Source organism: Microbacterium sp. Soil_C_42, assembly GCF_057656735.1.
Genome location: NZ_JBDGJU010000006.1, coordinates 1 through 56,531, shown reverse-complemented (window position 1 = coordinate 56,531; position 56,531 = coordinate 1). Strand labels below are relative to the sequence as shown.

At 65.8% G+C, this 56,531-nt stretch carries 53 protein-coding genes and 1 pseudogene (1 of these 54 running past the window's edge); 31 read left to right on the top strand and 23 right to left on the bottom strand.

The genetic code is table 11. The features are described from left to right. The 4 genes and pseudogenes from AC3A46_RS05860 to AC3A46_RS05845 form a co-directional block, all read left to right on the top strand. A protein-coding gene (locus tag AC3A46_RS05860; RefSeq protein ID WP_487664263.1) for an enoyl-CoA hydratase/isomerase family protein crosses the window boundary here: on the top strand, positions 1 to 272 show its end. It extends 652 nt beyond the left edge of the window; 272 of the gene's 924 nt are visible here — the last part of the coding sequence; its start codon lies beyond the left edge, outside the window; its stop codon occupies positions 270 to 272. After that, positions 269 to 667 carry a MaoC/PaaZ C-terminal domain-containing protein gene (locus tag AC3A46_RS05855; protein WP_487664262.1) on the top strand — a complete coding sequence of 133 codons (399 nt, stop codon included), beginning with the start codon at positions 269 to 271 and terminating at the stop codon, positions 665 to 667. The genes AC3A46_RS05860 and AC3A46_RS05855 overlap by 4 nt, the downstream gene beginning before the upstream one ends. A gap of 106 nt (positions 668 to 773) precedes the next feature. Further along, positions 774 to 1,296 (top strand): annotated as a pseudogene (locus AC3A46_RS05850) (aldo/keto reductase); the annotation flags it as partial. 4 nt (positions 1,297 to 1,300) lie between these two features. Continuing rightward, entirely contained in the window at positions 1,301 to 1,519 is a 219-nt protein-coding gene (locus tag AC3A46_RS05845; protein ID WP_487664261.1) for a hypothetical protein, read from the top strand. A gap of 245 nt (positions 1,520 to 1,764) precedes the next feature. On the opposite strand, the gene AC3A46_RS05840 is transcribed toward AC3A46_RS05845, so the two are convergent. From AC3A46_RS05840 to AC3A46_RS05825, 4 genes are read right to left on the bottom strand one after another with little or no spacing between them, the layout of a single operon-like run. After that, on the bottom strand, positions 1,765 to 2,637 hold the full coding sequence (locus AC3A46_RS05840; RefSeq protein WP_487664368.1) for an HpcH/HpaI aldolase/citrate lyase family protein: 873 nt from the start codon (positions 2,635 to 2,637) through the stop codon (positions 1,765 to 1,767). 29 nt (positions 2,638 to 2,666) lie between these two features. Then, the gene (locus AC3A46_RS05835; RefSeq protein ID WP_487664260.1) at positions 2,667 to 3,860 is read right to left on the bottom strand and encodes a CaiB/BaiF CoA transferase family protein; all 1,194 of its coding nucleotides are present in this window, start codon (positions 3,858 to 3,860) and stop codon (positions 2,667 to 2,669) included. After that, complete coding sequence (locus tag AC3A46_RS05830; protein WP_487664259.1) at positions 3,857 to 4,312, bottom strand: MaoC family dehydratase; 456 nt, start codon at positions 4,310 to 4,312, stop codon at positions 3,857 to 3,859. Before AC3A46_RS05830 ends, AC3A46_RS05835 begins: the two co-directional genes overlap by 4 nt. 13 nt (positions 4,313 to 4,325) lie before the next feature. After that, complete coding sequence (locus AC3A46_RS05825) at positions 4,326 to 5,495, bottom strand: acyl-CoA dehydrogenase family protein (protein WP_487664258.1); 1,170 nt, start codon at positions 5,493 to 5,495, stop codon at positions 4,326 to 4,328. 217 nt (positions 5,496 to 5,712) lie between these two features. On the opposite strand from AC3A46_RS05825, the gene AC3A46_RS05820 reads away from it, so the two are divergent. The 8 genes from AC3A46_RS05820 (at position 5,713) to AC3A46_RS05785 (ending at position 13,877) form a co-directional block, all read left to right on the top strand. Further along, entirely contained in the window at positions 5,713 to 6,606 is an 894-nt protein-coding gene (locus tag AC3A46_RS05820; RefSeq protein WP_487664257.1) for an MBL fold metallo-hydrolase, read from the top strand. Beyond that, complete coding sequence (locus tag AC3A46_RS05815; protein ID WP_487664256.1) at positions 6,603 to 7,670, top strand: alcohol dehydrogenase; 1,068 nt, start codon at positions 6,603 to 6,605, stop codon at positions 7,668 to 7,670. The genes AC3A46_RS05820 and AC3A46_RS05815 overlap by 4 nt, the downstream gene beginning before the upstream one ends. Further along, the gene (locus AC3A46_RS05810) at positions 7,667 to 8,197 is read left to right on the top strand and encodes a carboxymuconolactone decarboxylase family protein (protein WP_487664255.1); all 531 of its coding nucleotides are present in this window, start codon (positions 7,667 to 7,669) and stop codon (positions 8,195 to 8,197) included. The genes AC3A46_RS05815 and AC3A46_RS05810 overlap by 4 nt, the downstream gene beginning before the upstream one ends. 17 nt (positions 8,198 to 8,214) lie before the next feature. Further along, positions 8,215 to 9,654 (top strand): NAD-dependent succinate-semialdehyde dehydrogenase, encoded by a 1,440-nt coding sequence (locus AC3A46_RS05805; protein WP_487664254.1) that lies wholly within the window; start codon positions 8,215 to 8,217, stop codon positions 9,652 to 9,654. A gap of 25 nt (positions 9,655 to 9,679) precedes the next feature. After that, positions 9,680 to 10,681, top strand: coding sequence for an NADP-dependent oxidoreductase (locus AC3A46_RS05800; RefSeq protein ID WP_487664253.1), 1,002 nt, complete (start codon positions 9,680 to 9,682; stop codon positions 10,679 to 10,681). A gap of 19 nt (positions 10,682 to 10,700) precedes the next feature. Further along, on the top strand, positions 10,701 to 11,477 hold the full coding sequence (locus AC3A46_RS05795) for an electron transfer flavoprotein subunit beta/FixA family protein (protein ID WP_487664252.1): 777 nt from the start codon (positions 10,701 to 10,703) through the stop codon (positions 11,475 to 11,477). 1 nt (position 11,478) lies between these two features. Then, entirely contained in the window at positions 11,479 to 12,456 is a 978-nt protein-coding gene (locus AC3A46_RS05790; RefSeq protein ID WP_487664251.1) for an electron transfer flavoprotein subunit alpha/FixB family protein, read from the top strand. Positions 12,457 to 12,971: 515 nt separating this feature from the next. Further along, on the top strand, positions 12,972 to 13,877 hold the full coding sequence (locus AC3A46_RS05785) for a cytochrome b/b6 domain-containing protein (RefSeq protein ID WP_487664367.1): 906 nt from the start codon (positions 12,972 to 12,974) through the stop codon (positions 13,875 to 13,877). A 436-nt stretch (positions 13,878 to 14,313) separates the two neighbouring features. Here the strand turns inward: AC3A46_RS05785 and AC3A46_RS05780 are convergent, their stop codons facing one another. After that, positions 14,314 to 15,618 carry an MFS transporter gene (locus tag AC3A46_RS05780; protein ID WP_487664250.1) on the bottom strand — a complete coding sequence of 435 codons (1,305 nt, stop codon included), beginning with the start codon at positions 15,616 to 15,618 and terminating at the stop codon, positions 14,314 to 14,316. A gap of 335 nt (positions 15,619 to 15,953) precedes the next feature. On the opposite strand from AC3A46_RS05780, the gene AC3A46_RS05775 reads away from it, so the two are divergent. The 3 genes from AC3A46_RS05775 (at position 15,954) to AC3A46_RS05765 (ending at position 19,121) form a co-directional block, all read left to right on the top strand. Then, a complete protein-coding gene (locus AC3A46_RS05775) occupies positions 15,954 to 16,700 on the top strand; it encodes an N-acyl homoserine lactonase family protein (RefSeq protein ID WP_487664249.1) in 747 nt (248 codons plus the stop codon). A 157-nt stretch (positions 16,701 to 16,857) separates the two neighbouring features. Then, a complete protein-coding gene (locus tag AC3A46_RS05770) occupies positions 16,858 to 17,748 on the top strand; it encodes a DUF6282 family protein (RefSeq protein ID WP_487664248.1) in 891 nt (296 codons plus the stop codon). 149 nt (positions 17,749 to 17,897) lie between these two features. After that, the gene (locus AC3A46_RS05765) at positions 17,898 to 19,121 is read left to right on the top strand and encodes a sugar ABC transporter substrate-binding protein (RefSeq protein ID WP_487664247.1); all 1,224 of its coding nucleotides are present in this window, start codon (positions 17,898 to 17,900) and stop codon (positions 19,119 to 19,121) included. 515 nt (positions 19,122 to 19,636) lie between these two features. Here AC3A46_RS05765 and AC3A46_RS05760 read toward each other — a convergent pair. Then, entirely contained in the window at positions 19,637 to 21,130 is a 1,494-nt protein-coding gene (locus AC3A46_RS05760; RefSeq protein WP_487664246.1) for an aldehyde dehydrogenase family protein, read from the bottom strand. A 186-nt stretch (positions 21,131 to 21,316) separates the two neighbouring features. Here AC3A46_RS05760 and AC3A46_RS05755 point away from each other — a divergent pair, with 186 nt between their 5' ends. Further along, complete coding sequence (locus AC3A46_RS05755) at positions 21,317 to 21,637, top strand: carboxymuconolactone decarboxylase family protein (protein ID WP_487664245.1); 321 nt, start codon at positions 21,317 to 21,319, stop codon at positions 21,635 to 21,637. A 55-nt stretch (positions 21,638 to 21,692) separates the two neighbouring features. Here the strand turns inward: AC3A46_RS05755 and AC3A46_RS05750 are convergent, their stop codons facing one another. Both AC3A46_RS05750 and AC3A46_RS05745 read right to left on the bottom strand, forming a co-directional pair. Next, entirely contained in the window at positions 21,693 to 22,454 is a 762-nt protein-coding gene (locus tag AC3A46_RS05750) for an SDR family NAD(P)-dependent oxidoreductase (protein ID WP_487664244.1), read from the bottom strand. A 159-nt stretch (positions 22,455 to 22,613) separates the two neighbouring features. Continuing rightward, positions 22,614 to 23,387: an alpha/beta fold hydrolase gene (locus AC3A46_RS05745; RefSeq protein WP_487664243.1), complete on the bottom strand. Its 774-nt coding sequence runs from the start codon at positions 23,385 to 23,387 to the stop codon at positions 22,614 to 22,616. A gap of 90 nt (positions 23,388 to 23,477) precedes the next feature. On the opposite strand from AC3A46_RS05745, the gene AC3A46_RS05740 reads away from it, so the two are divergent. Further along, a complete protein-coding gene (locus tag AC3A46_RS05740; protein WP_487664242.1) occupies positions 23,478 to 24,212 on the top strand; it encodes an alpha/beta fold hydrolase in 735 nt (244 codons plus the stop codon). A 96-nt stretch (positions 24,213 to 24,308) separates the two neighbouring features. On the opposite strand, the gene AC3A46_RS05735 is transcribed toward AC3A46_RS05740, so the two are convergent. Then, positions 24,309 to 25,367: an ABC transporter substrate-binding protein gene (locus tag AC3A46_RS05735; RefSeq protein ID WP_487664241.1), complete on the bottom strand. Its 1,059-nt coding sequence runs from the start codon at positions 25,365 to 25,367 to the stop codon at positions 24,309 to 24,311. 345 nt (positions 25,368 to 25,712) lie between these two features. Here AC3A46_RS05735 and AC3A46_RS05730 point away from each other — a divergent pair, with 345 nt between their 5' ends. Further along, positions 25,713 to 26,903, top strand: coding sequence for an ABC transporter ATP-binding protein (locus AC3A46_RS05730; RefSeq protein WP_487664240.1), 1,191 nt, complete (start codon positions 25,713 to 25,715; stop codon positions 26,901 to 26,903). Continuing rightward, entirely contained in the window at positions 26,900 to 28,630 is a 1,731-nt protein-coding gene (locus AC3A46_RS05725; protein ID WP_487664239.1) for an ABC transporter permease, read from the top strand. The genes AC3A46_RS05730 and AC3A46_RS05725 overlap by 4 nt, the downstream gene beginning before the upstream one ends. A gap of 116 nt (positions 28,631 to 28,746) precedes the next feature. On the opposite strand, the gene AC3A46_RS05720 is transcribed toward AC3A46_RS05725, so the two are convergent. Together AC3A46_RS05720 and AC3A46_RS05715 are read right to left on the bottom strand one after the other, a co-directional pair. Further along, positions 28,747 to 29,793, bottom strand: a complete 1,047-nt coding sequence (locus AC3A46_RS05720) for an NAD(P)-dependent alcohol dehydrogenase (RefSeq protein ID WP_487664238.1) — start codon at positions 29,791 to 29,793, stop codon at positions 28,747 to 28,749. Between the two features lie 20 nt (positions 29,794 to 29,813). Further along, entirely contained in the window at positions 29,814 to 30,659 is an 846-nt protein-coding gene (locus AC3A46_RS05715) for an aldo/keto reductase (protein WP_487664237.1), read from the bottom strand. A gap of 120 nt (positions 30,660 to 30,779) precedes the next feature. Here AC3A46_RS05715 and AC3A46_RS05710 point away from each other — a divergent pair, with 120 nt between their 5' ends. Further along, on the top strand, positions 30,780 to 31,679 hold the full coding sequence (locus AC3A46_RS05710) for a helix-turn-helix transcriptional regulator (RefSeq protein ID WP_487664236.1): 900 nt from the start codon (positions 30,780 to 30,782) through the stop codon (positions 31,677 to 31,679). Here the strand turns inward: AC3A46_RS05710 and AC3A46_RS05705 are convergent. The 7 genes from AC3A46_RS05705 to AC3A46_RS05675 all read right to left on the bottom strand — a co-directional run bounded on the left by AC3A46_RS05705 (position 31,646) and on the right by AC3A46_RS05675 (position 38,773). Then, entirely contained in the window at positions 31,646 to 32,038 is a 393-nt protein-coding gene (locus AC3A46_RS05705) for a nuclear transport factor 2 family protein (RefSeq protein ID WP_487664235.1), read from the bottom strand. The genes AC3A46_RS05710 and AC3A46_RS05705 overlap by 34 nt on opposite strands. A gap of 10 nt (positions 32,039 to 32,048) precedes the next feature. Then, positions 32,049 to 32,852, bottom strand: coding sequence for a MoaF C-terminal domain-containing protein (locus tag AC3A46_RS05700; RefSeq protein ID WP_487664234.1), 804 nt, complete (start codon positions 32,850 to 32,852; stop codon positions 32,049 to 32,051). Then, complete coding sequence (locus AC3A46_RS05695) at positions 32,849 to 33,985, bottom strand: zinc-dependent alcohol dehydrogenase (RefSeq protein ID WP_487664233.1); 1,137 nt, start codon at positions 33,983 to 33,985, stop codon at positions 32,849 to 32,851. The genes AC3A46_RS05700 and AC3A46_RS05695 overlap by 4 nt, the downstream gene beginning before the upstream one ends. A 118-nt stretch (positions 33,986 to 34,103) precedes the next feature. Continuing rightward, positions 34,104 to 34,790 carry an ABC transporter ATP-binding protein gene (locus AC3A46_RS05690; RefSeq protein ID WP_487664232.1) on the bottom strand — a complete coding sequence of 229 codons (687 nt, stop codon included), beginning with the start codon at positions 34,788 to 34,790 and terminating at the stop codon, positions 34,104 to 34,106. Then, positions 34,787 to 36,607: a branched-chain amino acid ABC transporter ATP-binding protein/permease gene (locus AC3A46_RS05685; protein ID WP_487664231.1), complete on the bottom strand. Its 1,821-nt coding sequence runs from the start codon at positions 36,605 to 36,607 to the stop codon at positions 34,787 to 34,789. The genes AC3A46_RS05690 and AC3A46_RS05685 overlap by 4 nt, the downstream gene beginning before the upstream one ends. Continuing rightward, a complete protein-coding gene (locus AC3A46_RS05680) occupies positions 36,594 to 37,457 on the bottom strand; it encodes a branched-chain amino acid ABC transporter permease (protein ID WP_487664230.1) in 864 nt (287 codons plus the stop codon). Before AC3A46_RS05680 ends, AC3A46_RS05685 begins: the two co-directional genes overlap by 14 nt. An 86-nt stretch (positions 37,458 to 37,543) precedes the next feature. Further along, positions 37,544 to 38,773 carry an ABC transporter substrate-binding protein gene (locus AC3A46_RS05675; RefSeq protein ID WP_487664229.1) on the bottom strand — a complete coding sequence of 410 codons (1,230 nt, stop codon included), beginning with the start codon at positions 38,771 to 38,773 and terminating at the stop codon, positions 37,544 to 37,546. A gap of 355 nt (positions 38,774 to 39,128) precedes the next feature. Here AC3A46_RS05675 and AC3A46_RS05670 point away from each other — a divergent pair, with 355 nt between their 5' ends. Continuing rightward, complete coding sequence (locus tag AC3A46_RS05670; RefSeq protein WP_487664228.1) at positions 39,129 to 40,082, top strand: AraC-like ligand-binding domain-containing protein; 954 nt, start codon at positions 39,129 to 39,131, stop codon at positions 40,080 to 40,082. An 88-nt stretch (positions 40,083 to 40,170) separates the two neighbouring features. Here AC3A46_RS05670 and AC3A46_RS05665 read toward each other — a convergent pair whose 3' ends face one another. Both AC3A46_RS05665 and AC3A46_RS05660 read right to left on the bottom strand, forming a co-directional pair. Beyond that, positions 40,171 to 41,694 carry a GMC family oxidoreductase gene (locus AC3A46_RS05665; protein WP_487664227.1) on the bottom strand — a complete coding sequence of 508 codons (1,524 nt, stop codon included), beginning with the start codon at positions 41,692 to 41,694 and terminating at the stop codon, positions 40,171 to 40,173. A 17-nt stretch (positions 41,695 to 41,711) separates the two neighbouring features. Next, entirely contained in the window at positions 41,712 to 43,193 is a 1,482-nt protein-coding gene (locus tag AC3A46_RS05660) for an aldehyde dehydrogenase family protein (protein ID WP_487664226.1), read from the bottom strand. A gap of 279 nt (positions 43,194 to 43,472) precedes the next feature. Between AC3A46_RS05660 and AC3A46_RS05655 the strand changes: the two genes are divergently transcribed. Further along, complete coding sequence (locus tag AC3A46_RS05655; RefSeq protein WP_487664225.1) at positions 43,473 to 44,180, top strand: GntR family transcriptional regulator; 708 nt, start codon at positions 43,473 to 43,475, stop codon at positions 44,178 to 44,180. A gap of 79 nt (positions 44,181 to 44,259) precedes the next feature. On the opposite strand, the gene AC3A46_RS05650 is transcribed toward AC3A46_RS05655, so the two are convergent. After that, on the bottom strand, positions 44,260 to 45,555 hold the full coding sequence (locus AC3A46_RS05650) for an alpha/beta hydrolase domain-containing protein (protein ID WP_487664224.1): 1,296 nt from the start codon (positions 45,553 to 45,555) through the stop codon (positions 44,260 to 44,262). Between the two features lie 609 nt (positions 45,556 to 46,164). On the opposite strand from AC3A46_RS05650, the gene AC3A46_RS05645 reads away from it, so the two are divergent. Together AC3A46_RS05645 and AC3A46_RS05640 are read left to right on the top strand one after the other, a co-directional pair. Further along, complete coding sequence (locus tag AC3A46_RS05645) at positions 46,165 to 47,586, top strand: alpha/beta hydrolase domain-containing protein (protein WP_487664223.1); 1,422 nt, start codon at positions 46,165 to 46,167, stop codon at positions 47,584 to 47,586. A 773-nt stretch (positions 47,587 to 48,359) separates the two neighbouring features. Further along, positions 48,360 to 48,740, top strand: a complete 381-nt coding sequence (locus tag AC3A46_RS05640; protein ID WP_487664222.1) for a hypothetical protein — start codon at positions 48,360 to 48,362, stop codon at positions 48,738 to 48,740. Between the two features lie 277 nt (positions 48,741 to 49,017). Here the strand turns inward: AC3A46_RS05640 and AC3A46_RS05635 are convergent, their stop codons facing one another. Continuing rightward, entirely contained in the window at positions 49,018 to 49,914 is an 897-nt protein-coding gene (locus tag AC3A46_RS05635; RefSeq protein ID WP_487664221.1) for a helix-turn-helix domain-containing protein, read from the bottom strand. Positions 49,915 to 50,042: 128 nt separating this feature from the next. Between AC3A46_RS05635 and AC3A46_RS05630 the strand changes: the two genes are divergently transcribed. Both AC3A46_RS05630 and AC3A46_RS05625 read left to right on the top strand, forming a co-directional pair. Then, the gene (locus tag AC3A46_RS05630; protein WP_487664220.1) at positions 50,043 to 50,891 is read left to right on the top strand and encodes an aldo/keto reductase; all 849 of its coding nucleotides are present in this window, start codon (positions 50,043 to 50,045) and stop codon (positions 50,889 to 50,891) included. A 20-nt stretch (positions 50,892 to 50,911) separates the two neighbouring features. Continuing rightward, complete coding sequence (locus tag AC3A46_RS05625) at positions 50,912 to 52,129, top strand: MFS transporter (protein ID WP_487664219.1); 1,218 nt, start codon at positions 50,912 to 50,914, stop codon at positions 52,127 to 52,129. Here AC3A46_RS05625 and AC3A46_RS05620 read toward each other — a convergent pair. Further along, complete coding sequence (locus AC3A46_RS05620; protein ID WP_487664218.1) at positions 52,113 to 52,436, bottom strand: winged helix-turn-helix transcriptional regulator; 324 nt, start codon at positions 52,434 to 52,436, stop codon at positions 52,113 to 52,115. The two genes, AC3A46_RS05625 and AC3A46_RS05620, sit on opposite strands and share 17 nt — an antisense overlap. A gap of 383 nt (positions 52,437 to 52,819) precedes the next feature. Between AC3A46_RS05620 and AC3A46_RS05615 the strand changes: the two genes are divergently transcribed. The 5 genes from AC3A46_RS05615 to AC3A46_RS05595 form a co-directional block, all read left to right on the top strand. Further along, positions 52,820 to 53,554: a hypothetical protein gene (locus tag AC3A46_RS05615; protein WP_487664217.1), complete on the top strand. Its 735-nt coding sequence runs from the start codon at positions 52,820 to 52,822 to the stop codon at positions 53,552 to 53,554. Positions 53,555 to 53,567: 13 nt separating this feature from the next. Continuing rightward, positions 53,568 to 54,167: a M23 family metallopeptidase gene (locus tag AC3A46_RS05610; RefSeq protein WP_487664216.1), complete on the top strand. Its 600-nt coding sequence runs from the start codon at positions 53,568 to 53,570 to the stop codon at positions 54,165 to 54,167. A 21-nt stretch (positions 54,168 to 54,188) separates the two neighbouring features. Then, positions 54,189 to 54,485, top strand: coding sequence for a hypothetical protein (locus tag AC3A46_RS05605; protein WP_487664215.1), 297 nt, complete (start codon positions 54,189 to 54,191; stop codon positions 54,483 to 54,485). Then, positions 54,485 to 55,942, top strand: a complete 1,458-nt coding sequence (locus tag AC3A46_RS05600; RefSeq protein WP_487664214.1) for a hypothetical protein — start codon at positions 54,485 to 54,487, stop codon at positions 55,940 to 55,942. The genes AC3A46_RS05605 and AC3A46_RS05600 overlap by 1 nt, the downstream gene beginning before the upstream one ends. Next, the coding region (locus AC3A46_RS05595; protein WP_487664213.1) for an SCO6880 family protein at positions 55,939 to 56,531 on the top strand (593 nt) is incomplete at its 3' end. The genes AC3A46_RS05600 and AC3A46_RS05595, both read left to right, overlap by 4 nt.

Genomic DNA, 56,531 nt, shown 5'->3' with positions numbered 1-56,531 from the left:
CGAAGAACCTGATACACGAATCCGACACGGTCCCTCTGGCGATCGGGCTGCGCACCGAGAACTTCCACCTGCAGCAGGCCATCCCGACGAGCGCGGCGATCCGCAGCATCCGCGACTTCCTCGCTCTCGGCGGTGAGACTGTCGAGGGCGAGTCGCGGCTGGAGGACCTCCTCGGAGAGGTGCTCCTGGCCGCGCACACTGCCGGGCGGAGGCCCGCCGACGACCGTCCGGAGGAGGACGCAGAGACCGACACCCAGAGGAGGCAGGCGTGACCGACCCCCGATTCCGCCCCGGCGACGAACTCCCGCCCGTGACGATCGACCGCATCTCGCGCCGCACCCTGGCGCTGTTCGCCGGCGCGTCCGGCGACCACCAGCCGGTGCATGTCGACCTCGACGAGGCGCGGCGCCGAGGGCGGGACGACGTGTTCGCGCACGGGATGCTCTCGATGGCCTATCTCGGGCGCGTCGTGATGGACCTCGTTCCGCAGGAGCGGGTCCGCTCGCTCAAGGCACGCTTCACGGCGATCACCCCGGTGAACGCCGAGCTCACAGCGACCGCGCGGGTCATCGACGTGTCGGGCGACGTGGCCACCCTCGAGATCTCGATGACGCTTGCAGACGGCACTCGGGTGGTGGTCGGCGAGGCCGAGGTCGACGCCACCTGACGTTGCACCCCGCCGAGGACGCGACTCCTCATGACCCATCCTTTGGAGTGGGAGCGTGTGTCAGAGCTCATCTATGGGGAGCGATGAGAAGTACGTGCGCAGCTGCTTCGCCAAGCACCGCGTCGACCCCGATGTCCCTATCGAGGATGTCGCCGGTACCGTCGGCGAACTGGTTGCAGTGGGAAGGTCAAGCACTTCGGTCTCTCCGAGGCCGCAGCCGACACGATCCGACGGGCACACGGGGTGTATCCGGTGACGGCCGTCGAGAGCGAGTACTCGCTGTGGACCCGCGATCCGGAGCCGGAGGTGCTGCCGACATGCGCCGAACTGGGGATCGGCTTCGTTCCGTTCAGCGGGCGAACCAGGATCTGGTCGACCACGTTCAGCAGTTGGCCGAGTCGCACGACGCAACCCCCGGCCAGATCGCGCTCGCGTGGCTGCTCGCGCAGCATCCCTTCATCATGCCCATCCCGGGAACGCGGCGACGCGAGCGCATCGACGAGAACGCCGGCGCGACATCCGTTGCACTGTCGGCGGACGACATCGCCGACCTTGATGAGCTCGTCGACCGCTTCGGTGTCGCAGGCGAGCGCTACAACCCAGCCGGTATGCAGGCCGTCAACCGCTGATCCGATGAACACCACAGCTGACAAAGCGCCAACGGCTACTGGCTCCGAGATCGAAATGCAGCTGCGCTCGGCCTGGACGCGCTTGCGCGAGGCACTCGAACGGAGCGACATCCCGCTGCTCCGGGAGATGCTCGATGTGAATTTCACGCTCGGGCATCTCGCGGGCGGAGGAGACCCGAGACAACTGGCTCGCCAACATGGCATCCGGTCAGGTCACACATGAGGCGATACGCGTGCTGAGCGTCGACGTCGATGTCGACGATGAGAGCACCCCCGTCGTGTCGGCACGAACGATCACTGAAGCGACCATCAAAGGCTAGCCGGGAAGCTGGCGCACTCTCTGGAGGGTTGAATACGAACGGCGAGGCGACTCGTGGATCGTCAGACGGGCGGCGGCAATCGCGTGGTGATCGAGGCAGCGTCCTCGCCGTCGAGAGGTTCTCGGGACGGCGATGGACGCTGCCCGGCTCACTCGCCTGTGAACTGGGCGTGCTTCGCGAGGACCTCGCGCGCACGCTTGAGATGCGGGATGTCGAACATCTTGCCGTCGATACCGACGGTCCCGACTCCGGAGCTGCTCGCGAAGGCCTCGACGATCGAGCGTGCCAGCGCGACCTCCTCGGCCGCGGGCACGAACACTTCGTTGATCGGGCCGACCTGGGCGGGATGGATCGCCGCTCGCCCGGTGAACCCTTCGCTCGCCGCCTCCCGCGAGGTGCGGATCAGACCCTCGGTGTCGCGATAGTCGACGTAGACCGTCTCGATCGCCTGCACCCTCGCCGCCTTCGCCGCGAGCAGAACGGCAGAGCGCGCCCAGCGGTAGGTCAGCGCCCAGCGACCTGAGGGGTCGAGGTTAGTGGTGGCACCGATCGCGGCGCTCAGGTCTTCCGCGCCCCAGTTCAGCGCGGCCAGCCGGGGCAGGTTCGCGTCGGAGAACTCGTGCAGCTTCAGCACCGCAGCCGGCGTCTCGGTCGCGACCGCGCAGATCTTGATCGAGCCGAGCGGGACGCCCTCGCGGGCCTCGAGCGCGTCGAGATAGAGGCTGAGCTTCTCGACATCACCGGGGCCGCCGATCTTGGGTTGCACGACACCGTCCGGATGTCCGCCGACCACGGCGACGAGATCTTCTAGCGCGGAATCGTCGAGCGCGTTGATACGAACCCACAGCTGATATCCGCGGTCCGCCCTCGGCCGCTCGTCGAGGAAAGCGCGGACCTTCTTGCGCGCGGTCTCCCGGTTCTGCGGGGCGACCGAGTCCTCCAGGTCGAGCACGACGGCATCCGAGAGGGTGCCATCGGATTTCGCCAGCTTCCGGTCGTCGTCGCCGGGGATGTACAGCATCGAGCGGATGTACGGCGGGTTCGCGTCACTCATGCGATCACCCCTGCTGCGCGAAACCCGTTGATTTCCTCTGTCGTGTACCCGAGCCCGCCGAGCACCGCATCGGTGTGCTCGCCTGGCAGCGGAGGCGGTGTCCCGGGTTCGCGACGAGCGCCGCCCACGACGAAGGGCAGCGCGATGGCTTTCAGCGACCCGGCCCGCTCATGCTCATACTCCATGACGATCCCGCTCTCCCCAGTGTGGGGATGCGCGAGCACGTCTGCGAGAGAGTTCACGGGCGCGAACGGGATGCCGTTGGCCGCTGCGACGTCGGACCAGTGCTGCGTCGGATGCTTCCCGATCGCTTCCTGCACCAGGCTCTCGGTCTCCACGCGGTTGCGCACCCGGGCCGCGTTGGTCCGGAACCGCGGGTCGTCCGTGAGATGGTCAAGTTCGGCGGCCTGGGTGAACTTGCGCCAGAGATTGTCGTTTGCAACGCCGAGGAGGACCGGCCCGTCCGAGGCTTCGAAGACGCGATAGGGAGCGAGACCCTCGTGGGTCGAGCCACAGCGCTCCGGCTGCGCGCCCTGCTCCCAGAAGCTCTGGAAGTTGTACCGCAGCAGCCCCATCGCCGTCTCAAACAGGTTGACCTCGACGGTTGCGCCCTCTCCCGTCCGGTCACGGAGCATGAGGGCCGACATGATGCCGGTCACGGCATGCATGCCGGTGACCTGGTCGATCGGCGAAATGGGGCTGCGAATGTGACCGCCGCCGCTTTCGCCGGTGAGCGACATCATTCCGCTGAACGCTTGAAGGACGACGTCGTAGCCCGCCAGATCCTTGAGCGGACCTTGCCGCCCGTAGCCGGAGATCGTGCAGTGAACGAGACGGGGGTTGAGTCCCATCAGGGTCGCGGCGTCGATGGCGAGCCGCTCCGCGACGCCGGTGCCGAAAGACTCGACGGCGACGTCGGCCGTCGCGGCGAGGCGGTGCGCGATCGCGCGCCCCTCCTCCGTCTTGAGGTTGAGCGCGATGCTCTGCTTGTTCCGATTGACGCTGAGGAAGACGGCGCTCAGGCCTTCTTGGCGAAATGGCGGCCACGTGCGCGTGTCATCGCCGGCGCCGAGCGGCTCTACTTTGATCACCGTGGCGCCCAAATCGCCTAAGGTCTGGGTGCAGAGGGGCCCCGCGAGGGTCTTCGAGAAATCGAGAACCGTGATGCCGGTGAGGGGAAGCAGGCTCACGTGGCGGCCCGCTTCTTCATGAGCGCGACTCGCTCGCAGACACCCACCAGCTCGTCGTCCTGATTGAACGCCTCGTGGCTGAACGTCACGATGCCGCTCTCCGGGCGCGAGTTACTCTCCCGCTTGCCGAGCACGGTCGTACGCACATGTAGTGTGTCGCCGTGGAAGACCGGGCGCGGGAATCGCACCGAGTTCCAGCCGAGGTTCCCGACGGTGGTGCCTAGCGTCGTATCTTCGACGCTCACGCCGACCATCAGCCCAAGGGTGAACGCGCTGTTCACGATCCGCTGCCCGAACTCGTGTCCCCGCATGTACTCCTCGTCGATGTGGAGTGGCGCCGGATTGTGCGTCAGCGCGGAGAACAGCACGTTGTCCATCTCTGTGACGGTGCGGCGGATGGCGTGATCGAACGACTGGCCGATCTCGAACTCTTCGTAGTAAAGCCCTGGCATCATTGCCCCCTGTTCAGTAGGACTTCGGCAGGCCGAGGACCTTCTCGCCGATAAAGTTGAGGATCATCTGATCGGTCACGGGACCGATCCGGGTTACGAGCACCTCTCGGAGCAGCCTCTCGACCTGGTACTCCTTCGAGTAGCCCATACCGCCCATGGTCAGCACGGCCTGTTGGCAGGCCTCGTAGCCCGCTCGCGAGCCGAGGAGCTTCGCACTGTTCGCCTCTGCGCCGCATGGCTCGCCGGCGTCGTAGAGATCCGCTGCGCGCTCGGCCATCAGCAGGGCCGCCTCCAGCTTGATCCACTGTTCCGCGAGGGGATGCTGAATGCCCTGATTCATGCCAATCGGACGATCGAAGACGACGCGCTCGCGGGCATACTCGGTCGCCCGGCGCAGCGCATCCTGGCCGATGCCGATGGCTTCGACCGCGATGAGCACCCGCTCCGGGTTCAGCCCGTCCAGCAGGTAGTAGAACCCGCGGCCCTCTTCGCCGATCAGATCGCTGTCCGGAATGAACAGGTCGTCGATGAACAGCGCGTTCGAGTCGACCGCGGCCCGTCCATGCTTGGGGATCGCGCGCACCTCGATCTTGGAACGGTCGAGGTCGGTGTAGAACAGCGACATGCCCGCGGTCTTCTTGCCCTCTCCGTTCCCGGGGCGCGCGGCGGTTCGTGTCAGCAGGAGGATCTTGTTGGCGACCTGCGCAGTCGAGATCCACATCTTCCGCCCGCTGACCAGATAGCCGCCCTCGACCTTACGGGCGAAGGTGGTGATGTTCGTCGTGTCAAGGCCAGCATCGGGCTCGGTGACGCCGAAGCACACCTGGTCCTCGCCGCTCACCAGCTTCGGAATCCATCGCGCCTTCTGCTCCTCAGTGCCGTGAACGAGCATCGGATGCGGGCCGAACATGTTCATGTGGATGGACGACGTCGCCGCCATGCCTCCGCCGCTCGACGCAATGGTGTGCATGATGACGGCGGCCTCCTTGATGCCGAAGCCGGCACCGCCATACTCCTCCGGCATCGTGACACCCAGCCAGCCCTCATCTGCCATGGCCCGGTGGAACTCGGCGGGGAATCGGTGCTCGTCATCGCACGCCATCCAGTAATGGTCGTCGAACCGTTTGCAGAGCGCGGCGACTCCATCTCTGATGTCTTGCTGGTCTTCGGTGAGGTGAAACATCTGTCTCGCAACTCGTAATCGTTTGGAACCCACCGCGTGCGGCGGTATGCGAGGCGCGCTCGCATGTCCACATTCTGACGAATCGTTTCCCTCAAGTCAATGGTTAGCCATATACTGGGCGTCGGAACGCCACGCTGATAGCCGAAACAGTGAAGCGGACCATCTTTTGGTTGATAATTGCGGATAGGTTTCTGCTGACAACGATGCGGGAGGCCGGATGAGCAGAACATTCAGAGTCGGCGAGTTGACGATCCACCAGCTGACCGAGTTCATCGCACCGTTCCTGCCGGTGCGGGAGATGCTGCCCGGTCTGACCGCGGAGTTCCTCGAGGACCACCGCGACCGCGTCGGCCCGGCCGCCCTCGACGAGGACGACCGCGTCATCCTCTCGTACCAGTCCTACGTCGTGCGGACCCCGCAGGGCAACGTCCTCATCGACACCGGCGTGGGCAACGACAAGATGCGCCCCCGCCCGGAATGGCACCTGCGCTCGGACGATCGCTACCTCAGCGAACTCGCAGAGGCAGGGCTCGCGGCCGAGGACGTCCACGTCGTCCTCTGCACCCACTTCCACCCGGACCACGTCGGCTGGAACACCCGGCTGCACAACGGCGAATGGGTGCCCACGTTCCCGAACGCCGAGTACATCTACGTGGCGACCGAGCTCGCGGAGGCGGAGCGAAAGCACGCCGGCGGCGACTTCGCTCCATTTGCCGACAGCATCCTGCCGATCATCGAGGCGGGCCGAGCGCGCATCGTTGCCGACACATACATCGTGAACGACCACGTCCGACTGGAGCCGACCCACGGGCACACCAGCGGACACAGCATGGTCGTCGTCGGCCGCGAGGCGGATCTGGCGGTCATGACCGGCGATATATTCCACGTCGCACTGCAGTTCACCGACCCCGACCTTGCCTTCGTGCGGGACGTCGACCCAGTCGAGTCGTCGGAGACACGACGCACGGTGTTCGAGCGCTTCAGCGGCACCGACACCCTGATCTGCACGGGGCATTTGCCGGCGCCGGGCGTCGGCTACCTGCGCCGCGACGGCGACGGCTTCGCGCTCGAACCGCTCCCAACCGATGAGATCCACGAAGGAAGAGCATGATGCGCGCCAATGTCGTCGAGAGTTTCACTCAGCCCCTGATCGTCGAGGACAGGCTTGACCTCGTGCCCACCGGCGCTGAAGTGATCCTCGAGGTGCAGCGCTGCGGCGTCTGTCATACCGATCTGCACCTGCAGGACGGTTACTACGACCTCGGCGGAGGGAAGCGTTTCCATCTGACCGATCGGGGGATTCACCCGCCCCTGGTGCTCGGCCACGAGGTGCTTGGGCGACTCGTCAGCGTAGGACCGGATGCGCCGGTCGACGCCTCGGCCGTCGGCAGGTCGTACATCGTCTATCCATGGCTGGGCTGCGGCATCTGCGAGGAGTGCCGGAACGATCGCGAGAACCTGTGCGCGACCCCGAACTCGATCGGGGTGGCACGTCCGGGCGGATATGCGACGCAGTGCCTGGTGCCTCACCCGCGTTACCTCGTGGACGCAACGGGCATCGAGCCGGCGCTCGCCGCGACCTACGCCTGCTCGGGCCTCACCGCATACAGCGCGCTGAAGAAGATCACGATCGACCTCGAGCGGGACCTGTTGCTCATCGTGGGACTCGGTGGGGTCGGGTTCAGCGCCCTCCTGATCGCGCGGGCGCTCGGCTATCGCCGGATCGCTGTTGCGGACATCGACGCCGGCAAGCGTGCGCTCGCCGAGGGGATGCCGGGAGTGGAGGTGCTCGACCCGGCCGACACGGCGAGCGTGCCGCGACTCGCGGCGCTCGGCGGTGTGTCGGCCGCCGTCGACTTCGTCGGGGTCTCCGCCACTGCCGAGTTCGCGATCGGCAGTTTGCGCAAGGGGGGGACAGCGGTCATCGTCGGACTCTTCGGCGGCGAGATCACCCTTCCGCTCGTTCCACTCGTCCAACGCTCCACCGTGATCCGTGGCTCATACGTGGGAACCGTCGAGGAACTGCGCGAGCTCATCGACCTGGCGAAGACCGGTCGGCTCGACGCCCTGCCGATCGAGACAGTGCCGTTCCTCGACGCCAACGCGGCGCTCGACCGCCTGCGCCGCGGCGGCGTGCCCGGTCGACTCGTTCTGGATGCCGAGGGCGCGGCGTGAGCGGCGGCATCCGGGTCCCGCTGGTGGAACCGGGCACGGCGCCCGAACTCGCAGCCGTCGAGGAGGAGATTCGGGCCGAGCGGGGCGGTGAGATCGCGGTGCTGTACAGAGCACTGCTCAACAGCCCCGCCATCGCCTCCGGCTGGGAGAAGATGCTGACCGCCGTCCGCAACCGCACCACGACACCGGCAAACTTACGGGAGCTGATCATCCTGCGCGTGGCGGTCCTCAACCGCGCGTCCTTCGAGTTCGCCGCGCACGCTCCGCATGCGCAGGCAGCCGGCGTGAGCCAGGCGCAGCTCGATGCGGTCACCCGCTGGCCACAGCACCCCGACCTCTTCGACGACGATGAACGCCTCGTGCTCGAACTCACCGACGCGATGACCCGCGACATCGACGTGCCCGCTGCGCTGATGGAGCGGGTGCAGGCCCGATTTGCGCCATCCGGAGTCGTGGATGTGGTCGCGACCGTCGCTGCCTACAACATGGTGTCGCGTTTCCTCGTCGCGCTCAACATCACGCACTAGAGAACAAGGGACAAGAGATGACCTATGTCAACACCCAGTTGTTGATCGACGGCGCCTGGCGGGACGCGAAGGGCGGCCGAACGCGCCTTGTCGTGAATCCGGCGACCGGCGCCGCGATCGGCGATGTCGCTCAGGCGAGCCCGGCCGACCTCGATGCGGCACTCGCCTCTGCCCAGCGCGGCTTCGAGATCTGGCGCGAGATGACGCCCGCCGAGCGCGGCGTGATCATGCGCCATGCCGCGAACCTCCTGCGCGAGCGGGTGGACGACATCGCGCTCCTGATGACGCAGGAGCAAGGCAAGCCGCTCGGCGAGGCACGCGCGGAGACGCTGGCCGCCGCCGACATCACGGATTGGTTTGCCGAAGAGGGCCTGCGCGTCTACGGCCGGACCGTGCCGAGCCGCACCGACAACACGGTGCAGCAGGTCGTCCTCAAGGACCCGGTCGGTCCGGTCGTTGCTTACGCACCTTGGAATTTCCCCATCAATCAGGTGATCCGGAAGCTGGCAGCTGCCCTGGCCGCCGGCTGCTCGATCCTGATCAAGGGGCCGAACGAGACCCCGGCCAGTCCCGCTGCCCTGGTGCGAGCGTTCCAGGACGCTGGCGTCCCTGCCGGCGTCGTCGGCGTCGTCTACGGTGACTCGCAACAGATCTCGGAGCACCTCATTCCGAGCCCGATCGTGCAGAAGGTCAGCTTCACGGGGTCCACCCCGGTCGGCAAGCAGCTCGCCGGGCTCGCCGGTTTGCACATGAAGCGCGTCTCGATGGAACTGGGCGGTCACGCTCCTGTGATCATCTGCGCTGACGCCGACGTCGAGCTCGCGGCCGAGGTGCTCAGCCGGGCGAAGTTCCGCAACGCGGGTCAAGTGTGCACTAGCCCCACCCGATTCTTGGTCGCCAACGAGGTGAAGGAGAGGTTCGCGACACGATTCGCGGAGGTCGCCGCCAGCCTGCAGGTCGGCGACGGCGTGAACCCCGATACCGAAATGGGACCCCTTGCAAACACGCGACGCGTGGAGGCCATGGAACAGCTGCAGAGCGACGCCGTCGCGCGCGGCGCGGTCGTGCTGGCGGGCGGGGTGCGTCTGGGCGAGGTCGGCAACTTCTGGGCGCCCACGGTGCTGACCGACGTGACCACGGACTCCCGCATCTTCAACGAGGAGCCGTTCGGCCCGATCGCGCCGATCTGGGGTTTCGACGACCTCGAGGAGGCGATCAGCGAGGCGAATCGTCTTCCGTACGGGCTCGCCGGATTCGCATTCACGTCGTCGTTGAAGAACGCCGACCTGATTCGTCGGAAGGTGCAGGTCGGGATGATGTGGATCAACATGGCCGCCGCCCCCTCGGCCGAGCTGCCGTTTGGCGGCATGAAGGACTCTGGATACGGCACGGAGGGCGGGCCCGAGGCGCTCGAGTGCTACCTGAACACCCGGACTGTGGCGATCCGTCACCTCTGAATCGAGCCGCGGAGAAGGAGCTGACGTGAGAAACAAGAGATGGGTGCTGTCGGCGTATGCCGATGGTCAGGTGACAGAAGACCTGTGGTCCGTAGCGGAAGAGGACGCCGGCGAACCCGGCCCCGGTCAGGTGCTGGTCGAGAACCTGTGGGTCGCCGTCGAGCCGTATATGCGCGGCAAGCTCTCGGCGGCCGGCATGGCCCTCGGCGACCTGATGGACGGCCCCGGCATCGGTCGCGTCGTGCAGTCGGCACATCCGTCGTGGTCACCCGGCGATCTCCTCGAGGGCCCGCACCTCGGATGGCAGCAGTACGCCATCGTCACCCCCGACGCACCGGGAACAGGGCGCGCCTCGCGGATCGACCCCGACGACCCGGAGCCGCAGTCGTCGCTGTCGTGGTGCGGGATGCCGGGGTATACGGCCTACTTCGCGATGCTCGAGGTCGGCAAGCCACGGCCCGGAGACACCACCGTGGTCTCGGCAGCCGGGGGCGCCGTCGGTCAGATCGCCGGGCAGCTGGCCAGGCACGCGGGGAGCCGCGTGATCGGCATCGCCGGTTCCCGCGAGAAGCTCGACTGGTGTCGCGAGATCGGGTTCGACGAGGTGCTCGACTATCGCGACTCGCAGGACCTCGCGGGTGATCTGCGGCTACTGTGTCCGGACGGAGTAGACGTCTTCTTCGATGGCACGGGCGGGCCTATTCACGACGCCGTCCTGGAGAACCTTGCCGTCCGAGCACGCGTGGCCATCGTCGGTCGCGTCGCCATCAGTTCGATTCCAGGAATGCCGGACCACGGTGTCCGAGCCAGCTCGCGTCTCATCCAGACCCGCGCCAGCGTACAGGGATTCAGCGTCTACGACTGGTGGGAGCGGCGCCCCGAGGCGGCGAGCCGCCTGCGCGCCTGGCGGGCGAACGGACAGCTGCAGTTCCGCGAGGACGTCGCAGAAGGGATTGAGAGCGTTCCAGCCGCCTTCGTGCGCATGATGCGGGGCGAGAGCCGGGGTAAGCAGCTGGTCAGGCTGTGAGTCGACAAGGAGTCCGCAGATGAGGATCATCGTGTTGGTGAAAGAGGTCCCCGATACCTACGGGGACCGAAGGCTGAGTCTCGAGACAGGGCTGGCGGAGCGAGAGTCGAGCGACAAAGTGCTCGACGAGATCGGCGAGCGCGCCCTCGAGGTCGCGCTAGCGTACGGCGATGCGAACCCCGGTACCGAGGTCGCGCTGGTCTCGGTGGGGCCGGAGGGCGCCGTCACGACGATCCGCAAGGGCCTGGCGATGGGCGCCGAGTCGGCCGTGCACATCGTCGATCCTGCACTGGTCGGCGCGGACATTGGCCTGACCGCCGAGGCCCTGGCAGCGGCGATCCGTCGTGGAGGATTCGACCTCGTGATCACCGGCAACCAGTCCACCGACGGTTCAGGGGGTGTGATCGGCTCGATGGTGGCTGAACTGCTCGAGGTTCCTGCCCTGACGTGCCTCGCGTCGGTCAACATCACCGCCGATAGCGTCAGCGGTATCCGGGTGTCGGATATGGGGTCGTCCCGGGTCTCCGCGGCGCTGCCCGCGGTCATCTCGATCACCGAGGCGCTCCCGGACGCGCGCTTCCCGGCGTTCAAGGGGATCATGGCCGCCAAGAAGAAGCCGTTCGACGTCCTCACCCTCGCCGACCTTGGCGTCTCAGCCGATCCGGCGGCGGCTCCCCGCGCAATCATGACGTCCGTCGCTCAGCGACCTCCGCGGGCTTCGGGCATCAAGATCGAGGACGAGGGCGATGCCGGCGTGAAGCTTGTGGAGTTCCTCGTGCAGAACAGGCTGGTGTGAGATGAGCTACCCCGCGAACCCGATTCTCGTCCTGATCGACGTGCTTCCCGACGGCACAGCCGCGGGTAGCACGGCCGCGTTGATCGGCGCGGCCTCCGCCATCGGCAGCCCCGTCGCGCTCGTCGCCGCCCCGCCCGGAAGCGCCAAAGCAGCCGTCGGCTCCGCCGCTGAAGCGGGCGCAGCGATCGTGCTGGAAGCGGAGGCTGATGCATCCCGGCTTACAACGCCGCTCGTGGACGCCCTCGTGAGCGCCGCAGAGCGCATCGGGCCCGATGCGGTGCTGATCTCGAATTCGGTCATCGGGCGCGACGTCGCGGGTAGGTTCGCTGTGCGCACGAGGTCGGCACTGCTCGTCGACGCCGTCGGCGTCTCCCGAGACGACCAGGGCGTCCTCACTCACCACTCCGTCTACGGCGGGGGGTATCTCGTCGACGCCGCCGCGACCTACGGCACGCCGGTCATCACGGTGCGCCAGGGCGCTGTCGCAACCCGTGCCGAAGCCGCGGATGCCCGCGTCGAGCCGCTCGATGTGACGCCGTCCGGTGCGCGAGCCGCCGAGGCCGGGCCGGTCGAACTCATAGAAGCGACCTCGTCGCGACCGGAGTTGCGCGGGGCGGCCAAGGTCGTCTCCGGCGGCCGCGGGCTCGGCTCGGCCGAGAAGTTCGTCCTGGTCGAAGAGTTCGCCGACGCGCTGGGTGCCGCCGTCGGCGCGTCTCGGGCGGCGGTCGACGCCGGCTTCATCCCAGCCACGCATCAGGTCGGGCAGACCGGGGTCTCTGTGTCTCCCGAGCTATACGTCGCACTGGGCATCTCTGGGGCGATTCAGCACCGCGCAGGGATGCAGACGGCGAAGAACATCGTGGCTATCAACAAGGATGCCGACGCGCCGATCTTCGCCACTGCCGACTTCGGCATCGTCGGCGACTTGTTCGAAGTGGTGCCGCAGGCCATTGCGGCGCTCGAAGCGCGGAAGAAGTAGCGGGCAGCATGGTCGAGCAGCTGTTCCGGCGGGGACTTCCCCGCACGCCCGGTGGTGAACCGTGGCCCCCGGCGATCGGATCCGTCGGCGGTGCCACCTCGTCGGAATCCGCAGTCTCGACAACCGCGGTGGCCGGGCCGACCCCGCCGCGGGTGGTCGCCGCGGCCCCCGCACTCACACGGACCGAGCCGCCGTCAGCCGACCAGGCCGTCACGGCCGCACTCCCGGCGCCGGTCGCAGGAGGCGGCCTCACACTGCGTCGAGGTCTGCCCCGCGTACCCGGTTCGGAGCCCTGGCCCCCGGCGGGGACCGTCGCGGTCCAATCGAACCCTGGTCGGAGCGCGCAGCTCCTCACGTCGCCTGAACCGGTCGGGACCGAGGAGCCTGTCGCCGCCGCGGAGCCCGTCGCCGCTGCAGAGCCTGCGACGATCCCGGAGCCTGTGGTCGCCCCACCACTGGCGACAGCGACCTCATCGGCACGCCCCGCCAACCGCCGCGAGCTCGCCGGCTTGACCGTGAAGCAGTGGGCCGGCGCAATCGTCGTCGGTGTGCTCGCGGTGATCGGCCTCGCTACGGTTGTGGTCGGCGGCGTGCGGTGGTTGCTTGGGCTTGAGGTCATGCGTGACTTTCTCGCGACTTACCCGGGGGAATACCATCTGCCAGACGGCGCGCCTGTCGGCATCCCGGCCTGGCTCGGCTGGCAGCACTTCTTCAATACGTTCCTGATGGTGCTGATCATCAGCTCGGGCTTGCGGGTGCGACGCGAGAAGCGTCCGACGGCGTTCTGGACCCCACGCCGGAATCCGGCCGGCAAGGTCAGCTTGACGATCTGGTTCCATCAGTCGCTCGACATCCTGTGGCTCGCCAACGGGGTTGTCTTCGTCGTGCTGTTGTTCGTCAGCGGGCAGTGGGTGCGGATCATCCCTACGAGTTGGGAGGTGTTCCCCAATGCCCTCTCGGCGGCGTTGCAGTACGTGTCTCTCGAGTGGCCGACAGAGAACGGATGGGTCAATTACAACTCCCTTCAGCAGCTCGCATACTTCGTCACCGTGTTCATCGCAGCGCCGCTGTCTGCCCTATCGGGTTACCGGATGAGCAGTTTCTGGCCGAAGCGGGCCCAGCGACTAAACCGGGCGTATCCGGTCGAGTGGGCGCGCGCCGTGCACTTCCCCGTGATGCTCTATTTCCTCGTGTTCATCGCAACGCACGTCTTCCTGGTGCTGGCGACCGGAGCCCTGCGCAACCTCAACCATATGTACGCGGCGCAAGGCTCGGCCGACGGGGTCGCGTACGCGAGCAATCCGGCCGGATTCTGGCTCTTCGTAGCGTCCATCGTCGTCATCGTCGCGGCCTGGGTCGCGGCGCGTCCGCTCGTCCTCGCTCCGATCGCGAGACTGTCCGGCACTGTGAGCAGCCGCTGATCGGGACACTTGGATCGAGGTGTCGCTCTGGTGGTGGCTGGCCGAGCCGCGGACCAGCCTCTAGCGTCGACGTGAGGTCTGGATGACGGCGTGGCTGCCGGCAGTGGGCAAACCTGAAGACAAGTGAGAAGGGTCGCGAAGAGGTCATCTGAATGCGCTGCGTCTCGGACAGAATTCGGGGAGAGACCGTGCGGACGACGAGCGGCTCAAGCGGTAGCACGAACTTGACCCGGGCCATCCTTCTGCCCTCCGACCAGCCGTTCTTCCGGCGATCGCCGACGACCGCAAGATCCGCAACTCTTGCACGCGCTTCGGGCGGACCAGCCCTGGGCGGAGCAACTCCAGAAACTGCCGGTGCTGGACTGGAGCTGCTGCGCACGTCTATACCAAGGGCCTCAAGCGACGCGCTTGAGGCCCTGGCAAGTCGGTCGTCTGGTCAGCCCGCTCGACCAGCGACAGGCACCTGGTCGGGATCCGAGGTCTCGATGGCGTTGAGGTCGATTCCGCGTCGTTCGCGGTAGAAGAGCGCACCAACGAATGTGAGAACCGCGCAGAACATGAAGTATCCCGCCGGAGCCAGCGGGTTTCCCGTCACGCTGATGAGCAAGGCCGCGATGAACGGGGCAGTTCCACCCAGGAGCGTATTCGTCGTGTTGTTGGAGAATGCCATCGCGGTGTAGCGCACCGACGTCGGGACACTTTCAGCGTACGCGCACCAGATTGTGCTGTTGACGACGATGTAAGCCGAGTACAGCACGGTCTGGCCGACGATCGCGTGCCACAGCACGCCGGTGCCCATCAGCATGAACATGGGGATGGCCAGCACGATAGCCGAGCCGGATCCGATGAAGAGCATCGGCCGTCGACCGAAGCGGTCGGCGAGCATGCCTCCGAACGGCATGAGGAGGACGCCGACGATGAGGCTGATCGTCGACGAGATGAACGATTCCTGGGCGGTCAGACCGATGGTGGTCTGCAGATAGCTGGCCACAAAGACAGTGACGGTGTAGTAGCCGCCCGTAATCAGCCCGCCGAGCAAGATCATCACGAGCACCTGACGACGAGCCACGCGGAACATGGTCGCGATCGGCAGCTTGGCCTTCTCCTCGCTCTTCGCGACAGCCTTGTAGACCGGGCTGTCGTCGAGCCTGCGACGGATCCAGAGGCCGATGACACCGATAGGGAGGCTGATAAGGAAGGGGATTCGCCAGACCCATTCGGCCATCTCATCGGCCGGGACGAACGTCGTCAGCAGGAGCGCGATCGTCGATGCCAGAGCCGCGCCGATCAAGGTTCCGGTGCCGACGATAGCGGTGACGGTGGCCCGACGCCGCGGGCTCGCAGACTCGGCAGCCATGGTGTTCGCACCGCTGACCTCACCTCCCGCCGCGAAGCCCTGCAGCACACGGAGCAGGATGAGGAACAGGGTTGCCCAGATTCCGATCGTCGCGTAGGTGGGGATGAGTCCGATGAGAACGGTCGCGGCCGACATCAGGAGGATCGTCCAAGACAACGCGCGCTTGCGGCCGTATTTGTCTCCGATGTGGCCGAACACGATCCCGCCCGGGATGCGGACGAAGAACGCGACCGCGAAGACTGCGAACGTCTGAAGCAGCCCGCTGAGCGGGTCCTCAGTGGAGAAGAAGGCTGCTGACAGGAACACCGCCATGTAGCCATACATCGCGAAGTCGTAGTACTCGACAATCGTTCCAACGAGCGCACCGACGACCGTCAGCCGCACCCGGGAAGGGGCTGGCGACGACGGCCCGACCGCCTGAGCGGCGGATGGTGCGGGGATGGGCGAGTGAGGATTGGGCATGGTTCTCCTTTGATCCAAGACACGGTTGGGCACCTGGAGTGTGGTGTTGCCTGATCACCCGAAACACGCGCGACTTATGGTTGCCCATTGAACCAATGATGCGCCGTGTTCGCAAGCAACCGTTAAGAATCTGCACCCGCTTGCTATGGTTGATCTAATCAGCTCGCATCGAGCTGTGATGCGATCAATCGAGCCCGACGCGACGCTCGGGCGAGCTCTTCCGCCGGTAACGGCGACACTCGAGGATGTGACCGTGCATGAGGATCCAGGCCCTCCACGTCGGGACGATCCTCGATCATCCCAAGTCCAACGTGACGATCTTCCGGGGGCACGATGAGCGGATCGACCTCGCGATCATCATGTTTCTCATCCTCGGTGGCGACCATCCCATCGTCGTGGACACGGGATCTGGGAACGCTGAAGAGATGCTGAGACTGCATGGCGTGCCGCTCGAGCGCTTGCCTGAGCAAGAGCCGCTCTCCGCTCTGTCGCGGGCCGGGGTCGACCCGGGCGATGTGAGGACGGTCATCAACTCCCATCTGCACTGGGACCACAGCTCGAACAACGACTTGTTCCCCAATGCCCGGATCCTGGTCCAGGCGGACGAACTCCGTTATGCAGCGGACCCCCTGCCGATGCACGTGAGGACGTACGAACGAGTCCCAGGGGTGGATGCGAGCTGGCTCCGGGGATTCGACCGCATCCAGACCGTGTCGGGAGACGTGGATCTCTTTCCCGGCGTCCGATTGATTCACCTACCCGGGCATTCGCCTGGCTCCCAAGGCGTACTGGTGGAGTGTGAGAACGAGAGGTTCCTGATCGCAGGGGATTGCGTGAGCTATTACGAGAATTGGGACGGCGACGACCATCTCCGGCATATCCCCACCGCCGGCTCGACCAGTATGTTCGACGCCTTTGAGAGCTTCACGAAAATAGAGGGCTTGGACTGCACTGTCATCCCCAGCCACGATCCGAAAGTGGTGGCGCGCGGGCTCTTCATGTGAAGTGCGCAGGCGACGCCAACCGAGTGGTCAACCATTGATTTGTTGGCCATATCTTGATACCGTGGGCGTTCGCAGATCTCGGACCTCACCTCCGGCTCGCCCGGCCCCGTGCGAATCTCTGCCTTCTATCAACGTGGATATACGAAAGGTGCGCTACATGGTCCTCCAGATCGCGAACGCCATCGACATGCACTGTCACTTCGCCGAGGACACCCTTGGCACCGATTTTGCCGAGAACGGCATGGATCTCAGCACGGGGACGCCGATCGCCGAGACCGTTCGCGAAGCCGTCGCCGGCGGACAGGCGGGCGTGGTCTTGAAGTCGCACGCGTTCGGCTCGCCGGCGCTCGCGAAGGTCCTCTCAGAACTGGATCCTGGGTTTCGTGCGTTCGGCGGACTCTGCCTCGATCACATCACCGGCGGCCTGAATGTAGCTGCCGTGGATGCAGCGCTCAACATGGGCGCCAAGGTGGTGTGGCTGCCGACCGTGAACAGCGCTCAGGGGATTCCCGGCGACCGGTTCTCCTGGCTCACTGCGGCGCCCATCCCCGTCATCGACGATGACGGGGAAATCCGCGCTGAGTTGCACGAGATCTTCGAGCTGATCGCCCAGCACGACGCGGTGCTCGCCACAGGGCACATCACCGCGGAGGAGCACTACGCCGTCGTGCGAGCGTTTGCGCGCCGCGGAAAGGTGCTCGTGACCCACGCAGGAGAAGAAGTCGCAGGCCCCAACCTCAACAGGGCGCAATGCGTGGAACTTGCAGATCTCGGAGCGACGATCGAGTTCGTCGCGCTCAACTGCGGTCACAGTGGTGCGCTCGGCGCCGGACGACCTCCCGAGAAGTTCGCGGAGATGATCACCGCCATCGGGGCGGAACGCTGCATCCTCTCGTCGGATCTGGGTTGGATGAAGGGAATCGATCGACCGGTGCCCGGACTCCAGAATTTCCTCGAGTTGCTGTGGAGGGACGGCGGCATCAGTGAAACCGACCTGGAGCTGATGAGCAGTCGCAATCCCGCGACGCTGCTGAACTTCGCGGTGTAGCTGCACGGACCAAAGGTCGTTCGGACTGTCTCGCCGGGGCACTCAGCCCTCTCCTCAACACAGCCGTCATCACTTGCGGCCAACCATTGACTGGTTAACCTATTGGCGCTAGATTGTGGCCACCCGTCAAAGACGATTGGAACAGCACCATGAACACAGCTCTCAAGAACGCCGTCGCGGATGAATCGAAAAGGAGGCACCGGCCGACTCGCGCGGTCGCCGCGGTGTGCGGTGTCGTGCTAACAATCTCGGCTCTCGCCGCCTGCAGCGCCGACAGCTCCTCGTCCTCTGAGCCCGACTCGACTCAGAACACGGCGACCTCGGAAGAGGTCGAGGAGTTGCTCACCACCCTCACTACCCCCGACGGTTTCACGTTCCCCGGGCCGACCGAGACCGTGACCGCGATCGAGCCTCACAAGATTGCCATCGTCGTGGATGGGATGGCTTTCCCCGGGACCACGACGCTCATGCCGTACGTCGCTGAGGCTGCTGAAGCCATCGGTTGGGACGAGCCTGAGATCTTCGACGGCGAGTACAACCCCGCGGTCCAGGCGAGCGCGATCACTCAGGCACTCAACGGCGGCGCGGAGGGGCTCGTCCTTGGTGCGATCTCGCCGACATCGGTTGCGTCGGCGCTTGCCCCCGCGCTCGACGCGGGGGTGCCGGTCGTGTGTCTCAACTGCGGAGCCCCGACCGACCCCGGCAACGATGTCGACGGCGTCGCATACGTGTCCGATTCGACCTATGCAACTGCGCTTGCGTGGGCCGTGTGGGTGGCCTCCGATTCGGGAGGGGATGCGAAGGTCGCCCTGTTCAACGACAGCGAGTACGCGATCGTCGATGCCCGCTACAACGCCGCACAGGAGACATTTGCCGAGTATTGTCCCGGCTGCGAACTGATCCTGGGGAACATCACGATGGCTCAGGTCTTTGAGCCTTCGGTGCCGACGTTCCGTGCGTTCCTGAATGCACATCCAAGGGGAACGCTCGACTACATCGTCGCTCCGCAGGACATCGCTATGCCGATCTGGGCTCAGGCGGCCAGCCAGATGGGGCGCGATGACATCAAGTTCATCGGCTACGCAGCACTGCCGCCCGTCTACGACTACATGATCAACGGCGACCCCGCCGGCGTGAAGGCGACAGTGGCGATCCCGATCCCCTACTACGGCTGGGCCGGAGTCGACCAACTCGCCCGCATGTTCAACGACCAGCCGACGTGGGAGGACAGTTGGGAACTCCCGACCGGCCTCGTGACGACCGAGAATGCCGACCTCTTCGAGGAGTCTGCCGAGAAGCAGGATCGAGTCCCGTCGATCACCAGTTCCGAGGACTTCCGTGCCAACTTCCTCGAGCTATGGGGCAAGGACTGAACCAGCACCTGACCTCGTGTCCCTCTAACTGAGGTGCACAGCGTCAGCTAGCGATTTGGCCCCCACCGAGTGCTGCTCAGCAACCGGTGGGGGCCTTCTCGCAATCACCATCACGCGGCGTGCTCGTCGAGTCCGGTCGCGGCCATGGGGTGCGGATGCCGCGATCGCATCAAGTCACACGCTCGGTGGCCGGTACGCTTGGCGACGGCCCAATTGTGACGCGGGTATACGTCTGCGGCGCCACAAGCCCCCGGCGACGCGGCAGCAAAAAGTGCACCAAGCGGCTGTGGAGCCAACTACTCCCCCAAGTCCATCGATCTGTCGATGCGGCCCCGTCACCTGGCTCGCGCGAGGCGGAGGACGCGATCAGCAGGGTGCCACCGCTAGAGCCGCTCACCGTCCGCACAATAAGAGGCCATCATTGTTTGCACTGGACAGGATCCCCGACGCGCGGCGCGTGTCGGGGATTGCAAACGTCACCGCTCGTCACGCTGAGGCTCGCCGAGGAGAGGTTGTCAGTCCGCGTTCAAGTAGACGCTCTTCTGGTAGAGGTAGCCGTCGACGTGCGTGGGCCCACCCTTCCAGCCGTACCCGCTGTGCTTGACTCCGCCGAATCCGACAGAAGGGTCGATCAGCCCGTAGCAGTTCACCCACACGGTGCCGGCCCTGATGCCGCGCACTACCGTGTTTACAGTGCCGACGTCGCGGGACCACACCGCGCCGCCGAGGCCGTACTGCGTATCGTTGGCGATCTGAAGCGCCTCGTCGACAGTGTCGAAAGGGACCACGGAGACGACTGGGCCGAAGATCTCCTCTCGCGCGATGCGCATCCGATTTGTGACGTTGTCGAAGATCGTCGGCTCGATGAAGTAGCCCTGGGCGACGTCGCCGGTCATCCGCTGGCCGCCGAGCACCAGCTCGGCACCTTCGCCCTCTCCGATGGAGACATAGTTCGCGACTTGGTCGAGCTGCTTCTGATTGATGAGCGGTCCGAGATCGGTGCTGAGGTCGAGCGGATCACCGACCCGCAACGTTCGGCCGAACTCCACCATTCGCGCGACGAATTCCTCCTGGATCCCCCGTTGCACAAGCACGCGCGTCCCTGCGAAGCACACCTGACCGCTGTTGGCGAAGACTCCCATGGCCGCGCCAGGGACTGCCTTCTCGAGGTCGGCGTCTGCGAAGACGATATCGGGCGACTTGCCCCCCAGCTCGAGCTGGATTCTCTTGAGGTTGCCGGCCGACGCGCGGATGATCGCGCGCCCGGTGTCCGTCGACCCGGTAAATGCCACCCGGTCGACGTCGTGGTTTTCCGCCAGCGCGGCACCGGCCTCGGCGCCCAGACCGGTCACGACGTTGACGACGCCGTCGGGGAGTCCGGCCTCCACCAGGAGCTCCGCCATTCGCAGCGTCGTCAGCGACGCGTCTTCCGCCGGCTTCATGACGACGGTGCAGCCGGTCGCCAGAGCGCCGCCGAGAATCCACCACTGGCTGATCAGGGGTCCGTTCCACGGGATGATCCCGCCCACCACACCGACCGGCGCCCTCAGCGTCTGCGTCTGGATATTGCCGGGGAGCGAACTCGGCAGCGTCTGACCGGCCGTATTCGCAGTCTGGCTGGCGAAGTACAAGATCGTCCGGAGGATGGCGGGCTTGGAGTTTCTTGCGCGGGCGAGGGGAACGCCGACGTCGAGTGCTTCAAGCAGCGCGAGTTCCTCGAATCGCTCCTCCACCAGATCGTGGACTTTGACCAGGAGATGATGCCGCTCGTGGGGTGTGAACCGACTCCACGGCCCCTCGAAAGCTGCGCGTGCGCTCCGTACGGCGCGGTCGACGTCGTCGCGTTCTCCGCGGGCGAGAGTCGTCAGGACCGCGCCCGTGGCCGGGTTCATGGTGTCGATGCGGCGGTCCGACATTCCTTCTTGCCACCGGCCGTCGATGAAGTGCCCGAGTTCCCCGCGCGAGAGGATCTCTGGGCGAGGGGTGGCCGTCAGGCTGGTGTCGATCATCGAATATCTCCTCGGCGGATGGCTGACCAATGCGCGCTGGAAGGTGCCAACCCTCAACAAGTGACCCGTCTTCGCAGCCCTCTAGGATCCAGCCTAGCGCGTGTACGGGTTTGTTTCAATGGTTAGCCATTCCACGGGCTAGACTGGCCGACGCATCCACGCCCCGACGAATCCTTGGAGAATCGAATGACACAAGAGAAGAGCCGAGCGCAGCAGCTGGTGGGCGACGTCGCCCCGAAGCTGGCCGAGCTCACCGACGAGGTACTTTTCGGCGACATCTGGGCGCGCCCCGGGCTCGACCGGCGCGACCGCAGCCTCATCACCGTCGCCGCGCTCACGGCGCTGGGCCGCACGGATCAACTCCGTTCGCATCTGACCCTCGCGCTCGAGAACGGGGTGAGCGTGGACGAGCTGTCTGAACTCGTCACCCACCTCGCGTTCTACGCCGGGTGGCCAGCGGGAATGAGCGCCGCGACAGTGCTGAAGGAGGTGCTACGCGCCCGCTGATGCGGCCACGCGCCCTCCCATCGGCGGTCGGTCATGTCGCCGCCGACGGGTGAGCCTAGGTGGTGGGCAAGGAATAGTTGAGCGACGTGCGGCCACCGTCCACGAACAGGCAGTGGCCCGTCGTGAACGACGCATCGTCACTGGCCAGGTAGGCGACGGCACCAGCCACTTCGTCGACCGTGCCGAGTCGCCCCAGCGGCGTGCGCGACTTGATGCCGGCCAACAGGTCGGCATCGTCAGAGACGTCCTGGGTCATGACCGTGGCGACGGTCGCTGGAGCGACGGTGTTCACGCGGATCCCGAACTGCGCGAGGGCGACTGCCATCGTCTTGGTAAGCGAGACGATGGCGCCCTTGGTCGCGCTGTACGCGACATGTTGGGGATTGCCGAGGAACGCGCCGACCGATGCCATGGTGACGATGGCGCCGGCCCGTCCGGCGTCGACCATCTGTCGCGCCGCCACCTGACTGGTGATGAAGGTTCCGTTGAGGTTGACCTCCACCGTGCGATTGAACTGACTGTCGGTCATCTCCAGAAAGTCGGTCGCCAGCACGCGCCCAGCGTTCGCCACGAGTACGTCAACAGGCCCGAGCCGGCGGAGGGTCTCAGCGAAGGCAGCCTCGACATCGTCGCGCGATGAGATGTCGCAGGCGATTGTGAGGACATCGCTGTCACCGAAGTCTGCCGCAGCCGTCTGGCTCTCGAGGTCGAAGACCGCGACCCGCGCACCTTCGGCAGCGAACCGCTCAGCGCAGGCTCGACCGATCCCGTTGGCTCCGCCGGTCACAATACAAACCTTGCCCTCGAACCGTCGCACTGACTTCCTCCGTTTGTCTCTCAGTCGGTTAGTGATCTTCCCCGCAGGCGCGGGCCGTCGACCATTGCGGGAGCGAACTCCGCAGGGCGCCGCGATGCGGGGAAGTTCGCCCCAGGCTACAGCCGGTCGAGATTCTTTTCAATGGTTACCCATTAAAGCTTACGCGGGGGATGAGGAGCGGGTAGGACGCGTTCGGGCCACATCGAGCAGTAGTGTCACGACCGCGTCGGGGTCAGTCACCATCACGTCATGCGCGGCTTCGATCACGCGGTAGTCGCATGGGCTCTGCGATGACGCGCGTTCGCGCGGGTTGTCGAGCGGGAAGGGGGTCGATGGCCGGCATTCCACATATACCGCCTGGTGGTTCCATGCTCTGGTCGCCGCCGGCACCGGATCGCACAGTGTCTTGAACGGCTGCGGCGTTATCTTGCCGTTCACCCATGCCGCGTCGTCGGGATCAAACACCCCCCACGCAGACGCATCGCTCACGGGTACCATCCAGCCCTCACCGGCGGCGGCGGCTTCACGCATGAACGCGCGCCCCGCCTCATCGAGAACGTCGAGCAGGGACTGGCCCGTCTTCGGCATCACCGCATCCAAGTAGACGAGTGTCCGCACGCGGTCGGCGACGATCTCCATAGCTCCGGTGGCCGGCATCCCGCCATAACTGTGGGCGACGAAGATCACATCCTTGAGGTCCTCGAACTCGAACACGTTCACGACGTCCTGGATGTGCGTGTTCAGCCCGATCTCGCGGCTCAACAGGTGTGCGCGATCGCCGAGGCCGGTCAGCGTCGGCGTGTGGACGACGTAGCCCGCGGCCCGCAGTCGGCGCGCGACGCGCTGCCAGCACCAGCCGCCGTGACGACCCCCGTGAAGCAGGACGAAAGGCGGCCGGGCGGCCGGTGCTTCATTGCTTGCTGTGTTCGTCACGTCGCACGGCTCCTCATCGAGCCCACTCTTGGGTTAGGCTTGAATATCAATGGTTAGCCTACAGTCATCGCGACGGTGTTGCGCTGTCCGATGGCAACGGACGAGGTATCGATGACAGCCCCTGATCGCGCCGCTCCAACCGTGCTGCTTCCTGGCCTCGCGTGCGGACCTCGGCTCTTCTTCGACCAATTGCCGACACTTTGGCACGCCGGCCCCGTGACGGTGGCCGACCACACGCGAGGCGAGTCGATCCCAGAGATCGCCCAGCGAGTGCTGGACGATGCTCCCCCTACCTTCGCCCTCGCCGCGCTCGCGATGGGCGGCTACATCGCCTTCGAGATCATGCGACAGCAGCCCGAGCGGGTCACGCGACTCGCGCTTCTGGGAACCTCCGCTCGACCCGTGACGGAGGTTCACGCGACTCACTTGCACCGGATGCTCGCGCTGGTGGATTCCGGCGGGTTCGAGCAGGTCGCACCCGAAGTGTTCCCCACGATCGTGCACTCCTCGCGTCGCGACGATGAAGGGCTGCGGCGTGCCCATGCCCGCATGGTGTCGGACACCGGAGCGGAGGCCTACAGTCGGCAGGTGCGGGCCAACATGCACCGACCCGACTCTCGCCCGTCTCTGTCGGCGATCGCGTGCCCGACGCTTGTTCTCGTCGGCGATGAGGATCAGAAGACGCCCCTCGACTATGCGACCGAGATCGCCGACGCCGTCCCCGACGCCGAACTCGTAGTGGTTCCGAAGTGCGGACACCTGAGCACCATGGAGCAGCCGGACGCGGTCAACGAGGCGTTGTCCCGTTGGCTGAGCATGCCCTGAGGCGAGGCGAGTAACGTGCCGATGCTTGTACGCATGTTCTCGCCATCCGCGCAACAGCGAGAGCCCGGTTCTTCACCGGGCTCTCGCCGTCAGCTGCTACCTGAAGATCTCGTTGTACCGAGCCGACCACTCCTGGACCCATTCAGTCGTCGCCTGCTCGGGGTCGAGCGTGACGACGTTCGCCGCGTCGAGGTTCTCTGCCCCCTCGATGCCCGGCAGCGGGCTGGCAGTTCCACCGCCTCCATTGAAGGCCGTCTGCCCATCGACCGACATCAGGAAGTCCATGAACACCTTGCCGGCGGCCGCGTTCGTGGACTTTTCAAGCACCGCGCCCACGTAGTTTGCGGCCCACACGTCATCGGTGAACGCATAGTCGATCGGCGCACCCTGGTCCTGCAACTCGAGCACGGTCGAGGGAGAGGTGATGATGATGAGGCCGATCTCGCCGGAGGCGACGGCCTGTGTCGCGGGAATCACCGAGGCGTAGAAGCGCGGCTTCAGCTTCGCGAGGTCATCGAGGTAGTCATCTCCGTTGACATCCTCAAGGAACTGGAGGTACCCGGCCGGCATGGCCTCCGGAATGCTGTCGAAGAATCCGAGCCGTCCGGTTCCTTCAGCGTCGAGCACGTCGTCGTAGGTTTCGAATCCGTCTGGATACTCATCCGTATTCCAGACCAGCGCCCCCAGCGGATTGAGCGCAACGCTCGGGGCCGTTCCCTCGACGCCCCAACGCGGATAATCCGCACTGGATGGCAGCTCGTCAAGACTCAGCAAGGCGTCCTCGTTGTTGAGGAACCAGAGCGGACTGGAGAAGATGAAGACGTCGGCACCGGGGCTGTTCCCCTGAACTTCCGCGTCGACGCGGGCCTGCAGTTCGCTGCCGCCTCGAACGATGTCGACCTCGATGTCGGGGTACTCCTCGTTGAACGCCTGAAGGAGCCGCTCGTTCATCGTTGGCGCCGCAACGCTGTAGACAGTGAGCCGCCCCCCGGCCCCTGCTTCCTCGACGACCGCGTCCCAACCGCTATCGGCTCCGGGAGTCTCATTCGCGGAAGTCTCAGCCGGGGCCGGACTGCTCGCACACGAGGCCATGGTGAGGATCGAAAGCGAAGCGATCGCGGCGAGAAGGACTCGAGCTCTTTTTCGGGTGGTCATGCCTTTCCTTCCTGAGTAGTGGTCGCGAAAGACGTGCAGCACGGCTGAACGGTGTCGACATCGTTGGCGCAACCCGGGAGCGGTTCCCAGCGGCGAATGCCCGCGCAATTCACAGGACCTGCCGCTTTCGGTTGACCGTACAGTAAGCCAACCTGCTCGCACAAGGATTCCCTCCAGATGCTTGTTTTTTCAGTGGACTAGCTTCGGGGTTGAGGCAACGAACAGACCTCTTGCACTGCACGTCGGCTATTGCTACAAATGATTAACCAAACATGTCTCCGAGTGGACTGTGATGTTGGCGCCGACGTCGGCGCCCGGACGCTATCAACGATGATGAGGATCTTCATGTCGCAACCCGTCGCCGCCGTATTGGACGAAGAGACGCGCACCCGCCGAGCACCCTCGCAGGTCACCATCTCCGGGCTCAACAAATCCTTCGGGCGCCGCAAGGACGCCGTGCACGTTCTGAAGGACGTCAACCTGGAGGTCGAGGCGGGTGAACTGCTTGTCCTCCTCGGCCCCAGCGGTTGCGGAAAGACGACGCTTCTGCGGTGCCTCGTCGGTCTGGAGCGGCCCGATGAAGGCCGCATCGATCTCAAGGGTTCCCGCGTCGTGGACTCTACGGACGGTCTCTTCCAGCCTCCGAACCGACGCGATGTGGCGATGGTCTTCCAGGACTATGCCTTGTGGCCGCACATGACGGTGAAGGCGAATGTCGCCTTCCCCCTCAAGGCCCGTCAGCTCGGCGACTCCCTGAAGGCCGGCCGCGTGGACGAAGTGCTCAAGATCGTCCAGTGCGGCCACCTTGCGGACAGATATCCGTACGAGTTGAGCGGTGGACAGCAGCAGCGTGTATCGCTAGCCCGGGCGCTGGCCTCCAAGCCGTCCCTCCTCCTGCTGGACGAGCCGTTGAGCAACCTCGACGTGCTCCTGCGCGTCGAGCTCCGGGCGCAGCTTCGACTCCTTCACCAGCAGATCCGCTTCACCGGAGTCCTGGTCACCCACGATCAGGAGGAGGCGCTGGCTCTCGGAACACGAGTGGCGGTGATGAACAACGGCAGGGTCGAGCAGATCGGAACTCCGAGCGAGGTGTACCGAGCCCCCGCGTCTGAGTATGTGGCCGATTTCTTGGGTGCCCGGAACCGATTCGAGATGACGACCACCCCCGGCGGCGGAGCCACGATCGAGGGTCAGGACGTCGGTCGCGCCTGGAAGAGCAGTAGTTCGGACTCCTTCGCGGTGCGTGTGCGGGATACCGCTCTGAAGCTGCGCCGGCCCGGAGAGTCGGGTTCCCCTGACGGTGCCGTCTGGCTTTCAGGGGCGACCATTCTCGAGATCCTGCCCGGCGGCGAGCGCAGCGAGTACGTCGCAAAACTCGGTGACAACCAGATCTTCGTCGCGGTCGAGAACGGGACATCGCCGCTCCGTCCTGGCGACTCTGCCGAGATAGGCCTGATCGCATCGCGAATGCTCTGCTATGGGAAGAGCGGGACGCTGACAACCGGAGCCGACCTGCTCATCGAGGAGAAGTCGTGAGCGCGCACTCGTCGACATCGTTTCCGACGTCTCCCAGCGCTGCGAAGACGACATGGATCGCCGCCGCTCGCGATGTCGTTAGGCAGAGCCCCTGGGTCGCGTTGGCGGTCGTCGTCGCGGCAGCCATCGCGCTGCCCGTGCTTCCGCTTCAGTGGCAGGCCTTCTCCGACGGGGCTGCGGGGTTCACGCAGCTGCTCGCGATGCCGGACCTCGGGTCGGTGCTCCTGACAACACTGTGGCTTGGCTTCGGAGCGCTGGTCGTCGCGATGGTGCTGGGAACGATGCTCGCACTGTGCGTGCAGCTCGTGACCCCTCGGGTCCGGAAGTACATCTCCTTCTTGCCGGTGCTCCCACTCATCATCCCGTCGGTCGCTCATGTGATCGGGTTCGTGTTCCTGTTCTCGCCCGAGGTCGGCTACATCAACACGTTCCTCAGGTCGCTCTCCCTCTCCGATGCGACGTCGGGGCCGTTCAACGTCTACACGTCGCTGGGGATCGTCCTCTATACGGGACTGAACCTGGCGACGTTCGTCTACCTGTTCGTGTACAGCGGTCTGCGTGATCTTGGCGGCGGATACATGCTGGCAGCCCGTACCAGCGGCGCTGGACCGCTGCGGACGCTCTTCACGGTCACCCTGCCTCTGCTGCGTCCGTCACTTGTGTACGGCGCGACGGTCTGCCTGCTCCTGGCACTCGGACAGTTCACGGGACCACTCATCTTGGGACGGCGCGAGAACGTGACCGTGCTGACCACGCGGATGTTCGAGATGACGCTGCAGTACCCCGTCAACTACCCGCTGATCGCCGCGTTGGGCTCTCCGCTGATCCTCATGGGTCTCGTTCTCGTTGTCGTCAGCAGGAGACTGCTCAGCAAGCAGGACCGATTCGTGGGAAAGGTCGACAACTTCGACAGCGCATCCGACCAACGATGGCTTCGCTTCGTGGCAGCCGGATTCGTCCTGGTGTTCTCCTTCCTCTCGGCCGTGCTTCCCCTGCTCGCGCTGATCGTCGTCTCGGTGTCCCGATTCTGGGGCGCGCCGATCGACCCCGGCGTGATGACCTTTGACAACTACCTGATGGTCTTCAAGAACCAGGCGTTCGTCTCCTCCATCTACACGAGTCTCAGCGTCTCGAGCCTCGCAGTGATCATCGTCATTCCCCTGGGGATGCTCATCGCATACGGGATCTACAACCGCCACAAACTGTGGGCGCCGATCCCACCGGTGCTCGATGTCCTCGCGAACATCCCGTTGACGCTCCCCGCTGCCCTTCTCGGATTCGGCTACCTCTTCGCGTTCACGTCGCCCAGCCTGCCGCTGTACGGCACCCAGGCGAGCTTCATCATCGCCTACGTGACGCTCATGATCCCGTATTCGGTCAGGTACCAGCTCGCGACTCTCGTAGCGGTGGGCAAACAGGGTGTCGAGGCTTCGCGTGCAAGCGGAGCAGGTCCGACACGTACGTTTGTGCGCGTCATGCTTCCTGCGGCGAAGAACGGAATCGCCGCGTCTGCGGCGATCATGTTCATCCTTCTCATTCAAGAATTCGGCGTCTCCGTGTTGCTGCGCACAGCAGGCACGAGCGTGATGTCGGTGGAGCTGTTCCAGCAGTACGACATCGGATCATTCACCCAGGTTGCAGTGATGGCGATCATCATGACGGTCATCACGGCGCTCGGCGTCGGCGTCGCGATGGTCTTCGGCGGCACTCGAGCCTTCGTCCGCTGACGTCATGTCGAAGCTGAATGGGAGGCTCTGGCCGGGCCGCCCCACGCGCGAGCCGGACGATGTTGACGAGAGATGTTGTTGGAGCGCCTGCTCGTCTTCTCGCCGAACGGCCCCCCTCAGTTCAGCGTGGCGATGTCGATGACGAAACGGTAGCGCACGTCCGAGTGCAGCACGCGATCCCACGCCTCATTGATCCCTTCGGCGGCGATCAGTTCGATCTCGGGCGCTATCCGGTGCTCGGCACAGAAGTCGAGCATCGCCTGGGTCTCGCGCAGGCCGCCGATGCTCGAGCCGGCGAAAGAACGCCGGTTGCTGAAGAGCGCGAACACGGGAACCGGGATCGGCTCGCCTGGCGCACCGACGTTCACAAGGGTTCCGTCCAGCGTCAGCATCGACAGGTACCCGGCGATGTCGATCTCGGCCGACGAGACGGTGTTGATGATCAGGTCGAACGTGTTCGCCAGCTCCGTGAAGGTGTCGGAGTCGCTTGTGGCGTAGTAGTGGTCCGCCCCGAGCACGAGCGCGTCGTCCTTCTTGCCCAGCGACTGCGAGAGGACCGTCACGTCTGCGCCCATGGCGTGAGCGATCTTCACCGCCATGTGTCCTAGTCCGCCCAGCCCGATCACCGCGACCTTCTTGCCTGGCTCGGCCTTCCAGTGCGCCAACGGCGAATACGTGGTGATCCCGGCGCACAGCAACGGCGCGGCCTGCTCGAGCGGGATGGCGTCTGGCACTTTCAAGACGAAGTCTTCGACGACCACGACGTGGGTCGAGTACCCGCCCTGGGTGATCGTGCCGTCCAGGTCCGGGTAGTTGTACGTCTGCGTGAAGCCATTGAGGCAGTACTGCTCGAGTCCGGCGAGGCAGTTCACGCAATCTCGACACGAGTTGACCATGCAGCCCACCCCGACTCGGTCGCCGACGGCGTGAAGGGTGACCTCGGTTCCGACTTCCGCGATGATGCCGACGATCTCGTGGCCGACCACGAGTGGAAACGTCGTCGGGCCCCAATCGCCGCGCACGGTGCTGATGTCGGAGTGGCAGATGCCGGCGTGGGTGATCTCGATGAGTACGTCGCGAGGTCCCACGTCACGGCGCTGGATGGTGGTAGGGGCCAGAGGAGCGGTGGCCGAGGTGGCGCCGTAGGCCTTGACGGTGCGCATGCGGGTCTCTCTTCCCTCGATCAGTTGAAGCGAGTGGCGGCGAGACGGCGCACAGCCTCCGGCTCGCGGTGGTCGAAGAACGCGCTGGTCTCGGTGTCGAGTCCGGCGATCGTGCTCATGTCTTCGTCCGTGAGCGCGAAGTCGAACACGTCGAGGTTCTGCGCCATGCGGTCGGGGCTCACCGTCTTCGGGATCACCACGATGTCGCGCTGGATCATCCAACGCAACGCCACCTGCGCGACCGACTTCCCATATGACTCTCCGATGGCGGCGAGCGTTGGGTTGGTGAAGAAGTCGCGCTTGCCCTCGGCGAACGGTCCCCAGGCTTCCAGCTGTACGCCTTCCGCTTTCATGAGTTCCTGGTAGCGGGCGTTCTGGCGGAAGACGTTCGTGTCGATCTGGTTGACGGCGGGAACGATCTCGTTGTTGAGGATGAGGTCGAGCAGGCGGTCCTCGGCGAAGTTCGACACGCCGATCGCGCGAGCGGTCTTGTCCGCGTGGATGGACTCCATGGCGCGCCACTCGCTGTAGTAGTCGCCATAGGGCTGGTGGATGAGATAGAGATCGACATAGTCGAGGCGAAGTCGCCGCAGCGAGTTGTCGAACGCACGCTGCGTGTTTTCCTCGCCGGCATCCTGGATCCACAGCTTCGTTGTGATGAACAGCTCGTCGCGCGGAATGCCGCTGGCGGCGATCGCGGCGCCTACCGCTTCCTCATTCTGATACATCGCTGCTGTGTCGATGAGACGATAGCCGGCGGCGAGCGCGTCCGACACGGCCTTCTCGGTCTCGCCCGGCCCGACTTGGAAGACACCGAAGCCGAGGATCGGCATCTGGACGCCGTTGTTGAGGGTGACGGTTTGCATGGGAGAACAGCTTTCGTTCGTGGAGCGTTGGCTGATTCGACGCTACGTCGTACCGGGTCGAGGCTGGGAGACAGAGCCGTTGTCCCCCACGCGCGCCGACCCCGGGATAGCCTCGAATTCATGGATCCGAAGGTTGAAGCGCGGGAGTTCCTCACCGCAGCGCGCGGCCGCGTCTCCCCCGAACGTGCCGGCGTTCCGATGTTCGGCGGCGAACGGCGGGTCCCCGGCTTGCGCCGCGAGGAAGTGGCTCAGCTTGCCGGAGTCAGCCTCTCCTACTACACACGGATGGAGCGCGGCGACCTGGGCGGGGTCTCCGAGATCGTCCTGCACTCGGTAGCGAGGGCTCTACGCCTCGACCACGCCGAGACTGCACACCTCCTGGACCTCGGCCGCAACGCGACCGGATCCGGCGCCCGCCGCACGCCTCGGCGCGGCGAAGCGCGCCTCTCGCCGGACGTAGCCCATCTCATTGACACGATGCGCGACGTACCCGTCATTGTCAGTAACCGACTGGGCGACATCGTGGCGTCCAACCGCCTGGGCCGCGTTCTGTTCGCCGACCTCTTCCCAGCCGAAGCCGCACCGCTCAACCAGTTCCGCTACACGTTCTTCGATCCGCGCGCTCGCGACTTCTACGCCGATTGGAACACGACGGCGCGATCCGTCGTGTCCAGCATGCGCCTGGCCGCGGGCCACGACCCGAACGACCGTGCGCTGATGGCGTTGATCGGTGAGTTGGTGACACGCAGCCCGGAGTTCAGCAACTGGTGGTCCGGGCACACGGTTCGTGCCCACAACACCGGCCGCAAGAGCATCAACCATCCGGTCGTCGGCGAGATGACACTCGTCTACAACGTGCTCACCCTCGAATCCGCGCCCGACACAGCGATCACGTCGTACCTCACCGAGGCGGGCACGTCCTCCGCAGACGCACTCGACATGCTGAGGAGCTGGGCTGCCGATCCGATCGCGAATCCCAACTCCGGTCAAAGGCCCGACGCGGCGTCATTCACCAGCTGACTGTCGGTGATCTGCTCGAACGCGATGACGCGCCCCTCGGCGAGCGTCCAGACGTGCGCGACACGCGCGGCGAATGATCGCCCGGTTCGACGGTTCGTTCCGCGGTAAGTGCCGAGTCCGACGATCACGTCTCCGCCATCGACGATGTGGTCGACGATGAGCGTGAATCCGTCCCAGTCCTGTTGAATCCGGGCAAAGACGTTCTCGGCAACTGCCTGCGGGCCGACGTAGGTTCCGGCATAGGGAAACCCGGCGGCCTCCGTCCACCGCACGTCCTCGTCGAGTGGTGCCAGCATGCCGGCGAGATCGCCCCGATCGGATGCCGCGTAGTGCGCGCGGATGATGTCTGCGTTGGTCATGTTCGACTCCTCAGATCGGCTGAGCATCGGGGTACGAGACTGCCCCGAGCGGATAGATGTGGCCGCCGCCGCGGGAGTGCTCCGCTTGACCGGCCCCGTTGAGGCCGAGGAATATCCCGGTCGTGCGCAGTTGGTACCCGAGATCGTGCAGCCACACGCTCGCAACGGCAATCCGGAACTCGCGGAAGCAAAAGAGGTAAAGACCGTCGTCGAACTTCCACACCGTCGAGAGGTCGGTGTCGCCGTGACCACGCTGGACACCCTCGATGCACTGCCAGCAGTAGCGCTCACTCGACAGATAGACGTGCTCGTAGAGATGATCGGGACTGTAACGGTAGACGTTGCGCTTCCCGATGAGATCACGGCTCGGCGCCGGCGGCTCCCCCGTCGGCGCTCCGCCCGCCTTCGTGCCGGCCCAGAAGGTCTGTGCCACCTGCGGCAGCCCCTCGGCCGCCTCTTCGGCGATCACCGAGAGCACGACGAGCGCGCGACGAGTCGTCGTCGAGTAGACGAGAGTGAGCGCGGTGCGCTCACGACTCGTCAGCGGAAGGTTGACGAAGATCACATCCGTGCGCACCGCGACGGCGTCGTACGGGTCGACAGTAGGCCGGTTCGTCGGGAGCACACCCTGCGCAGACCATGTCACCGTGGTGTCAGCGAAACTGAGCGCGAGTTCCGAGCCGTCATCTAGTCGAATCTCGAACGACTGACCTGCAAGCGAAGTGTTAGGTAGTCGAAACGTGTCGATCCCGGCAGCAAACTCGTCGTAGGTCCGCCATGTTTCGTGGGCCGGGTCGGCGATCGGTCGCGTCATGTGGTGTCCTTACTTTCTTCGCGGTGCGGATCGATGACGGCCTTGATGACCCCGTCCCGGCGGGCGGCGATGAGCGCGAAGGCCTCGTCCACCTGATCGAGTCGGAATCGGTGGGTGACGAGCTCTCTGAAGGGGAACTCGCCACGCGAGAGCTGCGCGATAGCCGGTTCGAACCCGCCGGCAGAGAGGAAACTCGGCAGCACGTCGATCTCGCGGGTGAGCAGCTCCTCGTCTGCGAGGAAACTCACGGCCTTACCCGCGCCGCACGCGCCGGCGAGCACGACGCGACCACCACGGCGTACGGTTTGCACAGCATCCCGCTGAGCGGCGACGACTCCGGCCGTCTCGACCGCGACATCAGCGCCGTTGCGACCGAGCAGCGCCCGCACAGCGGCCGGGATGCTGTCGACCTCAGTGGCATTGATCACAGCATCCGCACCGAATCGGCGGGCGAGTGTCAGGCGTTGGGCGCGCGTACCGACGACGACCACGCGACCTGCGCCAGCGCCTCGCGCAGCGGCCGTCGCAAGCAACCCGACAGGACCAGGACCGATGACCACGACGTCATCCCCGGGCTCGACCCGCCCCCTCGCGACGGCGCGATGTGCGACAGCGAGAGGTTCGACGAGCACTGCGTGGTCCCACGGCATACCGACCGGCAGCCGATGGATGATGGCGGAGTCGGGAGCGAACACGTAGTCCGCGTAGCCGCCCCAGAGCCCGGGATGCATGCTCCGCGGGATGTTGATCCCGTACTGACGACCCCTCCCGAGCCCGGAGCATGGGTCGTCAAGCTCACACAGGTTGTAGCGTCCCTCCCTGCACCGTGCGCATGCACGACACGGAAGGAGCATCTCGACGGCGACGTGGTCCCCCGCCGCCACCCCTCGCGCCTCCGCCGCTCGCGAGCCGATGGCGGCGACCTCTCCCACGAACTCGTGCCCAGGAACCAGAGGGAAGGGATCGCCGATGTGACCGGCGAGGAGATGGAGGTCAGTGGCGCAGATCCCGACCAGCGCGATCCGGATCAGCAGATCGTCCGGTCCGAGTTCGGGAAGGGGCGTCCTGTCGACCCGAGTTTCGCCGACAGCATCGAAGACGACCTGTCGGGTCGTACCGACGAGCGTCGTCATACTGTTTCCCCGGTCAACCGCCGAGCCACGGACGGCTTCGATCGACTCGCCGCCGGGGTCGAGGCGGTGCTCGCACGATGAGCGTGGATCTCCCGCACGAGCACCGCCGCCTGTGCACTCATCCGAGGTACGCCTTGCGGAGGAGAGTCTCGTCTGCCAGCAGTTCTCCGGGCGCTCCCTGGAACGACACCCGTCCCCCCGTGACAACGACTGCACTGCTCGCCACACCGAGAGCGAGATGCGCGAACTGTTCGACGAGCAGGACGCCGACCCCGGTCTCAGCGATGTGCTTGATCGTGGGGATGAGCCGCAGGAAGACGACCGGTGCAAGGCCGAGCGACATCTCGTCGATGAGCAGGTATTTAGGCTTTGCGGCGAACGCGCGAGCCAGCACGACCATCTGCTGCTCGCCGCCGGACAGCAGCATTGTTGTGCTGTCGATGCGCTTCTCGAGCTCGGGGAACAGGGAGATCGCCGCATCCATGTCCGTCTTCGTGCGGGCGGCCAAGCGGAGGTTCTCTCGCACTGTGAGCGAAGGAAAGATCATCCTTCCCTGTTCGACGTGCTTGATCCCCGCGAGTGACCGCTGTCGACGAGACAGGCGCCGCACATCCTGCGAATCGAGGGTCATCTGTCCGGTGACCGTGGTCACGACCCCCGAGATCGCCTCGAGCAGACTGGTCTTGCCCGCCCCATTGGGTCCGACCAGGGTGGTGATCTCGCCTGGCTGGATCTCCAGGGAGACTCCGGAGATCACCGGCCCGATTCCGCGCCGCACCGTGACGTTCTGGAGCACGAGGCTCATGACAGCATCTCCGTCTCCCCCATGTAGGCCTTGATGACTTCCGGTTGCGACAGCACCGCATGCTGCCGACCCGACGCCAGCACCTCGCCGAAGTTGAGGACCACGATGTTCGAGCACACGCTTCTCACCAGGTCCAGATCGTGCTCGACGATCAGGAGCGTCACGTCGAAGCGCTGCGGTACGGCTCGGAGGCGATCAGCGAACGCCACGTGCTCCTCGTGAGAGAGACCGGCGGCCGGTTCGTCCAGAAGCAGCAATCGCGGACTCGCGGCAAGATTCGCAGCGACCTCGATGAGGCGCCGTGTGCCGACGTCGACGAGATGCAGCGGGGTGCCTGGGGCAGGACAGCCGAAGAAGTCGAGGACCTCCTCGAGTCGCTCCTTGGGCGCGCTGCGTCCGGCGAGGAAGGCTACGTACGCACCGACCGTCATCGTCGAAGGCACGCGGTCCTGCTGAAAGGTGCGGCGGAGGCCCGCGCGTGCGATCTGATGCGGTGCGAGGCTGTCCAGCGGGCGCCCTCCGAGGTGGATCGTCCCGGTATGGTGCGGCAGGAATCCGGTCAACGCGTCGATGAACGTCGACTTCCCCGCCCCGTTCGGACCGATGAGACCCAGGATCTCGCCCGTGTGCACCTGGACATTGACGCCGGACAGGGCGGCGACAGCCCCGAACTGAACCGACAGATCTCGCACGTCCAGCAGCACGTCCGGCTGCGCCTCCGGCAGCGGCGCATCAAGGAGTTCGAGTGATGCCAGCCTCAGGTCGGCACCGCTCTTCCCACTCTTGCGTCGCCTCCGGAGAAGCAGCCGCCGGATGTCGCTTCCAAGGTTCGAGTTGGTGGTGAGTGCTTGGATGCCGAGGATGGCGAAGGCGATGTTCGACCACTCCAGCGGGATCTTGAACTGCTTCAGGATCTCCGGAATGAGCACGAACAGGAGCCCGCCAAGAAGCGTCATCTCGATGAAGTGCGCCCCAACCGCGATCGCGAGCACGTAGAGGCCCAGGGAGTTCAGCGTCTGGAACGTGATGTAGTTGGCAGTTGTGACCTGACCGACGATCAGCCCGCCGGCGATCCCGCCGATGAATGCACTCACGGTGAACGCGCTCAGCTTCGCCGTGATAACGCTCGTTCCCGATGCCGCGGTGCCACGCTCCGAGAACGCGACAGATCGCCATCCCGCTCCCCACCGGCTGCGCTGGAGGAAGAACACGGCGAGCGCCACGATCACGACGACACCGACGACGAAGAGGAAGTAGGAGCGATTGCCCGACAGGTCCGAGGTGCCAGGGATTCCGAAGGGACGCGCGACACGGACGTTCGACCACTGGTCCGGGAACGACACCTTCTGCAGTGTCATATCGAGCGCCGCGGCGACCCCGAGAGTCACAACAGCGAGATTGACGCCCCGCAGTCTGAGCGCAGGCAAGCCGACGACAAAGCCGAGGAGCGCGGCGGCAGCGCCTCCCACCAACATCGCGACAATGAAGGCGAGACCGCCCAGCGCCGGATAGAGCCCGGTCTGTGTCATCAGAAAGTCCAGCACCCACCCACCGACGGCGGCGAAGGAGAGCTGGCAGAGGGCGATCATCCCCGCGGTGCCCGTGACGATTCCCAGCCCTATGAGAGACATCATCGCGACCAGCACGGAGGTTGAGATCAAGAGCCAGTAGTCAGGAAGGGTGTACGCCAGGATGAGGGCGACGACGAGCGCCGCGACCACTGTGCCCCAGAGCCGCCAAGGCCGGTCGGAACCCGATCGTGCGGCCCCGGGACCCACGGCGGTGGTGGTTGTGGTGTGAAGGTCAGCGCGCGACATCCCAGACCTCCTTTCGCTGGTTCCACAGCAGGAAGAGCACGATCACGATGAGCGGCACCCAATCTCGAAGGAGTGTGATCTGGGGGAACGAGGTGAGAAGGCCCTGCAGGCCGCCGACGAGCAGACCGCCGACGATGGTCAGCCAGAGGCTCGAGAATGCACCGACGAGCGCCGCCGCCGCTGCGGGGATCAGGAGCACGATCATCGAGGTCGCGCTCGCGGCTTGGGTGTTGCCCACGATGGAGATGACGAGCCCGGACAGCCCGCCGGCGACCCCCCACACCAGTAGCTGCAGACCCTTGACGTTGACGCCCATGAGTTCGGCGGCGGTCTGGCGGTCGGAGATCGCCCGAAGCCGCACGCCGAGGGGCGTCCAGGTCAGCACGGCCTTCGCGAGCAGCGCGACCCCAATAGCGACCAGGAGCATCATCGCGCCGACCTTCGTCACCGTGATGGTGCCGAACGACAGGAGCGGCCCGATGAGCAGCGGCGGGTTGGCCTGCGGGCGCGTCCCGAACACGATGAACGAGAGAGACATCAGGCCGAGCAGCGTGGCGACGGTGACAGCCGAGCGGGCGGTGGTGCTGGACTCGCCCAACCATGTCGAAATCACCCAGCCGAGCAGACACGAGATCGCGGCGCTGGCGATGACTGCGATGCAGACGACCGCCCAGTCGGGGAGTCCGAGCGGCATGAACCTGAGCGAGAGGTAGGCGCCGAAGACGCCTACGGCGACCTGCGAGAAGTTGATCACGCGAGTCAGTGCGGCCATGAGGGTGAGCAGGACGCCGAACACGGCATACAACGCTCCGGAGCTCAGGCCGACGATGAGGGAACCGAGGATGTCCACGTCACTCCTTCGATCTTCGTTGGCAGAGGGTGTAGACGGTGCGGCGCGGGGCGTGAACCCCGCGCCGCACCGTGCGGGAAGCGTTATCAGCTCGCTGGGACGGTGGTGTTGACCCATCCGATCTCGTCGCCGACCAGCAGCGGACCGAGCGACTCCCACTCGTTGGTCCCGGCCCGCAGCACGACGGGATACGCCGTGTTGTTCGGCTGGTGGAACTCGGCGTCGCCGAAGATGTACTCGCTCTGTGCCATCGGCGAGTCGATCGGATCCGTCATACCCTTTGCGGCAGCGGTGAAGCTGTCACGGGTGATGTCCCCGTCGATGGACTCGAGGATGTCGAGGAAGTACTGCGCAGCGAGGTATCCACCCTGCGCGAACGACGTCTTGGGCACACCATGTGCGTCCATCGTCGTTGCCCACTCTTCGACCCCGTCGATGCTCGAGTCGCCGTAGGGAGCGAACTCGGCGGGGAGGTAAATGTCGCCACCGTACGCGGCAGACGCGGCGAATTGGTCGGAGTAGCACGATGTCAGCACCAGGAACGGCAGGCTGATGCCCTGGTTCGATGCTTCGCCGAGCAGGCCGAGAACCGCGTCGCCGACCTCGTTCATGAAGATGGCGTCGCAGTCCTGGCTCTTCAGGTTCGAGACATTGCCTGCGTAGCTGGCCTGTCCGCGCACGAGCGAGGTGTCGAGATAGGCCAGCTCGTTGCCGGTGGCGTCGCCCCACGCCTCGATGGCCTGCTCGTAGGCGGCCTTCGAAGCTGCTTCATCCGGGACGATGACCGCGCAGATGTTCTCGAAGCCGAGCTCCTCGGAGCCGTAGGAGAGGGTCGCGAACGTATCGAAGAACGGACCGGTGTTCGCTGGCGCGATGTTGGGCGTGGCGAAGCAGTAGGGATCGACTCCGGTCCCCTGGATCGAGATGATGCCGTTGTCTTCCCAGGTGGTGTGGTTCACCGCGCAGTCGAGCAGGGACGAACCTCCGACGAGCGCGATGGCATCGGACGACACCGCGTCCTGCGCCGCGGTCGCCGACGCCGCAGGATCCGTCTTGTCATCGAAGACGTTGTATTCGATCGGCCGGCCGTCGAGCCCACCCGCCGCGTTGTAGTCGTCGAAGACTGCTTGAACGGCCTGTGGGGCTTCGGGGAAGAACGTCAATCCGCTCAGCGCGGCGACAACGATCGGTTCGCCGGTGGCCGCTTCGCCGCCTTCCGACGGCGTAACTCCACCGGCGGATGAGCAGCCGGCGAACGCCAGGGTACTGGCGGCGAGGACGCCGATCGCCGCGATCAACTTGTGTGACTTGCGCATGTTTGCCTCTCGATCTCGGTGCGGGACGACCATGTCCCGACGAGGGAACCGCCATGGTCTTCGGTGTGCTCGCACTGATTTCGATCCCGGGGTTGCCAGGGCGCAGGTCGTTCGGGTCTGCCGCTTTGCATCACCCGGTGTCGCGAGCCAGCTCGCACACCTTCGGTTCGAGGCTAGGTACCCGCGTCCGCTCGCACTTGACCCACCGTGAAAAGGAATTGTCTGTGCGTGAACGCTCGCCGTCGGGGGGTCGACTGCGCCGAGCGGGAGTGAGCTCGTAGATTCGATCGCCCGACGTAGCGCGGCGTGGTACGATCACAAGCGATCGTATACGATTCGCTCACGATGGAGTGATATGCCCGAATCAGCAAGCGGCGCACCGAGTATCGCGGTGGCCGACCTCCAGGACTTTGCCTCCTACCGCGCGACGGTCTCACACGCGGTCGTCGCCCTCGACGTCCACGCGGAGGAGCCAGAGTCCTTCCGCGGCAGACTGGACGCGGGCATCACTGGAGATATCCACTTGTTCGATGTGCAGGCCAACAGTCATGGCGTGCACCGCACCCCGGCGCTGATCGCGTGCGCACCGCAGCGGTACTTCAAGTTCTCGCTCATCGAGCAAGGCACCGGGATGATTGTGCAGGACGGGCGGGAGACCGCGCTACGCCCCGGCGACATGGCCCTGTACGACACCGACAAACCGTACTCCCTCGTCTTCGACGACGACATACGGATGTCGATCGTCATGTTCCCGCGCGAGCTGCTCGACATTCCTGCCGACCTTCTCAGCCGGATCACCGCGATGCGACTGGACGGCGCGAACGGCGTGGGCGCGATGATCCGGCCGTACCTCTCCACCCTCACTCGCCAGATCGGCGAGGTCGACGGGCATATAGCGCGACGACTGTTCCGCACCGCGTTCGACATGGTGGGAACGCTTCTGGAGTCGGAACTGGGCGACGCGACCTCCGCCACGTCGCACGATGGCCTCATGCGACGAATCCTGGACTACATCGACGAGCATCTCGCTGAGCCGGACCTCAATCCCGGTCAGATCGCTGCCGCTCATTTCATCTCGGTGCGGCATCTGCACGCGCTCTTCAGCGACCAGCAGACGACCGTGTCGACGGTGGTGCGCACGCGACGCCTCGACCGGTGCTACGACGACCTGATGAGCCCGGTCCTCGCGACGCGGTCGGTCACCAGCATTGCCCTCGACAACGGGTTCGTAGACGCCGCTCACTTCAGCCGGACGTTCCGTGCGCACTTCGGGGTTCCGCCCTCGTCGATCCGCCGCGAACGCGTATAGGCGGCTCGCGCCGATCCCCTGGCCCGACCACGACAGAAGGGGGCCTGGACGCACGTGACCAGGCCCCTTCTGTCGCTGTCCTCGCTGGTTACGAGTGAGTGTCCTCGAGAAGATAGGCGGCGCCCCGTTCGCCGATCAGCACTGCCGGCGCGTTCGTGTTCCCCGTCGTGATCACCGGCATGATCGACGCGTCAACGACGCGCAGCCCATCGACGCCGCGAACTCGCAGCCGGGGGTCCACCACGGCCTCGTCATCGACGCCCATCCGACACGTCCCCACCTGGTGGTGGTAGGTGATGGCCGTTCGGCGGACGTACGCCTCGAGTTCCGCGTCTGACACATCGGACCCCGGGTACACCTCAACCGCTCCCCACTCGTCGGCAAGCGCCGCCTGCCGCCCGATGGACCGGCACTGACGCACCGACGCGACGAGCGAGCGCACGTCGTCAGGGTTGGCAAGCGCGCCGAGGTCGATTGCGATCGGGTCATCGAGCTCGGGACCGGTGAGCGTGAGCGCGCCACGGCTCTTCGGGGTCACGATGCCGGCCATGAGGGAGAAGCCGTCGTCGGTCACAGGCTCGAGAACGTCACCGAACATCGGCACCGAGAAGTTGATCGGCTGGGTGTCCGGGACCTCGAGATCGGGCAGGCTCCGCCAGAACAGATGCGTCTGGGTGACGGACACGTTCGGCGACGGAGGTCCGACCCTCTTCGCCGTCGTCGTGAAGATCACCGGCGAAAGCAGGTGGTCATGGAGATTCTTGCCCACCTGCGGCGAATCGATCACCACATCGATCCCGAGCGCGTCGAGCTCCGCGGCGGGCCCGATTCCCGATCGCAGCAGAATCGCCGGCGAATCGAGGGCGCCCGCGCACAGGACCACCTCGTCGGCGAGGAGTTCGAGTTCCTCGCCGTCCGCTCGATAGCGCACGCCGACGGCGCGCCCGTCCTCGACGATCACCGAGTGCACGTGCGCTCCCGTCCGGATCGTCAAGTTCGCGGCATCCCGGATCGGCTTCAGATACGCCGTCCACGTGTTGACGCGCTGCCCGTCACGCATCGTCACCTGCTCCTGCGACACGCCGTCTAGGTGGTCACCGTTGTAGTCGGGATTGTGCTCGAGACCCTCCTGCACGGCCGCCTCGATGATGGAGACCTGGATGGGGCTCAGCGCGTAATCGTCCGAGACCGGAAGCAGTCCTTCCGCCCCGTGCATATCGGACTCGCCGCCCGAGTGCGATTCAATCGCCTTGTAGACAGGCAGGACATCCGCCCACGCCCAGCCCTCGTTGCCAAGCGCCGCCCATCCGTCGAAGTCCTGGGGCGCGCATCGCACCCAGATCATCGCGTTCAATGCGTGCGATCCGCCGAGCACCTTCCCTCTGGGCAGGTGAAGGCGTCGACCGTCGGCGTGGGCCTGCGGAACCGTGTAGTAGTCCCAGTCCTCGGCGCTGTGCCAGAGCTCGCCCATCCGCATTGGGTCGTGGATCGCCGGGTTCGTGTCCTCGCCGCCGGCTTCGAGGAGCGTGACCTCGAGTCCGGCGTCCACCAGTCGCCGGGCGACCACCGAGCCCGCTGATCCTCCTCCGACGACGATTGCGCTTCGTGCCATGTTCTGCTCTCCCATTTTCAACCGTTGATGACCTGCGGCACGGCGACCGCCTTGAGACCCTCGACGCCAAACTCCAGGCCGTACCCCGAGCCCTTGACGCCCCCGAAGGGGATCATCGGGTGCACTCCTCCGTGCGCGTTGATCCAAACGGTGCCCGACTCGATGCGCTGGGCGATCTTCCTCGCCTCCGCACGGTCACGGGCCCACACCGAGGCACCCAGGCCGACGTCGAGTCGGTTCGCGCTGGCGATGGCGTCTTCGACGTCCGAATAGCGGACGACCGGCAGCGCGGGACCGAACTGCTCTTCGTCGACGAGCGCGACGCCGTCGGTCACATCGGCGACGATGGTGATCGGGTAGAACAGGTCGCCGATCTCGGTCGCCGGTTCACCGCCGGTGACCACGCGCCCTCCATGCGACTTCGCGTCCTCGACGAGGCGCGAGACGATGTCGAACTGCTGCTTGTTCTGCAGCGGGCCGAGGACGTTGCCCTCGTCGAGTCCCGGACCCATCGGCGTCTGACGGGCGACATCGGCGAGAGCCGCGACGACATCCTCGTAGATCGAGTCGTGCACGTAGAGGCGCTTCAGCGCGGCGCAGGTCTGGCCTGTGTTGATGAATGCCCCCCAGAAGAGGTCCTGGGCGATCGCCTGCGGGTCGGCTCCGGGCAAGACGATGCCCGCATCGTTCCCGCCCAGCTCGAGGGTGAGGCGGGCAAGGTTGCCGGCCGAGCTCTCGATGATCCGGCGCCCAGTGGCCGTCGAACCGGTGAACATGACCTTGTCGATGTCGGGGTGCGACGCCAGGCGCGCCCCGACTTCACGATCTCCCGACACACCGATCAGCACGTCCTCCGGGAGCACCTCGTTCATGACGGCGAGCAGTGCGAGCACACTCAGCGGCGTGTACTCGCTCGGCTTGACCACCACGGTGTTGCCCATCCGCAGAGACGGTGCGACCTGCCAGATGGTGATCATCAAGGGCCAGTTCCACGGTCCGATCGCACCGACGACACCGACGGCCTTGTAGATGAGCTCGGCGTGCACGTCGCCGTCGTCGACGACGATTTCGGGCTCCAGCACCGTCGCGGCGGCCGTGCGAAGCCACGCCGAGCAGGCGCCCACCTCGAACCGTGCGTTGGGCCCGTTCAGCGGCTTACCCTGCTCCCGCGAGAGCAACCGCGCGAGCGCTTCGGCGTTCCTGTCCACTGCGTCGGCGACGCGAACGAGCAGAGCGCTGCGTTCTGCGTGGCCCAGCGCCTCCCAGCCAGGCTGTGCTGCCGCGGCACGCGCGATGGCGTCGTCGAGATCGGCCGTCGAGTGAACGGGCGCGTAGCCGATCAGGGCTCCCGTCGCGGGATCGTGGATGCCTCGACCCGTGGCTTGACCGGACTGAACGCGATCCAGCAAGTCCTGCTCGGGCTCCTGACGCCCGGCCGAAGCAGATGGTTGGTCGCCGCCCAGAGCGGTTTCTGTCAGGGCGGGCGTGGGGTCGGACATCACGTTCTCCTTTGAAGTCGGAAGTTCACATTGTGGTCGCCCCGGGGTTCCTCGGCTTGCCTCGCAGTGCGGTGTTGATGTCTCAGCGCGAACGACCCAGCTGGAGGGGTTGCCGGACCGCGAGTCCGGCGATGTCCTTGACGAGGGCACCGTGATCGGACGGCGGCCTGGATCGCCACGGTCATCAGTCGGCCGTTACACGAATGGGAGCCAGAACTCCGTGCGCACTGCTCGACGATGTCCGGATCGCCTCGTTCCTGCCCGCGTGAGGCGGCCGCGATGACTATTGCTCCCGATGGCTCGCCGCCCCGCTCATCATCGCGAGGCAGCAAGTCCGACCGGGCGTACCAGTGGATCAGGGAGCGGATCGCCGGCGACGAGTTCCGTCCTGGCCATCGGCTGGTTCTGGGGCAGATCGCAACGGAGCTGCGAATGAGCGTGGTACCGGTGCGCGAGGCGATCCGGCGACTGGAGGCCGAGGGCTTCGTCACCTTCGAGCACAACGTCGGGGCTCGGGTCGCGCAGATCGACGAGGGCGAGTACTCGAACACGATGCAGACGCTAAGCGTTGTCGAAGGGGTAGCGACGGCGCTGTCGGCACCATTCCTCCTCAGCCATGATCTGGATCACGCTGCGGCCATCAACGGACGGATGCGGATGCTCTTGCGCGACTTCGACCCACTCGCGTTCACACGACTTAATCAGGAGTTCCACTCCGTGCTGTACGAGCCGTGTCCGAATCCGCACATCCTCGACCTGGTCCGCCGCGGCTGGTCGCGGCTCGCCGGCCTTCGCGAATCGACATTCGCGTTCGTCCCTGAGCGTGCGTCGGATTCCGTCGAAGAGCACACCGAGCTGCTCGACATGCTGCGGGACGGCGCGGACTTCGTCGCTCTGGAAATGGCGGCGCGGCGCCATCGCTGGCGAACGATGGATGCCTACCTCAACGAGCGCGCCGCAGGCGTCGGTGCACATCTTGTCCGGTGACCGCGGTCTCGCCGCGAATCAGCGGAGCGGGTGGGCTTTGGACAGAAACCCACCCGCTCGTATCACTGGTGACAGGCGGCTACTTCTTCGCCTTGCCGATACTCGAGCGCGCAGCCGCCCGGATCGTCTTGTCCGCGTCGGACTCGACGATGTACCCGGCATCGAGCGCCGCCTCGGTCACGTTGGCGACCTTCGACACGTACGAGCCGTGCGACGAGTACATCTCGGCCAGCTCCTGCGGGGTGTAGTCAGCCCAGGCACCCGCATAGCGGCAGAAGATCCCCGGGCCCGCCTGACGCAGGATCTCGACGCTCGGCACTGCGGCGTCTGCGATCTGAACTCCACCGATTGCGAGCCCACGCTCGTCGCGGGCGAGGGTTCCGTCCGCGTTGCGCTCGAAGTAGATCGACGGCGCTGCGGCGGGTCCGCCACGGACCCAGCGGTCCACTGCGACAAACGCGCCGCCGATGACCTGACCCACGCGGACGGGGGTTCCCGGCTGGGGGTTGGTGCAGCTGCCGGAAGCGGTGTGCCAAGCGGTGAAGGAGCGGCCGCCCGGCTGAGTGCCGTCACGGAGGAACACCGCATCGAAATACTCGTGCGCATACTTCGATCCGTGCGCCGATCCATTCACTTGCCACTCGCGGTTGTACGGCCCGGTCACCGTCGTGCGCCTCGCGCTCACGTCGGTCACGGTCCAGGAGGAGACCTTGACGAAGGGGATCGCCTGGTCGGTGCGTTCCTCAGCACCCCAGCCGTCCCAGTTGACAAAGCCGTCGAACGTGTGGGTGATCGGCTGGATCACGTTGTAGTAGCGCGTGATCGACACGCCGGCGCCGGACTGGCCGGTGAGGATGACCTTGGAGACATCGAGATCGGCGAACGGCGAGTCAGGCGACTCCCTCAGCGACTTCGTGATCTGGGAGACGATATCCCAGGCCATTGCGTCGCGAGGACACACACCGGGCGCACAATCCTCGGGCTCCACCTCGAGCCCCGCGTACCGCGCCGGCTGCGTCGCCACGATGTTGTCCACACCGGTCTTCTGCGCGCTGACACTCGCGTACGCGAAGCCCTCCGTCAGCAACGTGTCATAGCTCTCCGAGAACGTGAACTCGCCGTCGTTGCCCGTCGTCTGGTTGTACCACTCCACGATGAGCGTGCCGTTGAACTTGTCCGCTGCAGGCTGCCGGGTCACCACACGCGTGCGATAGTCCCCCGCGATCTCACCCTGCGTCAGCGAGGTCGCTGTTCCCGTCGACGAGCCCACGACCTCGCCGCTCGGATTCAGATACCGGTGCGCCTCACCCGAGGCGAAGAACTCCCGCTCGACATAGCCATAGGCTGCCATGTCGAACGGTGCCGCGGAGATCATTCGCGTCCCCGGCTTGTCCACCTCGACCAGGCTCGCATAGTCGCCAGGCTCAGCAGCGGACGCGGGCGTCAAGCCCGCTGTCAGCAGACCGACTGACAAGCCCAGCACAGCTACACCACCCACGGTCGTTCGTCGGACCTGCCTCATTGCGTGTCCTACCATCCGATCTCACCTTTCTCTTGCGGATCATGCCGTCACGACGGCCTCGCCAGACTCGCCGATCATGTCCCACCGCACTTGACAGCCCACGCAATTCACTTGCCCAACCGCGCAGGGTGAACCGCCGCCGCACACAACCAGAACGAGAGGCTGGTCGCTCGGCAGCCGGCCGGCAGGAAACGCCTGGCTGAGACGGCAAGCCCCCGCACTCCGTCGGGTCTGCAGCGAGCGGCCGTCAAGGGGACACCGTCAAGGAGGCGTGCGAACCCTGCACGCACAGTCAAGCGCATCGCATCCACGGCAAACAGGCGATCGGGGATCGGCATGAGACTGAGTGAGTCCGCGCTCATCGCGCTCGCCCGGCCACGGCCCCGAGCCCATCGAAAGGCAACAAGGATGTCGCACGTGAAATCACCAATGTCGGGGGCGAGGTTCCGCAGAGTTGCGGGCGTGCTGGCTCCCGTCCTCATGGCGGGTGCGCTGGTCGCGCTGCCGGCGTCGGCGCACGCGGCGGAGCCAGTGGGCAACGCCAGCCTCACCGAGGTCGAGGTGCCCGGCACCCGCATTCAAGGTGCCGCAGCCGTGGATCTGGCCGCTGCGGGCTACACCGAGACCGAGTACTACGCGACCGGGACGGCCAGCCGCTTCAATGGCACTGCTTCGACCACGACGACGGCGACGGTGCTGGACAGCGGTCATCCGTACACGACGCGGGTCGTCGTACGGAAGCCCTCGGCTGCGAAGTTCAACGGCACACTGGTCGTCGAGTGGAACAACGTGACCATCGGCGTTGACGGCGAGTTCGTCTTCGCGGAAGCGAACGAGTACCTGCTCCGTGAGGGCTACGCGGTTGCTGCCGTTTCCGCCCAGCGGGCGGGCATCCAGAACCTTAGGACTTGGGAGCCGACCCGTTACGGCGCGCTGAACGTAGATGTCAACCGCTGTGGCAATGACGGAACGGCGCTGTGCAGCGGAGACCCCCTCTCATGGGACATCTTCACCCAGGTCTCGAAGGCGGTCGCGGACAACAGCGGCGGCGCTCTGAACGGATTGGACGTCGAGAATGTCATCGCAACCGGACAGTCGCAGTCCGGCATCCGTCTGTCGGACTACTACAACACTATCCAGCCGATCTACGACTACTTCGATGGGTTCGTCTACCACGATCGTTCGTCGCAGCTGCGCGGCGACATTCCCACTCCTGCGGTGACGGTGAACTCCGACTCTCTCGATTCGCTCGGGATCTGGCCGGTGTGGACGTCGGGCACTTATACGCGCGTGTGGGAGCTCGCGGGCGGGACGCACGCTTCTGAATGGGGGCGTCAGTACATGGACCGGGTCTTCACGCGCGACCAGGCGCTTCTTCGGAATGGCGCGCCGATCACGTTCACGCAATGGCTCGAGCCCACGTGCGCCGTCATCGACACGGCGACCGGCGGACAGTTCGGCCCCGTCGACACCGGCTACGTCGTGGCTGCGGCTTTCGAAGCGGTACGGAACTGGATCCTCACCGGCGAGCCCGCTCCGCCGTCGATCTACTTCGACAGAGGTGCCTCAGGCACCCCGATCCGCAACACCCAGCACATCTCGTCGGGCGGAATCCACCTTCCGGAACTCGTCGCGCCGACGATGTTCTTCGACTCCTGGAACGGCCCGCCGTACCTGTTCCCGTGCGCCGTCGGCGGCTACCACCGCGACTACACCGCTGACGAACTGAAAGCGATGTACGGAAACCATGGAAAGTACGTCTCACAGATCAGCCAGACCGCTGAGCAGCTCGTGGCGGCCGGGTACATGCTGGAGTTCGACGCCAAGGCGGCGATTGCCAGGGCGGCAACGTCGGATGTCGCGAAGAACGACAAGAAGAAGTAGCGGAGGAGGGCATCCAGCGTGTGAGCGGGTGGGGCGTGGACGCCTACCCGCTCACGCGCACATTGCTGTCCTGGCGCGATGGGCGGACCGACGTCTCGTGGGGGACGGCGGTCTGGGCCAACCACGGAGAGAAGGCGCGTCGCATCGTGTTCCCTCCTCGAGCCCGCCGCCACACAGTCGAAAGCAATTGTCCATCGCTGGTCCGCGGTGGAGGCGTTCCATCGTTCGCAAGTGAATCAGGTTCCTGCACTCGTGCGAGGATCGACCACGATGGCGGTGTGAGTGTCCGGGGGCATGCCGTTGCGCGCGCGGAAAGAGCGCGCGCGATGGCCCGCTTCGGCTGAGGTGTGTCTTCCGGTGCGGGTTCTCAGATCGAACCACTCGCGGCGGCCGCCCATGCGTTGGAACTTGGGAGCGCGACCTTTCCGCTGTCGTCCGCAGGGCCACCTCAGCACCGATGTTTGTCCTGGCCGCGCGATTCCCTAGGTCGGCGGACTCGGCCCGCTGCTGCCTCTTTCCGATCTGCTCGGCCCACACCGAGTTCAGTTTCGCCTTCAGCTGATCGCTACCCCGTCTCGCCAGGGGCGGGCACAGTCCATACCTTCCTGGCACCGTCACCTGCGGGTAGCACTGCGGTCGCCGTGTCACCGCTTCGGCATGACATGACCACGCGCAGCATGAGATCATCACCGATATCAAGGTGGCACCGAGACGCCGATCTGAATGACCCGCGTGGTGGCACGCGAGCCGCTCAAACGAGGGAAGCGATTATCATGCCCGCCGACGCCGCCATGAGACGGCAGCTCGTCGCGGTGTGGACTCAATTCCGCGAAGCGTTGAAACGCGGCGAGGTTCGGGTCCTCGCAGGTTTGCTCGCGGAAGACTTCGCTCTCGAGCATCTGGCGATGGGGACTGAATCGCGGGACAGATGGCTTCTTCGTATCTGCAGAGGCGAGATCTCGTATGACGAGATCCGGACGGCGATGATCGACGTCAACCTCGACGACGCGAGCCGTCCCGTTGTCTTCGCACGCACGATTACCGAGACGACCGCCGGGGGACGGCACGAAGTAGATAATCTCCGCTGGCGGGTCGAGCTCGAGTGGCACGCGGAGCGCTGGATCGTTTGCCAGGCGGAGCAGACCGAATGGTGAGGAAGGGTGCCGAACCCGACCGTCACAAACTCCCTCCCGGTCACCATCGGCGCCGCATCGCCCGCCTGCCCACCGCGCCGATACGACAGCGGTCCCTCGGTATGTGCGGGCGGGAAGCATCACACAACGGCTCGGCTCACGGAAACCTCCTGGCGCCTCCGGCCCGAGCTGCTCTATACGGGATCACGCAAAACGAGGCGCGTCAGCCGACGTCACAGAAGATTCGGCACGTGTGCGCGATCGGGCGGTCATCAATTCGCAGGCCAGGCGGTAACGTTCAGTTTTCGTCGGAGGCTACGGGTGCGGGCTCGCTTTCCGCTGCGGTCGATTCAGCGGTGAGGCTGCCGAGCAGCGCGAGGCGTTCTGCGGATGGGGTGCCGGGTTCGGCGGTGAAGGCGAACATGGTCCATCCGGGGTTGTCGGGCAGGAGCATGCCTTCGTAGGCGAGTTCCAGGTCGCCGACGGCGGGGTGGTGGATGCGTTTGGTGCCGGCGCGGTGGTGGCGGACGTTGTGGGCGGCCCACCGTTTGTTGAACTCGTCGCTGCGGGTGATGAGTTCGCCGATGAGGTCGCTGAGTCGTTTGTCTCGGGGGCTGCGGCCGGCGTAGAGGCGGAGGGTGGCGACGATGTCGTCGGCGCCGCGTTCCCAGTCTGGGTAGTAGTTGCGGGCGGCGGGGCTCAGGAAGGTGAAGAGGGCGTTGTTGCCGCCGTTGCTGCTGGGGTCGTCGAAGATCGGTGCGTACACGGCGCGGCCGAGCGGGTTGCCGGTGATGAAGTCCATTCGTTCGTCCCGGATCCATACCGCGGACCCGGTGATGGAGTCGAGGAAGCGTTGCAGGCTCGGCCGCACCGTCGTAACTGGCACGGGCGTGCGGCGTCGGCTGGGTGAGACGGGTTGGGCGGCGTGGGCGAGGTCGTGCAGGTGGGTGGTTTCGGCGTCGTCCAGGTGCAGCACGCCAGCGATGGCGTTGAGGACCTCGTCGGAGACGCCGGCGAGGTTGCCGCGTTCCAGGCGGGCGTAGTAGTCGACACTCACCCCGGCAAGGAACGCGACCTCCTCGCGACGTAGCCCGGGGACTCGCCGGTTGCCGCCGCCGATGATTCCCGCCTCGGTGGGGCTGATCCGGTCGCGGCGGGTGCGGAGGAAGTCACGGACTTCGGGGTTCGTGTCCATGCCAACCACGCTAAGTGGTCGACGGTCGGGATGGGAGGACCTGGCAGTACGTGGAACAGCAGCACCTTCTCCCGCGCACGGGAAGCGATTGAACTTGGTGTCATCACCTCACGGAATGGAGCGGGCTCATGCAGACCGTCACTTTGAACAACGGCATCCAGATGCCGATCCTCGGCTTCGGTGTCTTCCAGGTCGGTCCGGAGGAGACCGAAGCTGCCGTGACGTCGGCGCTTGAAGCCGGGTACCGGCTGATCGACACCGCCGCGGCGTATCAGAACGAGGAAGCGGTGGGCGCGGCGATCGCAAAGTCCGGCATCTCCCGCGACGAGTTGTTCATCACGACGAAGCTGTGGGTGCAGGACGCCCCGGCCGAGCAGAACACGGCGAAGGCGTTCGATGCGTCGCTGCGCAAGCTCGGCCTGGACTACGTCGACCTCTACCTGATCCACCAGCCGTTCGGTGACTACTACGGGCAATGGCGGGCGATGCAGAAGATCACCGCCGACGGTCGTGCCCGCGCGATCGGCGTGTCCAACTTCCAGGCGGACCGGCTGATCGATCTGATCCTCAACAACAAGATCGCACCGGCGGTGAATCAGATCGAGACGAACCCGTTCCACCAGCGGACCGCCGACCAGGACATCCTCAAGGCCGAGGGGGTGCAGATCGAGTCGTGGGGACCGTTCGCGGAGGGCAAGAACGGCCTGTTCAGCAACGAACTGCTCGCCGGTATCGGGGCGAAGTACGGCAAGTCGGTGGCGCAGGTCGTGCTGCGATGGATGATCCAGCGCGAGGTCGTGGTCATCCCGAAGACGGTGAGCCCACAGCGGATGGCGCAGAACCTCGACGTGTTCGACTTCGAGCTGAGCGCCGACGACATGACCCAGATCGCCACCCTCGACGAGGGCGACTCGCAGTTCTTCGACCACCGTGACCCCGAGATGGTCCGCTGGCTCAGCGCCCGCCGCGTCTCCTGACCTCACGGGTTCGAACACGTATGAGCTCGCAGACCACGCACGGCACCAGAGTGGTGAGGGGAGTCTTCACGCAGGGCGCGGCGTTCACGTGGGGGCTGCAGTTCGCGTTCCTGAACGCCGCGCTCGCACTGCTGCTGTCCACACTGCTGGGCGCGTCCAACGCGCAGATCGGGCTCGCGCTCGCGCTGTACAACGCCAGCGGGTTCGTCGCCGCGATCGTGATCCCGGCGTGGGCGGACCGCCGCGGCAGCTACCTGACCTGGATGCTCGTCTGCGGCACCCTCACCCTCGCCACCGCCGCGGTACTCGCCTTCAGCGGCTCGCTCACCGTCGCGATCGTCGGCCTGGTCGTGCTCGGCGGCCCCGCCGCGGTCGGCTCCTCACTGTTCTTCGCGTACCTGCGCTCCGCCGGCACCGGACGCGCCGCCGTGATGAACACCCGCGCGATGGTGTCCGTCGCCTGGGTCACCGGCCCACCGGTGGCGATGCTGCTCGCCGGCGCTCTCGGCATCCGCAGCGTACTCATCGCGATCGTGATCATCGCCATCGCGGGCATCGGCTCCGTCCTCGGCCTCCGCCGTACTGCGGCGCCAGTCACACTTGCGGGCCATTCGCCCACGGATGACGCGAATGCTGCGTTGCCGCGGGGAAGGGTGATCGCGATCGTGGTCGCATTCGTGCTGCTGCAGGCGACGAACGCGACCGTGACGTCGGCGATGACGCTCTACGTCGTCGACACGCTGCACGCGCCGGCCGTGTGGGGTGGGATCGCGTTGGGTGTCGCCGCTCTCGCCGAGATCCCCGCACTGGTACTGCTGGGCCGCCTGAGCGACCGCTTCGGCCAGATCCCCCTCCTGCTCGCGGGCATCACTGTAGGGATCGCCTACTACCTGGTCATGACCATCGTGCGTGACCCGATCGGTCTCGCCGCCGCGCAACTCTTGAACGCCTGGTTTTTCGCCACCGTCGCCGGCATCGGGCTCACCCTCTTCCTCGACATCATCCCGCGCCCCGGCCTCGCCTCCGGGCTCTTCACCAACACCCGCCGCATCGGTGCCATCCTCTCCGGCGGCATCTTCGCCATCGCCAGCACACCAGCCGGATTCACGGGTGCGTTCCTCGTCTGCGCCGCGCTCACCACCACCGCGCTACTAACCACGGTGCTCGCGACCCGAGTGCCAAAGCCCGTTCGAGGCTGGCGGCAGATTGGCCGCGTTCGGACTAGAACTCGCCGATAGCGGCGCCGAGGCGGAGGTACAGGTCGGTGACGGCTTCGTTGTTGACGCTGTACCGCACGACGGTCCCCCGCCGATCGACTCCCTTTGCCCACGGTGGCTCCGAGATCACGAGCCCTGCGGCCTCGAGCTCGTTGAGCCGAGGCTGCACGGTGGTAGTCGGAAGGGCGAGCGTGTCGCAGATCGGGCGGATGGTCGCGCCAGGATTCGATCGCAGGTAGCGCAGGATCGAAGCCTTGACGAGGTTGCCCAGAAGCGCGATGGGATCCTGGGCGTCCTCGGAGCCAGCTGGCTGCGCGAGTCGTGGCATGGGTTCATTGTGTCGTAAGCGAAGCGCCACGCTGAAGATGTTTATACGATTTAGTCGTATTCATATCGAGAATACTGCTATACAGTGTTCCCATGACAGGCACGAGGTGGCCCAGAACGGCGGCATGGCTGGCACCTTCGCTGAGCCTGTCCCCCGAATGGTGGACAGACATCCACCTGATCATCGGCATAAAATTCCGCCCGTCTCGAGGTCGCCGTGCTCATTCCTCCCCAGCGGCTGCCGTCGGAAGATTTGTCCACAGATTTCGGCCGTCTGAGCTTTCTGACGATGACCTCGTGCGTAGACTGCGTCCACGGCGACCGTCCCCCAGCGCGTCCCGTCCGCGCACGGTTGCCGTCCTGGATGATCAGGAGGGCTGACCGGTGACGACGAACCAGACCTCAGGACGCCGCGGACTCGTGTGGGCAATCGTCGGCGGCCTGGTGCTCATCGCCGGGGTCGTGGCGATCGTTGTCAGCTCTCTACTTGCGCAGCCCACGCCCGATCCGACCGGAATCGGCTCACCTCCATCGACCGAACCGACAGCGACGGCGGAGGCTCCGACTGGTGAGGTCGTCGATGCATCGGTTGTCGATCAGGGCTGGCTCCCGGAGCCGATCACGACGGACCGCGAGGTGTACATCCGCGCCGCCCTCCAAGCAGCCACGACGTTCGACACCTCAAAGAGCACCCGCGAGGAGTGGCTCGACTACCTCGACACCTGGTTCACCCCCGACACCCGCTACACCTCGGAAGCAGACCAACAGACATCTGTCGACGACGCACAGGTCGAGTTGCGAACAGGAGTCGTGCTGCCTCAGGAGGAGTGGGACTCACTGGCCAGCGAAGACGGACGTGTGGTCGCGACGACCACGAGTGACCTCGTCTATGTGCCGGTGACGGATGACGCGTCGGGTGACATGTCGATCGGCACGTCCGATGTGACGTTGACGTTCAGCCGGTCGGATGGCAGCGGTGGGGAGACGTCGTATGAGGAGCAGGTGCGGGTGAGCGTGCAGGTGCTGTGCGGTCCGGGGTCGGTGCCGACACCGGATTCCGCGCAGCGGGCGGGCGATTGCAAGGTGGTCCGCTACTTCACGGAGCCGTTGGAGCCCTGACATGGGAGCCCCGGTGATCACCGCCGCAGCCCTCAACTCGAGGACTGGCCGGAAGATCCTGACAGGGGCCCTCCTGATCGTCGCGCTGGTCGCCGCGCTGCTGCTGACCCCGTTGCTGGCGATCCCGTTCGCCGTCGCCGGCGGCGCCGCAAGCACGGTGCCGACGAACGTCGAGGCCGCACCGGTTGCGAGCGGGGAGTGGGGGTTCCCATTGGGTGGCGGGTATTCGAAGGGGCGCGGGTTCGGATACAACCCGGTGCAGGGGTGCGGGTACTGCTCCACGAACCACCGGGGCTATGACATGGCCCAGGGCTGCGGCGCCACCATCTACGCCGCCGGTCCCGGACGGGTGATCACCGCCGGGTCGTGGCAGGGCTACGGCAACGCGGTCCGTATCGATCACGGGGACGGGCTCGTGACGCTGTACGGGCACATGCAATGGGGATCACTGCGCGTCTCCGTGGGCGACCACGTCGTGGCGGGGGCGCCGCTGGGGGCGGAGGGCAATACCGGCAAGTCGTTCGGGTGCCATCTGCATTTCGAAGTTCAGAAGTCCGGAACTCCGGTAGATCCGGAGCCGTTCATGGCCGGCCTCGGCCTGCAACTGAAGTAGCAACCAGCAAGGAGCAGCCCCATGCGCACTCACATCGTCCCGGGTGATGTCGACGTCCCCGACATCCAACCGGACTTCTCCGCCCCGTTCTTCCAAGGCTTCCAAGTCGTCGCGTCCTACATCCTGGCCGGCGCGATGCTCGTGGTGCTGATCATGTTGATCATCGCCGGCGCCGCGCTCGCCTTCCGGGGGCTGGCTAACGATCGGGTGAGAACCTGGGCGGGCGAGAACATCCTGTGGATCTTCATCGCCGCCGCCGTGCTCGGCGCCGCATCCGGACTGTTCGCCTGGTTCGTGAACTTCGACTTCGGATTCTGATGAACCTCCGCTGGCTGCTCCGACTCGGCCTCGCCACAGGCCTCGCGATCGTGCTCGGATCAGGTACCGCCGCTAATGCGGCCGTCGTGGAGACTGCGGCGCCGGTGTCGATGGCCACCGTGACGGGAGAACCGTGGTCGGCCCCCGCAGCGCCGGTCGATTGCCAGAACGCCAGCGGGCAAGTCACCTGCACGCCGACAGATCCGACCAAGGTCACCGCGCAGCAGTGCTTCATGGGCGTCGCCCTCGCGGGCCAGAAATCCACCGTCTGCACGACGTATGAGGGACACATCCCGGCGATTCAAGCCGACGGAGGAAAGGCGCTCACAGTGAAGTACGGGTGCAGTCTCGGCGATGCGGTGTGCCTTACGTTTGAGAACGCGGGGCAGGGGATGGCACTGACCGCGACCGGGGTGATGTTTCTGGTGGCGGACAATATGCGATTCGACACCAGCACGTTGCTCTGGACGGCGGCGGTGGATCAGTGGTCGTTCTGGCAGTGGGCGATCCTGATCATCACGTTCGGGGCGATGGTGTGGGCGATCGCCGCCGCCGTGGTTTCCGGTGACCGGGAGGAGCTGGTCGGCGTGCTGGTGCGGACGTTCATCGCGATCCCCGCGGTTCCGCTCACGTTGTGGCTGACCGGGCACCTGCTCAACGCGGTCGATGACATGACCTGGTACATCCTCAACGGCGACGGCCCGGCGTCGTTGTACTCGACGCTGCAGTCGGTGATGTGGGCGGGCGGGCAGGCGAACTACTTCTTCGCGTTCCTGATCCACGGGCTGCTGATGCTGGGGATGTTCTTGCTGATGTTGGTGTTCGCGTTCCGCAACATCGCTCTCGCCGCACTGATCATGGTCGGCCCGGTCGCCTGGATGCTGTTCCCGGTGCGCCGCATCGGCCCGCAGTGGGTCGTCGGATACCTCTCCGCGGTGATGGTGCTGCTGCTGACCGCGCCGCTCACGATCGGGTTCGTCACGCTCATCGTGCAGGGTCTTGCGTCGGTGAAGACGATCTGGAACCCGCAGTCGTGGCCGCTGCTGATCGGGCTGGTGTTGGTGGCGTTCGCGCCGTTCGCGATCTTCGGGCTGTTCAGCTTCACCGGCGCGGTCGCCGCCGACAGCATCGGATCGCGGCTCGGCTCCCACGGTGGCCGGATGGCCGCCAACAGTGCCCGCGGGGTCGCCGCCATCCCCACCCGCCTCGGCGGACTCCCCTCCGGGGTCCGCCCGTCCGGCGCCGGCCCGTCATCCAGCGGACCGGCCGCGAAGCCGGCGGCCGCGCGGTCCGGGCAGGCGAACTCGCCGCGCGGTGCCGCCGCGCCCGCGCAGGGTCGCACGCCCGCCCCGGGTGGTGGTCGCCCGTCGACCTCATCGGCTCCGCCATCTCCGTCGGTGAGGCCGCCGTCGTCACCGTCGCCGCAACCGCCTCGCTCTGAGGGCAGCCCGTCATGAGCACCACACCCGAGTACCTTCGTCCGGTGCGGTTGCCGCGCCGGTCCCGGCAGGGCGTGGTCATGGGCATGGACGGGTGGCAGATCGCGTTCCTCACTGCCGCCGCCCTGGTGGTGCTGGTCTTCGTGAACCGGTTCGGTCCGCTCGGCCTGCTCTACGGGGCACCGCTGTACCTGCTGTTCGGGATCACCGCACTCACCAGCATCCACGGCGTCTCCACACCGCGGATGGCGGGACTGTGGCTGATGAAGCAGGTCCGTCACACCGCCGGCGCCACCAGCCAGACCTTCCGCCCCGAACAGCCGCGCCTCACCGGGACGCTGAACCTGCCGGGCACCCGGGCGTCGATCCAGTTGTGGGACAGCAACGGGACGGCCGCGATATACAACCCGCACGACCGGTCCGTGAGTGTGATTGCGGAGCTGGAGGTGCAGGGGTTCCTGATGCACGACCTGCCGGAGCGGTTCGACCTGGCGGAGCAGTTCGACCGGGTCCTCGGGCCGTTCACGCAGCGGCCGGGGGTGAAGCGGGTGACGCTGCAGGAACGCACCCTGCCGACCACGATCCGTGCCGCGCGGGAGCATTACGA

Coding starts and splice junctions, on each gene's coding strand:
- AC3A46_RS05620 (WP_487664218.1), bottom strand. CDS start 52,436: ATGCCACGACTCGCGCAGCCAGCTGGCTCCGAGGACGCCCAGGATCCC.
- AC3A46_RS05825 (WP_487664258.1), bottom strand. CDS start 5,495: ATGTTTCACCTCACCGAAGACCAGCAAGACATCAGAGATGGAGTCGCC.
- AC3A46_RS05655 (WP_487664225.1), top strand. CDS start 43,473: ATGACTATTGCTCCCGATGGCTCGCCGCCCCGCTCATCATCGCGAGGC.
- AC3A46_RS05670 (WP_487664228.1), top strand. CDS start 39,129: ATGCCCGAATCAGCAAGCGGCGCACCGAGTATCGCGGTGGCCGACCTC.
- AC3A46_RS05660 (WP_487664226.1), bottom strand. CDS start 43,193: ATGTCCGACCCCACGCCCGCCCTGACAGAAACCGCTCTGGGCGGCGAC.
- AC3A46_RS05795 (WP_487664252.1), top strand. CDS start 10,701: ATGAGGATCATCGTGTTGGTGAAAGAGGTCCCCGATACCTACGGGGAC.
- AC3A46_RS05820 (WP_487664257.1), top strand. CDS start 5,713: ATGAGCAGAACATTCAGAGTCGGCGAGTTGACGATCCACCAGCTGACC.
- AC3A46_RS05740 (WP_487664242.1), top strand. CDS start 23,478: ATGGCAACGGACGAGGTATCGATGACAGCCCCTGATCGCGCCGCTCCA.
- AC3A46_RS05600 (WP_487664214.1), top strand. CDS start 54,485: ATGAACCTCCGCTGGCTGCTCCGACTCGGCCTCGCCACAGGCCTCGCG.
- AC3A46_RS05625 (WP_487664219.1), top strand. CDS start 50,912: ATGAGCTCGCAGACCACGCACGGCACCAGAGTGGTGAGGGGAGTCTTC.
- AC3A46_RS05840 (WP_487664368.1), bottom strand. CDS start 2,637: ATGCTGTACATCCCCGGCGACGACGACCGGAAGCTGGCGAAATCCGAT.
- AC3A46_RS05665 (WP_487664227.1), bottom strand. CDS start 41,694: ATGGCACGAAGCGCAATCGTCGTCGGAGGAGGATCAGCGGGCTCGGTG.
- AC3A46_RS05715 (WP_487664237.1), bottom strand. CDS start 30,659: ATGCAAACCGTCACCCTCAACAACGGCGTCCAGATGCCGATCCTCGGC.
- AC3A46_RS05760 (WP_487664246.1), bottom strand. CDS start 21,130: ATGATCGACACCAGCCTGACGGCCACCCCTCGCCCAGAGATCCTCTCG.
- AC3A46_RS05735 (WP_487664241.1), bottom strand. CDS start 25,367: ATGACCACCCGAAAAAGAGCTCGAGTCCTTCTCGCCGCGATCGCTTCG.
- AC3A46_RS05730 (WP_487664240.1), top strand. CDS start 25,713: ATGTCGCAACCCGTCGCCGCCGTATTGGACGAAGAGACGCGCACCCGC.
- AC3A46_RS05650 (WP_487664224.1), bottom strand. CDS start 45,555: ATGATCTCCGCGGCACCGTTCGACATGGCAGCCTATGGCTATGTCGAG.
- AC3A46_RS05695 (WP_487664233.1), bottom strand. CDS start 33,985: ATGACGACGCTCGTCGGTACGACCCGACAGGTCGTCTTCGATGCTGTC.
- AC3A46_RS05710 (WP_487664236.1), top strand. CDS start 30,780: ATGGATCCGAAGGTTGAAGCGCGGGAGTTCCTCACCGCAGCGCGCGGC.
- AC3A46_RS05830 (WP_487664259.1), bottom strand. CDS start 4,312: ATGCCAGGGCTTTACTACGAAGAGTTCGAGATCGGCCAGTCGTTCGAT.
- AC3A46_RS05675 (WP_487664229.1), bottom strand. CDS start 38,773: ATGCGCAAGTCACACAAGTTGATCGCGGCGATCGGCGTCCTCGCCGCC.
- AC3A46_RS05805 (WP_487664254.1), top strand. CDS start 8,215: ATGACCTATGTCAACACCCAGTTGTTGATCGACGGCGCCTGGCGGGAC.
- AC3A46_RS05685 (WP_487664231.1), bottom strand. CDS start 36,607: ATGTCGCGCGCTGACCTTCACACCACAACCACCACCGCCGTGGGTCCC.
- AC3A46_RS05630 (WP_487664220.1), top strand. CDS start 50,043: ATGCAGACCGTCACTTTGAACAACGGCATCCAGATGCCGATCCTCGGC.
- AC3A46_RS05720 (WP_487664238.1), bottom strand. CDS start 29,793: ATGCGCACCGTCAAGGCCTACGGCGCCACCTCGGCCACCGCTCCTCTG.
- AC3A46_RS05815 (WP_487664256.1), top strand. CDS start 6,603: ATGATGCGCGCCAATGTCGTCGAGAGTTTCACTCAGCCCCTGATCGTC.
- AC3A46_RS05790 (WP_487664251.1), top strand. CDS start 11,479: ATGAGCTACCCCGCGAACCCGATTCTCGTCCTGATCGACGTGCTTCCC.
- AC3A46_RS05705 (WP_487664235.1), bottom strand. CDS start 32,038: ATGACCAACGCAGACATCATCCGCGCGCACTACGCGGCATCCGATCGG.
- AC3A46_RS05770 (WP_487664248.1), top strand. CDS start 16,858: ATGGTCCTCCAGATCGCGAACGCCATCGACATGCACTGTCACTTCGCC.
- AC3A46_RS05635 (WP_487664221.1), bottom strand. CDS start 49,914: ATGGACACGAACCCCGAAGTCCGTGACTTCCTCCGCACCCGCCGCGAC.
- AC3A46_RS05640 (WP_487664222.1), top strand. CDS start 48,360: ATGCCCGCCGACGCCGCCATGAGACGGCAGCTCGTCGCGGTGTGGACT.
- AC3A46_RS05755 (WP_487664245.1), top strand. CDS start 21,317: ATGACACAAGAGAAGAGCCGAGCGCAGCAGCTGGTGGGCGACGTCGCC.
- AC3A46_RS05690 (WP_487664232.1), bottom strand. CDS start 34,790: ATGAGCCTCGTGCTCCAGAACGTCACGGTGCGGCGCGGAATCGGGCCG.
- AC3A46_RS05775 (WP_487664249.1), top strand. CDS start 15,954: ATGAGGATCCAGGCCCTCCACGTCGGGACGATCCTCGATCATCCCAAG.
- AC3A46_RS05845 (WP_487664261.1), top strand. CDS start 1,301: ATGAACACCACAGCTGACAAAGCGCCAACGGCTACTGGCTCCGAGATC.
- AC3A46_RS05765 (WP_487664247.1), top strand. CDS start 17,898: ATGAACACAGCTCTCAAGAACGCCGTCGCGGATGAATCGAAAAGGAGG.
- AC3A46_RS05605 (WP_487664215.1), top strand. CDS start 54,189: ATGCGCACTCACATCGTCCCGGGTGATGTCGACGTCCCCGACATCCAA.
- AC3A46_RS05700 (WP_487664234.1), bottom strand. CDS start 32,852: ATGACGCGACCGATCGCCGACCCGGCCCACGAAACATGGCGGACCTAC.